The sequence below is a fragment of the Aquipuribacter hungaricus genome (genome assembly GCF_037860755.1).
GTDB classification, from domain to species: Bacteria; Actinomycetota; Actinomycetes; order Actinomycetales; family JBBAYJ01; genus Aquipuribacter; species Aquipuribacter hungaricus.
Genome location: NZ_JBBEOI010000001.1, coordinates 1 through 55,178 on the forward strand (window position 1 = coordinate 1; position 55,178 = coordinate 55,178).

General features: G+C 74.8%; 55 protein-coding genes, 1 pseudogene and 1 riboswitch. Of the genes and pseudogenes, 34 read left to right on the plus strand and 22 right to left on the minus strand.

The annotated features are described in order from the left end of the window. Nucleotides 1-124: 124 nt before the first annotated feature. On the minus strand, nt 125-238 hold the full coding sequence (locus tag WCS02_RS00005; RefSeq protein WP_340287855.1) for a putative leader peptide: 114 nt from the start codon (nt 236-238) through the stop codon (nt 125-127). 35 nt (nt 239-273) lie between these two features. Next, nucleotides 274-384: riboswitch (SAM riboswitch) on the minus strand. A 170-nt stretch (nt 385-554) separates the two neighbouring features. Further along, nucleotides 555-1,448: an SDR family oxidoreductase gene (locus WCS02_RS00010; RefSeq protein WP_340287858.1), complete on the minus strand. Its 894-nt coding sequence runs from the start codon at nt 1,446-1,448 to the stop codon at nt 555-557. A 101-nt stretch (nt 1,449-1,549) separates the two neighbouring features. On the opposite strand from WCS02_RS00010, the gene WCS02_RS00015 reads away from it, so the two are divergent. Continuing rightward, nucleotides 1,550-2,212 (plus strand): HAD family hydrolase, encoded by a 663-nt coding sequence (locus WCS02_RS00015; protein WP_340287861.1) that lies wholly within the window; start codon nt 1,550-1,552, stop codon nt 2,210-2,212. A 22-nt stretch (nt 2,213-2,234) separates the two neighbouring features. Here the strand turns inward: WCS02_RS00015 and WCS02_RS00020 are convergent, their stop codons facing one another. The 4 genes from WCS02_RS00020 to WCS02_RS00035 form a co-directional block, all read right to left on the minus strand. Next, nucleotides 2,235-3,155, minus strand: a complete 921-nt coding sequence (locus tag WCS02_RS00020; protein WP_340287864.1) for a carbohydrate ABC transporter permease — start codon at nt 3,153-3,155, stop codon at nt 2,235-2,237. After that, nucleotides 3,152-4,093: a carbohydrate ABC transporter permease gene (locus tag WCS02_RS00025; RefSeq protein ID WP_340287867.1), complete on the minus strand. Its 942-nt coding sequence runs from the start codon at nt 4,091-4,093 to the stop codon at nt 3,152-3,154. Before WCS02_RS00025 ends, WCS02_RS00020 begins: the two co-directional genes overlap by 4 nt. Before the next feature lie 79 nt (nt 4,094-4,172). Then, nucleotides 4,173-5,558, minus strand: a complete 1,386-nt coding sequence (locus WCS02_RS00030) for an ABC transporter substrate-binding protein (protein WP_340287870.1) — start codon at nt 5,556-5,558, stop codon at nt 4,173-4,175. 137 nt (nt 5,559-5,695) lie between these two features. Continuing rightward, nucleotides 5,696-6,760 carry a LacI family DNA-binding transcriptional regulator gene (locus tag WCS02_RS00035; RefSeq protein WP_340287873.1) on the minus strand — a complete coding sequence of 355 codons (1,065 nt, stop codon included), beginning with the start codon at nt 6,758-6,760 and terminating at the stop codon, nt 5,696-5,698. A 197-nt stretch (nt 6,761-6,957) separates the two neighbouring features. On the opposite strand from WCS02_RS00035, the gene arfA reads away from it, so the two are divergent. Beyond that, the gene (arfA, locus tag WCS02_RS00040; RefSeq protein ID WP_340287876.1) at nt 6,958-8,478 is read left to right on the plus strand and encodes an arabinosylfuranosidase ArfA; all 1,521 of its coding nucleotides are present in this window, start codon (nt 6,958-6,960) and stop codon (nt 8,476-8,478) included. Between the two features lie 22 nt (nt 8,479-8,500). Here arfA and WCS02_RS00045 read toward each other — a convergent pair whose 3' ends face one another. After that, nucleotides 8,501-9,718: an MFS transporter gene (locus WCS02_RS00045; protein WP_340287879.1), complete on the minus strand. Its 1,218-nt coding sequence runs from the start codon at nt 9,716-9,718 to the stop codon at nt 8,501-8,503. Nucleotides 9,719-9,748: 30 nt separating this feature from the next. Here WCS02_RS00045 and WCS02_RS00050 point away from each other — a divergent pair, with 30 nt between their 5' ends. Next, nucleotides 9,749-10,471 carry a FadR/GntR family transcriptional regulator gene (locus WCS02_RS00050; protein ID WP_340287882.1) on the plus strand — a complete coding sequence of 241 codons (723 nt, stop codon included), beginning with the start codon at nt 9,749-9,751 and terminating at the stop codon, nt 10,469-10,471. Nucleotides 10,472-10,521: 50 nt separating this feature from the next. Here the strand turns inward: WCS02_RS00050 and WCS02_RS00055 are convergent, their stop codons facing one another. Continuing rightward, nucleotides 10,522-10,800, minus strand: a complete 279-nt coding sequence (locus WCS02_RS00055; RefSeq protein WP_340287885.1) for an Lrp/AsnC family transcriptional regulator — start codon at nt 10,798-10,800, stop codon at nt 10,522-10,524. A gap of 159 nt (nt 10,801-10,959) precedes the next feature. Here WCS02_RS00055 and WCS02_RS00060 point away from each other — a divergent pair, with 159 nt between their 5' ends. The 9 genes and pseudogenes from WCS02_RS00060 (at nt 10,960) to WCS02_RS00100 (ending at nt 21,182) form a co-directional block, all read left to right on the plus strand. After that, on the plus strand, nt 10,960-11,703 hold the full coding sequence (locus WCS02_RS00060; RefSeq protein WP_340287888.1) for a hypothetical protein: 744 nt from the start codon (nt 10,960-10,962) through the stop codon (nt 11,701-11,703). Between the two features lie 132 nt (nt 11,704-11,835). Beyond that, nucleotides 11,836-12,578 (plus strand): annotated as a pseudogene (locus WCS02_RS00065) (response regulator transcription factor). Next, nucleotides 12,575-14,059, plus strand: a complete 1,485-nt coding sequence (locus WCS02_RS00070) for a sensor histidine kinase (RefSeq protein WP_340287891.1) — start codon at nt 12,575-12,577, stop codon at nt 14,057-14,059. Before WCS02_RS00065 ends, WCS02_RS00070 begins: the two are co-directional and overlap by 4 nt. Before the next feature lie 85 nt (nt 14,060-14,144). Further along, on the plus strand, nt 14,145-15,176 hold the full coding sequence (locus WCS02_RS00075) for a LacI family DNA-binding transcriptional regulator (RefSeq protein WP_340287894.1): 1,032 nt from the start codon (nt 14,145-14,147) through the stop codon (nt 15,174-15,176). Nucleotides 15,177-15,355: 179 nt separating this feature from the next. Continuing rightward, a complete protein-coding gene (locus tag WCS02_RS00080) occupies nt 15,356-16,678 on the plus strand; it encodes an ABC transporter substrate-binding protein (RefSeq protein WP_340287897.1) in 1,323 nt (440 codons plus the stop codon). Nucleotides 16,679-16,787: 109 nt separating this feature from the next. Continuing rightward, nucleotides 16,788-17,777: a carbohydrate ABC transporter permease gene (locus tag WCS02_RS00085; RefSeq protein WP_340287900.1), complete on the plus strand. Its 990-nt coding sequence runs from the start codon at nt 16,788-16,790 to the stop codon at nt 17,775-17,777. Then, nucleotides 17,774-18,667 carry a carbohydrate ABC transporter permease gene (locus WCS02_RS00090; protein ID WP_340287904.1) on the plus strand — a complete coding sequence of 298 codons (894 nt, stop codon included), beginning with the start codon at nt 17,774-17,776 and terminating at the stop codon, nt 18,665-18,667. The genes WCS02_RS00085 and WCS02_RS00090 overlap by 4 nt, the downstream gene beginning before the upstream one ends. Beyond that, entirely contained in the window at nt 18,664-20,142 is a 1,479-nt protein-coding gene (locus tag WCS02_RS00095) for a GH1 family beta-glucosidase (RefSeq protein ID WP_340287907.1), read from the plus strand. The genes WCS02_RS00090 and WCS02_RS00095 overlap by 4 nt, the downstream gene beginning before the upstream one ends. Continuing rightward, on the plus strand, nt 20,139-21,182 hold the full coding sequence (locus WCS02_RS00100; protein ID WP_340287910.1) for a Gfo/Idh/MocA family protein: 1,044 nt from the start codon (nt 20,139-20,141) through the stop codon (nt 21,180-21,182). Before WCS02_RS00095 ends, WCS02_RS00100 begins: the two co-directional genes overlap by 4 nt. A 16-nt stretch (nt 21,183-21,198) precedes the next feature. Here the strand turns inward: WCS02_RS00100 and WCS02_RS00105 are convergent, their stop codons facing one another. The 3 genes from WCS02_RS00105 to WCS02_RS00115 all read right to left on the minus strand — a co-directional run bounded on the left by WCS02_RS00105 (nt 21,199) and on the right by WCS02_RS00115 (nt 23,604). Further along, nucleotides 21,199-22,137: a fructosamine kinase family protein gene (locus WCS02_RS00105; protein ID WP_340287913.1), complete on the minus strand. Its 939-nt coding sequence runs from the start codon at nt 22,135-22,137 to the stop codon at nt 21,199-21,201. A gap of 25 nt (nt 22,138-22,162) precedes the next feature. Further along, entirely contained in the window at nt 22,163-22,600 is a 438-nt protein-coding gene (locus WCS02_RS00110) for a VOC family protein (RefSeq protein ID WP_340287916.1), read from the minus strand. Nucleotides 22,601-22,731: 131 nt separating this feature from the next. Further along, nucleotides 22,732-23,604, minus strand: coding sequence for a helix-turn-helix transcriptional regulator (locus tag WCS02_RS00115; protein ID WP_340287919.1), 873 nt, complete (start codon nt 23,602-23,604; stop codon nt 22,732-22,734). Between the two features lie 103 nt (nt 23,605-23,707). Here WCS02_RS00115 and WCS02_RS00120 point away from each other — a divergent pair, with 103 nt between their 5' ends. From WCS02_RS00120 to WCS02_RS00130, 3 genes are all read left to right on the plus strand, one after another. Further along, nucleotides 23,708-24,475 (plus strand): SDR family oxidoreductase, encoded by a 768-nt coding sequence (locus WCS02_RS00120; protein ID WP_340287922.1) that lies wholly within the window; start codon nt 23,708-23,710, stop codon nt 24,473-24,475. A gap of 130 nt (nt 24,476-24,605) precedes the next feature. Beyond that, nucleotides 24,606-26,789, plus strand: a complete 2,184-nt coding sequence (locus WCS02_RS00125; RefSeq protein ID WP_340287925.1) for a SpoIIE family protein phosphatase — start codon at nt 24,606-24,608, stop codon at nt 26,787-26,789. 100 nt (nt 26,790-26,889) lie between these two features. Next, the gene (locus tag WCS02_RS00130; protein WP_340287928.1) at nt 26,890-28,086 is read left to right on the plus strand and encodes an MFS transporter; all 1,197 of its coding nucleotides are present in this window, start codon (nt 26,890-26,892) and stop codon (nt 28,084-28,086) included. A gap of 24 nt (nt 28,087-28,110) precedes the next feature. Here the strand turns inward: WCS02_RS00130 and WCS02_RS00135 are convergent, their stop codons facing one another. After that, nucleotides 28,111-28,440 (minus strand): ArsR/SmtB family transcription factor, encoded by a 330-nt coding sequence (locus tag WCS02_RS00135; RefSeq protein ID WP_340287931.1) that lies wholly within the window; start codon nt 28,438-28,440, stop codon nt 28,111-28,113. Between the two features lie 176 nt (nt 28,441-28,616). On the opposite strand from WCS02_RS00135, the gene nhaA reads away from it, so the two are divergent. Then, on the plus strand, nt 28,617-31,067 hold the full coding sequence (gene nhaA, locus WCS02_RS00140; protein ID WP_340287934.1) for a Na+/H+ antiporter NhaA: 2,451 nt from the start codon (nt 28,617-28,619) through the stop codon (nt 31,065-31,067). A gap of 12 nt (nt 31,068-31,079) precedes the next feature. Here nhaA and WCS02_RS00145 read toward each other — a convergent pair whose 3' ends face one another. Next, nucleotides 31,080-31,715 (minus strand): isochorismatase family protein, encoded by a 636-nt coding sequence (locus tag WCS02_RS00145; protein WP_340287937.1) that lies wholly within the window; start codon nt 31,713-31,715, stop codon nt 31,080-31,082. A gap of 172 nt (nt 31,716-31,887) precedes the next feature. On the opposite strand from WCS02_RS00145, the gene WCS02_RS00150 reads away from it, so the two are divergent. After that, nucleotides 31,888-32,781 (plus strand): helix-turn-helix transcriptional regulator, encoded by an 894-nt coding sequence (locus WCS02_RS00150; RefSeq protein WP_340287940.1) that lies wholly within the window; start codon nt 31,888-31,890, stop codon nt 32,779-32,781. A gap of 48 nt (nt 32,782-32,829) precedes the next feature. Here WCS02_RS00150 and WCS02_RS00155 read toward each other — a convergent pair whose 3' ends face one another. After that, a complete protein-coding gene (locus WCS02_RS00155) occupies nt 32,830-33,519 on the minus strand; it encodes an SDR family oxidoreductase (RefSeq protein WP_340287943.1) in 690 nt (229 codons plus the stop codon). Between the two features lie 65 nt (nt 33,520-33,584). On the opposite strand from WCS02_RS00155, the gene WCS02_RS00160 reads away from it, so the two are divergent. Beyond that, a complete protein-coding gene (locus WCS02_RS00160) occupies nt 33,585-33,971 on the plus strand; it encodes a MerR family transcriptional regulator (RefSeq protein ID WP_340287946.1) in 387 nt (128 codons plus the stop codon). 116 nt (nt 33,972-34,087) lie between these two features. Here the strand turns inward: WCS02_RS00160 and WCS02_RS00165 are convergent, their stop codons facing one another. Next, on the minus strand, nt 34,088-34,384 hold the full coding sequence (locus WCS02_RS00165) for a hypothetical protein (protein WP_340287948.1): 297 nt from the start codon (nt 34,382-34,384) through the stop codon (nt 34,088-34,090). Between the two features lie 484 nt (nt 34,385-34,868). On the opposite strand from WCS02_RS00165, the gene WCS02_RS00170 reads away from it, so the two are divergent. Beyond that, nucleotides 34,869-35,909, plus strand: a complete 1,041-nt coding sequence (locus WCS02_RS00170; RefSeq protein WP_340288301.1) for an SDR family oxidoreductase — start codon at nt 34,869-34,871, stop codon at nt 35,907-35,909. Here the strand turns inward: WCS02_RS00170 and WCS02_RS00175 are convergent. Beyond that, on the minus strand, nt 35,906-37,309 hold the full coding sequence (locus tag WCS02_RS00175) for a sensor domain-containing phosphodiesterase (RefSeq protein WP_340287951.1): 1,404 nt from the start codon (nt 37,307-37,309) through the stop codon (nt 35,906-35,908). The genes WCS02_RS00170 and WCS02_RS00175 overlap by 4 nt on opposite strands. A 105-nt stretch (nt 37,310-37,414) precedes the next feature. On the opposite strand from WCS02_RS00175, the gene WCS02_RS00180 reads away from it, so the two are divergent. The 3 genes from WCS02_RS00180 to WCS02_RS00190 all read left to right on the plus strand — a co-directional run bounded on the left by WCS02_RS00180 (nt 37,415) and on the right by WCS02_RS00190 (nt 40,173). Next, a complete protein-coding gene (locus WCS02_RS00180; protein WP_340287954.1) occupies nt 37,415-38,443 on the plus strand; it encodes a GAF and ANTAR domain-containing protein in 1,029 nt (342 codons plus the stop codon). A gap of 91 nt (nt 38,444-38,534) precedes the next feature. Further along, complete coding sequence (locus tag WCS02_RS00185; RefSeq protein WP_340287957.1) at nt 38,535-39,080, plus strand: vitamin K epoxide reductase family protein; 546 nt, start codon at nt 38,535-38,537, stop codon at nt 39,078-39,080. A gap of 136 nt (nt 39,081-39,216) precedes the next feature. Then, the gene (locus WCS02_RS00190; RefSeq protein ID WP_340287959.1) at nt 39,217-40,173 is read left to right on the plus strand and encodes a DUF808 domain-containing protein; all 957 of its coding nucleotides are present in this window, start codon (nt 39,217-39,219) and stop codon (nt 40,171-40,173) included. Nucleotides 40,174-40,282: 109 nt separating this feature from the next. Here the strand turns inward: WCS02_RS00190 and WCS02_RS00195 are convergent, their stop codons facing one another. The 3 genes from WCS02_RS00195 to arsB all read right to left on the minus strand — a co-directional run bounded on the left by WCS02_RS00195 (nt 40,283) and on the right by arsB (nt 42,373). Further along, nucleotides 40,283-40,498, minus strand: a complete 216-nt coding sequence (locus WCS02_RS00195) for a hypothetical protein (RefSeq protein ID WP_340287963.1) — start codon at nt 40,496-40,498, stop codon at nt 40,283-40,285. Nucleotides 40,499-40,551: 53 nt separating this feature from the next. After that, entirely contained in the window at nt 40,552-41,208 is a 657-nt protein-coding gene (locus tag WCS02_RS00200) for a GH25 family lysozyme (RefSeq protein WP_340287966.1), read from the minus strand. Nucleotides 41,209-41,335: 127 nt separating this feature from the next. After that, nucleotides 41,336-42,373 (minus strand): ACR3 family arsenite efflux transporter, encoded by a 1,038-nt coding sequence (gene arsB, locus WCS02_RS00205; RefSeq protein WP_376983822.1) that lies wholly within the window; start codon nt 42,371-42,373, stop codon nt 41,336-41,338. 264 nt (nt 42,374-42,637) lie between these two features. On the opposite strand from arsB, the gene WCS02_RS00210 reads away from it, so the two are divergent. The 4 genes from WCS02_RS00210 (at nt 42,638) to WCS02_RS00225 (ending at nt 45,466) form a co-directional block, all read left to right on the plus strand. Continuing rightward, nucleotides 42,638-43,030: an ArsR/SmtB family transcription factor gene (locus WCS02_RS00210; protein ID WP_340287972.1), complete on the plus strand. Its 393-nt coding sequence runs from the start codon at nt 42,638-42,640 to the stop codon at nt 43,028-43,030. A 13-nt stretch (nt 43,031-43,043) separates the two neighbouring features. Continuing rightward, entirely contained in the window at nt 43,044-43,490 is a 447-nt protein-coding gene (locus WCS02_RS00215) for an arsenate-mycothiol transferase ArsC (RefSeq protein ID WP_340287975.1), read from the plus strand. Between the two features lie 78 nt (nt 43,491-43,568). Then, nucleotides 43,569-44,153 carry a DapH/DapD/GlmU-related protein gene (locus WCS02_RS00220; protein WP_340287978.1) on the plus strand — a complete coding sequence of 195 codons (585 nt, stop codon included), beginning with the start codon at nt 43,569-43,571 and terminating at the stop codon, nt 44,151-44,153. A gap of 119 nt (nt 44,154-44,272) precedes the next feature. Then, nucleotides 44,273-45,466: an NAD(P)/FAD-dependent oxidoreductase gene (locus tag WCS02_RS00225; RefSeq protein ID WP_340287981.1), complete on the plus strand. Its 1,194-nt coding sequence runs from the start codon at nt 44,273-44,275 to the stop codon at nt 45,464-45,466. A 57-nt stretch (nt 45,467-45,523) separates the two neighbouring features. On the opposite strand, the gene WCS02_RS00230 is transcribed toward WCS02_RS00225, so the two are convergent. The 3 genes from WCS02_RS00230 to WCS02_RS00240 all read right to left on the minus strand — a co-directional run bounded on the left by WCS02_RS00230 (nt 45,524) and on the right by WCS02_RS00240 (nt 47,978). Next, complete coding sequence (locus WCS02_RS00230; RefSeq protein ID WP_340287984.1) at nt 45,524-46,129, minus strand: response regulator; 606 nt, start codon at nt 46,127-46,129, stop codon at nt 45,524-45,526. Beyond that, nucleotides 46,126-47,283: a sensor histidine kinase gene (locus WCS02_RS00235; RefSeq protein ID WP_340287987.1), complete on the minus strand. Its 1,158-nt coding sequence runs from the start codon at nt 47,281-47,283 to the stop codon at nt 46,126-46,128. Before WCS02_RS00235 ends, WCS02_RS00230 begins: the two co-directional genes overlap by 4 nt. A 74-nt stretch (nt 47,284-47,357) precedes the next feature. After that, on the minus strand, nt 47,358-47,978 hold the full coding sequence (locus tag WCS02_RS00240; RefSeq protein ID WP_340287990.1) for a hypothetical protein: 621 nt from the start codon (nt 47,976-47,978) through the stop codon (nt 47,358-47,360). A 183-nt stretch (nt 47,979-48,161) separates the two neighbouring features. Here WCS02_RS00240 and WCS02_RS00245 point away from each other — a divergent pair, with 183 nt between their 5' ends. The 8 genes from WCS02_RS00245 to WCS02_RS00280 all read left to right on the plus strand — a co-directional run bounded on the left by WCS02_RS00245 (nt 48,162) and on the right by WCS02_RS00280 (nt 54,731). Beyond that, nucleotides 48,162-48,623 carry a hypothetical protein gene (locus WCS02_RS00245; protein ID WP_340287993.1) on the plus strand — a complete coding sequence of 154 codons (462 nt, stop codon included), beginning with the start codon at nt 48,162-48,164 and terminating at the stop codon, nt 48,621-48,623. An 85-nt stretch (nt 48,624-48,708) separates the two neighbouring features. Continuing rightward, nucleotides 48,709-49,671: a DNA polymerase domain-containing protein gene (locus tag WCS02_RS00250; RefSeq protein ID WP_340287996.1), complete on the plus strand. Its 963-nt coding sequence runs from the start codon at nt 48,709-48,711 to the stop codon at nt 49,669-49,671. 40 nt (nt 49,672-49,711) lie between these two features. After that, complete coding sequence (locus WCS02_RS00255) at nt 49,712-50,266, plus strand: hypothetical protein (RefSeq protein ID WP_340287999.1); 555 nt, start codon at nt 49,712-49,714, stop codon at nt 50,264-50,266. Further along, nucleotides 50,191-50,484, plus strand: coding sequence for a thioredoxin family protein (locus tag WCS02_RS00260; RefSeq protein ID WP_340288002.1), 294 nt, complete (start codon nt 50,191-50,193; stop codon nt 50,482-50,484). Before WCS02_RS00255 ends, WCS02_RS00260 begins: the two co-directional genes overlap by 76 nt. Then, nucleotides 50,481-50,759 (plus strand): UBP-type zinc finger domain-containing protein, encoded by a 279-nt coding sequence (locus WCS02_RS00265; protein WP_340288005.1) that lies wholly within the window; start codon nt 50,481-50,483, stop codon nt 50,757-50,759. Before WCS02_RS00260 ends, WCS02_RS00265 begins: the two co-directional genes overlap by 4 nt. Further along, entirely contained in the window at nt 50,737-52,419 is a 1,683-nt protein-coding gene (locus WCS02_RS00270) for an FAD-dependent oxidoreductase (protein WP_340288008.1), read from the plus strand. The genes WCS02_RS00265 and WCS02_RS00270 overlap by 23 nt, the downstream gene beginning before the upstream one ends. A 623-nt stretch (nt 52,420-53,042) precedes the next feature. Beyond that, nucleotides 53,043-53,342: a putative quinol monooxygenase gene (locus tag WCS02_RS00275; RefSeq protein WP_340288011.1), complete on the plus strand. Its 300-nt coding sequence runs from the start codon at nt 53,043-53,045 to the stop codon at nt 53,340-53,342. A gap of 327 nt (nt 53,343-53,669) precedes the next feature. Then, entirely contained in the window at nt 53,670-54,731 is a 1,062-nt protein-coding gene (locus WCS02_RS00280) for a hypothetical protein (protein ID WP_340288014.1), read from the plus strand. Nucleotides 54,732-55,178: the final 447 nt, after the last annotated feature.

Consider the following 55,178-nt stretch of genomic DNA (forward strand, 5'->3'; position numbering starts at 1 on the left):
GGGCGGCGTGCGGGCGCCCGGGTGGGCGCCGGCGCACGGCGGGGCGGCGGCCGTCCCAGGTGGGACGGTCGCGGCAGCGCTCAGCGGTGCTGGCGCGGGGGGCCGACGGACGTCGGCCGGAGGGTCAGACGGAGGACCGCTCGGGGCGTCGACACATCGCGCTGGCCGTCCGGGCCAGGTCGATGTGGCGTCGGCAGAAGGCGTCCAGCCCAGCGAGGGCGGTCACCCGGGATGTCATGTGCACAGCGTGTCCTCAGGACCAGGGCTCGGCACGAGCCGCGTTTGCCGGACAGTCCGTCCGGCCGGGTCGTCGACCTGGGGCACCCCACCGCGGAGGAGGGTTGCCGTGCAGCGAGCCAGGCCTTGACGCTGCAACTCTTGACCTGGGTGGAACCTATGGACCCCCCGTCGCGGGTGTCAACACCGCCGCGCCGGTTGTCTCAGCACGTGGTCACGGCGTCTGCGGTGGGACCCGGCCGCGTCTCGAGGGGTCGCCGGACAGGCCGACGGGCCCGCGCGCGGGGTGCGCGCGGGCCCGTCGGGAGGTCCTGGGATCAGGGGGTCGGCATGCCCCCGGTGACGCCGATGCGCTCGCCGGTGATGTAGCTCGACTCCTGCGAGGCGAGGAAGACGTAGGCCGGTGCCAGCTCCGCGGGCTGCCCGGCGCGCCCGATCGGCGTCTGCTCGCCGAACCCGTCGACCTTCTCCTCGGGCATGGTCGCCGGGATGAGCGGGGTCCAGATCGGCCCCGGGGCGACGGTGTTGACGCGGATCCCGCGGGGGGCGAGCTCCTGGGACAGGCCCTTGGTGAAGTTGAGCAGGGCGCCCTTGGTCGAGGCGTAGTCCAGCAGCTCCGGCGACGGCTGGTAGGCCTGGATGGAGGTGGTGACGATGATGCTGGCGCCGCCCTCCATGTGCGGCACGGCGGCCTTGCACAGCCAGAACGCCGCGAAGACGTTGGTCGTGTACGTGCGCAGCAGCTGCTCGGTGGTCAGGTCCTCGATGCCGGTGATCGACATCTGGAAGGCCGCGTTGCTCACCAGGACGTCGATCCCGCCGAGCTCGGAGACGGTGCGCCCCACGAGCTCCTGGCAGTACTGCTCCTCGCGGACGTCGCCCGGGGCGGTGACGCAGCGGCGCCCGGCGGCCTCGACGACCCGCACCGTCTCCTGCGCGTCCTCCTCCTCCTCAGGCAGGTAGGAGATGACGACGTCGGCGCCCTCCCGCGCGAAGGCCAGCGCGACCGCCCGGCCGATGCCGGAGTCCCCGCCGGTGATGAGGGCACGACGGCCCTCGAGGCGTCCGCTGCCGCGGTACGACTCCTCGCCGAAGTCCGGCTCCACCGGCATGTCCTGCTCCAGCCCCGGGTGGGGGATGGAGTGGCCGGGCAGGTCGTCGGAGGACGTGTGCTGTGTCGTCGGGTCCTGGGGGGTGGTCTGGTCGCTCATGGCGCTGCTGTACCCCGCCCCGGGGGCCGGACACCTGCGCGCGGCAGGTGCGGCCCGTCGCCGCTGCGGTTGGCGGTGCCGGGCGCGGGTAGGGCGGGGGGATGGCAGACACGGCGATCTTCGACGTCGACGGGACCCTGGTCGACACCAACTACCAGCACGCGCTGGCCTGGTACCGGGCGTTCCGGCGCTTCGGCATCACCAAGCCGCTGTGGCGGGTCCACCGCGGCATCGGCATGGGCGGGGACATGTTCGTCCCCGAGCTCGCCGGCCCCGACGTGGAGGAGTCCTTCGGCGACGACCTGCGCGACGCCTGGGTCGAGGAGTTCGACCTGCTCCTCGACGAGGTGCAGCCGTTCGAGGGGGCCTACGAGCTGCTGGCCGAGGTGAAGGAGCGCGGGTTCCGGCTGGTGCTGGCCAGCTCGGGCAAGAGCCAGCACGTCGACGCCTTCCTCGACCTGCTCGACGCCCGCTCGCTGGCCGACGCCTGGACCACCAGCGACGACGTCGCCCGGAGCAAGCCGGAGCCCGACCTCGTCGCCACCGCGCTGGGCAAGGTCGAGGGGGCCAGCGGGGTCATGGTCGGCGACTCGGTGTTCGACGTGCAGGCGGCCGCCAAGCTCCAGGTGCCAACGATCGCGGTCCGCACCGGTGGGTTCTCGGTCGGCGAGCTGCACGAGGCCGGTGCTGTGGAGGTCTTCGACTCCCTCGTCGCGTTCCGCCGTGCCCTGGACGGCACCGCCCTGGCCCGCGCCAGCCGCTGAGCCGGGCGCGGGCCGGCCGCCCCTACTTGAGGCTGCCGATCGTCAGGCCGCCCTGCCAGTACTTCTGCAGGCTGACGAAGGCGACCACGAGCGGGATGATCGACACCAGGGCACCGATGATGATGAGGCTCCACAGCGAGGTCCCGCCGCCGTTGTTGGCCGAGGCGAGGCCCTGCCACAGGTTGAGCCCCACCGTCACCGGGAAGAGCCGGTTGTCGTTGAGCATGACCAGGGGCAGGAAGAAGTTGTTCCACGTGCCGACGAAGGACAGCAGGAGCACCGTGACGACGGCCGGCCGCATGAGCGGCAGGGCCACCTGCACGAACGTCCGCAGCTCGCCGGCGCCGTCGACCCGGGCGGCGTCGAGCAGCTCGTCCGGCACGGCGTCGCGGGCGTAGACGTGCATGAGGTAGACGCCGAAGGGGTTGAGCAGGGACGGCAGGATGACCGCCCACATGGTGTTGGTCAGCCGCAGCTCGGACATGAGCAGGAACGTGGGGATGACCAGCGCGGTCAGCGGCACCATGACCGAGCCGAGCAGGATCGCGAAGAACGCCCGCCGGAACGGGAAGCGGTACTTGGCGAAGCCGTAGCCCGCGGCGACCGACAGCACGGTGGCCCCGACCCCGCCCGCGAGGGCGTAGAGCGCGGAGTTGAGCAGCCAGCGGGCGTAGATCCCGCCGTCGAAGGTGAACAGCTGCTGCAGGTTGCCCAGGTAGTCCACGTCGGTCGCGAACCACAGCGGGTTGCTGCCGCCGAACAGGCCGGCCGCGTCCTTGGACGCCGCGACGATGACCCACCAGAACGGCACGAGGAAGTACACGAGCAGCGCCGCGAGGAACGCGTGCGGCAGGACGTTGTTCTGGCGCGGACGCTTGCGCGGCGCTCCCCCGGCCGGGCTGCGAGGACCGGCGGGCGGACGGGTGCTGGTGACGGTGCTCATGACAGGAAGCTCCCCCGGCGGCGGGTGAGGAACAGGAAGAGGTAGACAGCGACGAAGATGACCGCGCCCAGCGCGAAGGAGACCGCCGAGGCGTAGTTGAACTGTCCCTGGCTGAAGGCCAGCGTGTAGGCGTAGATGTTCGGCGTGAAGTCGCCGCCGATGGACCCCGAGGCGAGGAACCGCAAGATCTGCGGCTCGTTGAAGAACTGCAGCGTGCCGATGAGCGCGAAGACGAGGATGAGGAACAGCGCCGGCAGCACGAGCGGGATCTTGATCCGCCAGACGATCTGCCAGCTGCTCGCGCCGTCGATGCGGGCGGCCTCGTACAGGCTGGGGTCGATCCCCTGCAGCGCGGCGTACAGGATGATCATGTAGTAGCCCGCCCACTGCCACGTGACCACGTTCATCAGGCCGTAGAACACGAGGTCGCGGCTGAGCAGGAACGGCGCGTCGGCGCCGAACGTGCCGAAGATGTCGTCGAGCGGGCCGAAGTTGGGGCTGTAGAGGAACCCCCACATGAGCGCCCCGATGACCGCGGGGATCGCGTACGGCAGGAAGATCATGAGCCGCGAGAACCGGGCGAAGCGCGTGGTGAGGCCGTCGATGACCAGCGCCACCGCCAGCGAGACGAGCATCTGCACCGGGATGAGCACCAGCGAGAACCGGACGACGAACCACACGCCGGACAGGAAGTTCTCGTCGGTGAAGGCCTTGGCGTAGTTGGCGAACCCCGTGAAGCGGGTGCCCGTGGCCAGGCCGCTGCTGAACAGGCTCAGGTAGAACGCGTACGCCATCGGCGCGACGAGGAAAACGAGGAACACCAGGGCGAACGGGGCGACGAACACCAGCCCCAGCCATTCCCGGCCGCGCGAGGCGGGCCGGCGCCGGGCCGGCCTGGTGGGCGCCGCCGCGGGCGCGGCGGGGGAGACGAGGGTCATGTGCGCTCCAGCTGGTGGGTGGGGGTGGGCGCACCGGCCCGAGGAGGGGCCGGTGCGCCCGGGGGCACCGCGCGGAGGGTCAGTCCGTGACGGTGAAGCCCTGCTCCTCGGCGTAGGCGGTGACGGTCTCCTGCAGCTCCGCCGCCGCCTCGGCGCCGGTCACCTCGCCGGCGTTGATGGCGGCGATCTGCTCGGTCAGCGACTGGTAGTAGAACTGGCCGAACGGCGCGTAGGTGAAGCCCTCGTAGGCGTCCGCCGCGGGGACGTAGACCTCCTTGTTGGCCTGCTGCCCGTCGAAGAAGCCCACCTCGTAGTCGACGAACTCGGCCGAGGTCAGCACGTCCTGGTTGAGCGGGAAGATGACCTGGTTCTGCCAGCCGTCCGTCAGGGACTCCTCGTCCGCGTACAGGTCGAAGGCCACGCCCGCGGCGAGCTCGGGGTCGGCGGCCTGCGTCGTCACGGCGAAGGCGGAGCCGCCCCAGTTGACGGACACGGGGTCGGCGCCCTCCCACTGCGGCAGCGGGGCGACGGCGAAGGTGCCGGCGTCGGCGCCCTCGCCCACGCCCGCGCCGCTGAGGTAGCCGGGGGCCCAGGCGGCCGAGACGTACGTGGCGTAGTCGCCGCCGACGACGCCGGAGATGTACTCCGGCGTGAACTGGTCCTGGGTGCCGACGAGCCCGTCCTGGACCAGGCCGGCCCAGTAGTCGAGGACCTTGACCGAGGCCGGGTCGTCGAGGGCGACGGAGATCTCCGTGGGGTTGGCCGGGTCGTACTCGAAGGGCTGCGCGCCGGCCTGGATCTGCAGGGCCATGACGACGGCCGGCACGTTGGCGCCGAAGTCGCCGAACAGGGGCCCGCCCGCGTCCTTGACGGCCCGCGCGGCCGCCTCGTACTCCTCCCACGTGGTGGGCGGGGTGACGCCGTACTGCTCGAACACGTCGGTCCGGTAGATCATCGCCATCGGGCCGCCGTCCACCGGGGCGGCGTAGACCGCGTCGCCGACCGAGACGTCCTTCCAGGCACCCTCGCTGAAGTTCGCCTGGACGTCCTCGTAGCCGTAGCCGCTGATGTCGACCAGGGCGTCCTGGATGACGTAGTTGGGGATGCGGTCGGACTCGAGCATGACGACGTCCGGCGCGCCGGTCCCGGCGGCGATCGCGGTCTGGAACTTGTCGTACTGGTCGTTGCCCTGGCCGGCGTTGGTCCAGCAGACCTGGACGTCCTCGTGGGAGGAGTTGAAGTTGTCGACGACCGTCTCCATGTTCGGGTACCAGGCCCAGACGGTGACCTGGGGGACGCCCTCGACCTGGATCTCGTTGGTGCAGGAGAGGCTGTCGTTGCCGCCCCCGCCCGCGGCGGCGGACGCGCCCGCCGCGGAGCCGGAGCCGACGTCGTCCCCGCAGGCGGCCAGCAGCGTCGCGGCGAGACCGGCGGCGGCGATCGCGGACAGGTGCGTGTGCTTCATCGAGGTGCCCCTTCGTGGGAGGTCGGGCGTCGCCCGTCGCACCCCAGGGGGGAGGTCGGCCGCGCTGCCGTACAACGTTGTATTTACCACGTTGTAAACGGGAGTCTGGACGCCGCCCGCAGACGTGTCAAGAGCCGTTACCGACCTGTGGCCGTGGACTCCCGCTCGACCACGCGGAACTGCGTGAGCAGCTCCTGGGGCCGCTCGCCGCGGTCGCCCCCGAGCCGCCGGACCAGCAGGTCGACCCCGGTCCGGGCGATCTCGGCGCGGCCCGGGTCCACCGAGGTGAGGCTCGGGAGCGAGAAGCGACCCTCGTCCAGGTCGTCGAAGCCGATGAGCATGACGTCGTCCGGCACCCGGTGCCCGGCCTGCTGCAGCCGCCGCAGCGCGCCCAGCGCCAGCTCGTCGTTCATGGCGAACACCGCGTCGAGCTCCACCCCGCGGGCGAGCACCTGGTCCATCACCTCGGCGCCGTTGGCCCGGTGCCACAGGTCGACGTAGCCCACGAGGTCGGGGTCGAAGGGCACGCCGGCGGCGTCCAGGGCGTTCCGGTACCCGACGAGCCTCAGCCCCGCCGAGCCGATCTCCTCCCCGGCGTGCGCCCCCAGGACGGCGATCCGGCGGCGGCCCCGCTCGAGCAGGTGGGCCGTGGCCGCGGCGGCCGCCCCGACGTTGTCCATGGCGACGTGGTCGACCGGGCCGTGGAAGATCCGCTCCCCGAGCAGCACCAGCGGCGTGCCGATGTCCAGCAGGTCGGCGTCGGAGTTCTCCATCCCCAGCGGGCTGAAGATGAGGCCGTCGGTGAAGCTGCGCCGGGGGCTGCGGAGCATCTCCAGCTCACGGGAGCGGTCGCCGCCGCCGGTCTGCTCGATGAGCACGACGTAGCCGCGGGCGTGCGCGTGCTCGATGACCGCGTCGGCCAGCTGGGCGAAGTACGCCAGCGTGAGCTCCGGCACCGCGAGCCCGATCGCGCCGGTCCGGCCGCGGCGGAGGTTCCGGGCGGACATGTTGGGCCGGTACCCCAGCTCGACGATGGCGGCGCGGACCTTCTCGCGCGTCCCGGGGCGCACGTGCTGGTAGTCGTTGATGACGTTCGACACCGTCTTGATCGAGACGCCGGCGACCCGGGCCACGTCGTGCATCGTCGCGGACATGGCTCCCCCACGCGTCGTCGCCGCCGACCGGCGGGCGGCCGTGGCCATGACGTTACAACGTCGTAGACGGGCGGCCCAGAGGCTTGCGCCGGACGCCCGCCCTCGGGCATCGTTCGTCTTTACAACGTTGCAATGACGTCACACCGGCACAGGGGCCGGGCCGCCCGGTCGTGGCGCCCCGCTCGCGGGACAGCCTCCGCGGAGCCCCTCGCCGGTGCCCCGCCACGCCGCCTGGAGGCCCCAGCATGCAGCACGCCCGAGTGTCGATCGACCCCGCGTTCGTCGTGGCCCCCGTGGACCGCCGGGTCTTCGGCTCCTTCGTCGAGCACATGGGCCGGTGCGTGTACACGGGCATCTTCGAGCCGGGGCACCCCACCGCCGACGAGGACGGCCTGCGCGGGGACGTGCTGGACCTGGTCCGCGAGCTGGGCGTCACCACGGTGCGCTACCCCGGCGGCAACTTCGTGTCCGGCTACCGGTGGGAGGACGGCGTGGGGCCGGTCGAGGACCGCCCCACCCGCCTGGACCCGGCGTGGCGCACCATCGAGACCAACGCCTTCGGCCTCGACGAGTTCATGGGGTGGGCGCGCAAGGCCGGCATCGAGCCGATGATGGCGATGAACCTGGGCACGCGCGGCATGCAGGAGGCCATCGACCTGCTGGAGTACGCCAACCACCCGTCGGGCACCGCGCTGTCGGACGCGCGCGTGGCGCACGGGGCGACCGAGCCGCACGGCATCCGGATGTGGTGCCTGGGCAACGAGATGGACGGGCCGTGGCAGCTCGGCCAGAAGACGGCCGAGGAGTACGGCCGCCTGGCCGCGCAGACCGCCCTGGCGATGCGCCAGTTCGACGCGGACCTTCAGCTGGTCGCGTGCGGGTCCTCCAGCCGGACCATGCCGACGTTCGGCGCCTGGGAGGCGACGGTCCTCGAGCACACCTACGACGTCGTCGACTACATCTCCGCCCACGCCTACTACCAGCTGCACGGCGACGACTACGCGAGCTTCCTCGCCTGCTCCGTCGACATGGACCGCTTCGTCGACCAGGTCGTGGCGACCGCCGACCACGTCGGTGCCCGGCTGCAGTCCGACAAGAAGATCGACGTCTCCTTCGACGAGTGGAACGTCTGGTACCTCGAGGAGCTCAAGGCCGGCCAGGGCGGCCTGCCGGAGGACTGGGTCGAGGCGCCGCGCACGAGCGAGGAGGCCTACACGGTGGTCGACGCCGTCGTCGTCGGCTCGCTGCTCATCACGCTGCTGCGGCACGCGGACCGGGTGACCGCCGCCTCGCAGGCGCAGCTGGTCAACACCATCTCCTCGATCCGCACCGAGCCGGGCGGGCCGGCGTGGCGCCAGTCGATCTTCCACCCCTTCGCCCAGACCGCCCGCCACGCCCGCGGCACGGTCCTCGACCTGCGCGTCGACGCCCCGACCCTGTCCACCCCGGTCTACGGCGACGTGCCCCTGCTCGACGCGGTCGCCACGCACGACGCCGAGACCGGCCGGGTCGCGGTGTTCGTCGTCAACCGGCACCCGTCGGAGCCGCTGTCGTTCAGCACGGCGCTCCGCGGCTTCGGCGGGGGCACCCTCGTGGAGGCGCTGGTCATCGCCGACGAGGACTACGCCGCCGCCAACACCCAGGACGACCCCGACCGGGTCGTCCCCCACGAGCACCCCGGGGCTCGCGTCGACGACGGCACGCTGCTGGCCGAGCTGCCCGCGGCCTCGTGGAGCATGTTCGTCCTCGAGGTCCCCACCGCCTGACGCGGGCGGGCGCGGGTGCCGGTCACGCGTCGACCGGCACCCGCGCCCGCACCTGGTCCTCGAGCAGGGAGGGCCGGCACGCGACGCAGCCGCTGACCAGGAGCACGACGAGGCTGGCGAGCAGGACGACGAACGAGCTGGTCCACGAGCCGGTGGCGGTGTAGAGCACCCCGATGCCGAGCGGGCCGATGCAGGCGATGGCGTACCCGAGGCCCTGCATCGCGCCCGACAGGACGGTGGAGCCCGCCGTGGTCCGGGTGCGCGCGTTGACCAGCGTGAGGCAGAGCGGGAACGTGCTCACGCCGATGCCGAGCAGCACCACCCAGGCGACCGCGCCGGAGCCGGGCGACAGCAGCAGGCCGGTCCACCCGCCGGCCAGGCACAGCGTGCACACGACGACCACCACGGACGGGTCGCGCAGCCGGATGGCCAGGGGCGGCACGACGAACGCGGCCGGCAGCCCGAACACCGAGAACAGCGCCAGGAGCGCCCCGCCCGAGGTGGGGTCGGCGCCCGCGTCGACGAGGATGGCGGGCAGCCACGTGATGACCGCGTACACGTTGAGCCCCGTCATCCCCAGCATGAGCACGAGCGACCAGAGCAGCGGGGTGCGCCAGGCCCCCGCCAGCCGCACCGGAGCGGCCGTCGCACCGGCCGGCGCCGCACCTGCCGCACCGCCCGCGCGCACGGCGAGGACCACCCACAGCACGACCGCGACGCCCGTCAGGGGCGCCCACATCCCCGCGGCCCAGCGCCAGCCCGCGCCCAGCGCCACGGGCAGCGCGAGCAGCGGGGCGACGAACTGGCCCACCTGCAGGAGCGCGATGTACAGCGAGCTCATGGTCTTCAGGCGCGCCGAGAAGTACTTCTTGACCAGCGGGACCACGAGCACGTTGGACGCGCCGACGCCCGTGAACGCCACGACCGTGGAGGCGACGAGGGCGGCGGTCGACGGGGACAGCGCCCGCAGCAGGACCCCGGCGGTGGTGAGCGCCACCGCGAGCGCGAGCGTGCGCTCGAGCCCGAACCGGCGGGCGAGCGCGGCGGCGAGCAGGCCGAACACGGCGAAGCTGGCGGTGACGATGGTGCCGAGCACGCCGTACAGGGACGGCCCGAAGCCCAGGTCGGCGCCGATGACGTCGAGCAGCGGGGTGAAGCCCGTGACCGCGGTGCGTAGGTTGAGGGCGGTCAGGACGACCGCCAGCAGGGGCAGCAGGCTCGGGCGGGCTCGGTCGACCATGGGCTGCTCCGGGACAGATCGGATGATGGGATGAATGACGGTACCGATCCGGCCGACCGCCCGCTCCCCCGCCCGCCGACCCTCGCCGACGCCGTCACGGCGCGCTTCCACGCCGCCATCGCCTCGGGCGAGTGGCCCGTCGGGCGGCGGATCCCCGTCGAGGCGGACCTCATGGCCTGGGTCGGCGCGGGCCGCAACACCGTGCGCGAGGCCGTCTCGTCGCTCGTGCAGTCCGGCCTCGTCCGCAGGGAGCAGGGCCGCGGCACCTTCGTCATCGCCCGCTCGTCGCTCGTGACGTCCCTGTCCCGGCGGGCCGGCCGCGCCGCCCGCCGCGACGTCCTCGAGCTGCGGGCCGCCGTCGACGGTGCCGCCTCGGCCGTCGCCGCCCGCCGCCGCGACAGCTCCGACGTGACCGCGCTGCAGGAGGCCCTCGGGGCCCGGACCCGCGCCTGGGCGGGCGACGACCGGGCGGCCCGGGTCGCCGCCGACGTGGCGCTGCACCGGGCCGTCGTCGTCGCGACCCACAACGAGCTGCTCGTCGAGGTCTGGGACGGTCTCGTCCCGCTGTACGAGGAGGTGCTCGCCGACGACGTCGACCCCGACGAGGACCCGCACGCGGACGAGCACGAGCAGCTCGTCCGGGCCGTCGTCGAGCGTGACCCCGACCGCGCGGCGGCGGCGGTGCACGCCGTGCTCGGGCCGCTCCTCGACGCCCTCGCCGAGCCGGACGCCCTCGCCGACCCGGCACCCTGACGGTCGTCGGCGCGCCGCGCTGCCCGGGTCTGAGGCCCGGCCGCAGCCCGCTACTCCAGGCCGACGGAGAACGCGGCGTCGAGGTCGTGCCGGCTGTAGGTCCGGAACGCGATCTTGGTGTTGGTCTCCACGACGCCCTCGACCTTGGACAGCCGGTCGGCGATGACGTCGGCGAGCTCGTCGTGCTGCCGCACCCGGGCGATGGCGACGAGGTTGCTGTCCCCCGTCACCGAGTAGACCTCGCTGATGCCCGGGATGTCGGCGATCTCCTGCGCCACCTCGGGGATGCGGTCGGCGGTCGTCCGGATGAGCACGATGGCGGTGAGCACGTCCGTCATCGTCGCGGACAGCCCGGGTCCTCGGCCACCCCTGCCGGTCGGACGGCACCTGGCAGGTGGTCGACATGCTCCGCACAGCCTCCGCACAGCGACGGGGCGCACCGTCGGGGGACGGCGGGGGCACCAGGTCCCAGCCACGGAGGAGGACCCATGAAGAAGCAGCTGACCAGCGTCGTCGTCACCGGCGCCATCGCCCTCGGCGGGCTCGGGGCGGGGCTCGTGGCCCTGCCCGTCGTCGCGTCCGCCGCCACGGCCGCGCCGTCGCAGGAGGGCACGGTCGCCGGGGCGGTGGCCGACCGGGTCGAGGAGATCCGCGCCGCCCTGGACGGCCTGGTCTCCGACGGCACCCTGGACGACGCCCAGGCCGACGCCGTGGCAGAGACCCTCGACGGGGCGTGGCCCGGTCGCGGTCCCGGCGGCGGGCACGGCGGTCCCGGCGGCGCCCCCGGCGGCCCCGGTGGCCCCGGTGGACCCGGTGGACCCGGCGGGGCGGCGCTGGACGAGGCCGCCGGACTGCTCGGGCTGACGGAGGAGGACCTGCTCGCCCGTCTGGAGGAGGGCGGCTCGCTCGCGTCGGTCGCCGAGAGCGAGGGCGTCGCCCTGGACACCCTGGTCGACGGGCTCGTCACCGCCGCGCAGGAGCACCTGGCCGAGCACGTCACGGCCGGCGACCTCACGCAGGAGCAGGCCGACGAGCGCCTGGCCGACGTGCAGGAGCGGGTCGAGACCCTCGTGCAGGAGGAGGACCTCCCGCTCGGTCGCGGCCACCGCGGCCCCGGCGCCCCGGCTGACGGCGCGACCGACGGCTCGACGGACGGCTCGGCGGACGGCTCGACCGTGACGCCGGCGCCGGGCGACGACGCCACCGCGGAGAGCACGGGCCTGACCGCCTGACCGCCTGACAGCGAGCCGCGCCAGACGGACGCGCGCGGCCCCGCACGCCCCGGTGCGTGCGGGGTCCGCGCGGTCCTGCACCTCGCACCGGGCGCACAGCCGGCGCACAGCCGCGCCCGCCATGCTGGGCAGGTGCCCGCCCCGACCCCGCCCCTGCTGCGCCCCGACGGCTCGGCGCTGCGCGTGCTCGTCGTCGACGACGAGCAGTCGCTCACCGAGCTGCTGTCCATGGCGCTGCGCTACGAGGGCTGGGAGGTCCGCACCGCCACCGGCGGCCTGGCCGCCGTGCGCGCCGCGGAGGAGTTCCGCCCGGACGCCGTCGTGCTCGACGTGATGATGCCGGACATCGACGGCCTGGAGGTGCTGCGCCGCCTGCGCAGCACCGGCGACGACGTGCCGGTCCTCTTCCTCACCGCCCGGGACGCGGTCGAGGACAGGGTGGCAGGGCTCACCGCGGGCGGCGACGACTACGTCACCAAGCCCTTCAGCCTGGAAGAGGTGGTGGCACGGCTGCGCGCCCTGGTGCGCCGCGCCGGTGCCGTCGCCGTCCGGGACGACGCCCGGCTCGTGGTCGGCGACCTGGTGGTAGACGAGGACTCCCACGAGGTGACGCGCGGGGGCGTCGAGGTCGCCCTCACCGCGACGGAGTTCGAGCTGCTCCGCTTCTTCGTCCGCAACCCGCGCCGGGTGCTGAGCAAGGCGCAGATCCTCGACCGGGTGTGGAGCTACGACTTCGGCGGGCAGGCCAACATCGTCGAGCTGTACGTGTCCTACCGCGCAAGAAGATCGACGCGGGGCGCCCGCCGATGATCCACACCCTGCGCGGCGCGGGCTACGTCCTCAAGCCTGCCGTCGAGGTCGACGCCGCGCCGTGAGGCGGCCCTGGGGCCTGCGCCGCCGGCTGCTGCTCGCGCTCGTCGTCGTCACCGCGGTGGTGACGCTCGCGGTCGGGACCGCGAGCGTCGCGGTGCTCCGCTCGTTCCTCGTCGGCCGGCTCGACGACCAGCTGACCTCGGCCGTGCAGCGCTCCAGCGAGGGACGCGACGGCCCGGGCGGCCGTCCGGGGGCGGGCCCCCGCGGCGGCGTCGACGGCGGGCCGCCCTTCCTCCTCGTGCCCGGGCAGGCGGCAGGGACCCTGGGGGCGGAGGTCGACGGCGGCACGGTGCTCCGGGCCGCCGTCCTCGACGCGGGCGGCACCCCTGAGCCCGTGCCCCCGGAGGCCTACCCGGCGCTCACCGGCGTCCGCGCCGGCGACGACCCGCGCAGCGTCGACGTGGCCGGGCTCGGGTCGTACCGGGTGGTCGCCGTCGGCACCCCGGACGGCGCCGTGCTCGTCACGGGGCTGCCGCTGGAGCAGGTGACCAGCACCACCACGCGGCTGGCGGTCGTCCTCCTCACGGCCACCGCGGCCGGCTGCGCCGTGGTCCTCCTCGCGGGCGGGCCGGTGGTGCGCCGCGCGATGCGCCCCCTCGCGGAGGTGACGACGACCGCGGCGCGGGTCCGCGCCCTCGACCTGTCGGGCGGGGACGGCGCCGTGCCCGACCGCGTGCCCGCGCGCGTCGCCCGCACCCCCGACGAGGTGGGCGAGGTCGCCGCCGCGCTCAACCTCATGCTCGACCACGTGGAGGACGCGCTGCTCGAGCGGCACCGCAGCGAGACCCGGGTCCGGCAGTTCGTCGCCGACGCCAGCCACGAGCTGCGCACCCCGCTGGCGTCCGTCCGCGGCTACGCCGAGCTCGCCCGCCGCGGGCCCGGGCCGCTGACGCCGGACCTCGCGCACGCGCTGGGACGGGTGGAGGCGGAGGCCGGGCGGATGGGCGACCTCGTCGACGACCTGCTGCTGCTCGCGCGCCTGGACGCGGGACGGCCGGTCGAGCGGCAGCCGGTCGACCTGGTGCCCGTCGTGGTGACCGCGCTGGCCGACGCCCACGCGGCCGGGCCGGACCACCGCTGGCACCTCGACCTGGCCTCCGAGGAGCCCGTCGTGGTGGTCGGCGACGAGGCCCGGCTCCGGCAGGTGGTGACCAACCTGCTCGCCAACGCGCGGGTGCACACCCCGCCCGGCACGACCGTCACGCTGTCGCTCGGCCGAGACCCGGACGCGTCACCGGGGGCCGGGGGCGAGGTCCTGCTGCGCGTCGCCGACGACGGCCCCGGGATCCCCGAGGACCTGCGGGGCTCGGTGTTCGAGCGGTTCGCCCGCGGCGACGGCAGCCGGTCCCGGGCGGCGGGCAGCACGGGTCTGGGGCTGTCCATCGTGCAGGCCGTGGTCCAGGCGCACGGCGGCCGGGTCGCCTGCCCACCGTCGCCCACCGGGGCCGTCGTGGAGGTGCGGCTGCCGGCCGCGCCCTCCTGACGACGTCCCGGACCGCCCCGGTACCGCCCTAGGCTGGGTGGTCTCCGCCCCGCCGGGCGGGCTCGGGCAGGATTGGCGGACGGCGATGGTCTCCTCAGGTGGTCGCGTCCCCGCGACGCTGGAGTCGGTCGCCGCCGCGGCAGGGGTGTCCCGCGCGACGGCCAGCCGGGTGCTCACCGGCTCTCCCCGGGTGAGCGAGGCCGCGCGCGACAAGGTGCTCGCCGCCGCCAGCAGCCTGGCCTACGTCCCCAACGCCGCGGCCCGCAGCCTGGTCACCAGGCGCAGCGACACCGTGGCCTTCGTCGTCTGCGAGCCCGAGGAGAAGTTCTTCTCCGACCCGTTCTTCGCCACCGTGCTCAAGGGCGCGCACCGGATCGTCGCCGCGCACAGCCTGCAGCTCGTCTTCGTCGTGGTCGCCACCGACGAGGACCGCGACCAGCTCGAGCGGTTCGCCGCGGGCGGCCACCTGGACGCGGCCATGTTCGTCTCGCTCCATGGCAGCGAGGACATGCCCGCCCGCCTGGACGCCCTCGGCCTGCCCGTCGTCATGGCCGGCCGCTCGCTCGACCCCGGCGCCGCCGGGCTGCCGGTCGTCGACGTCGACAACGCGCAGGGGGCCGGCGTCGCCACCCGCCGGCTCGTGGAGCGGGGCTGCCGGCGGATCGGGACGATCAGCGGGCCGACGGACATGGCGGGCTCGATGGACCGCCTCGACGGCTGGCGGGAGGCCATGGCCGCCGCGGGCCGCACCCCGCACGAGGACGACGTCGTCACCGGCGACTACACCGTCGAGGGCGGGCACGAGGCGATGGTCACCCTGCTCGACCGGGGTCCGGAGGTGGACGGCGTGTTCTGCGCCAACGACCTCATGGCGGCCGGGGCGCTGCGGGCGATCGCCGACCGCGGGCTGTCGGTGCCCGACGACGTCGCCGTCGTCGGCTTCGACGACATCCCGGTCGCGCTGGCGACGCAGCCGCCGCTGACGACGGTGCACCAGCCCATCGAGGAGCTCGGCCGCCGGATGGCGCAGTCCCTGGTCACCTCGCTGGTGGCCGGGGAGCCGGCGCCCCAGCACGTGCGGCTGCACACCCACCTGGTGGTGCGCGGCTCCGCCTGAGCCGTCCGGGGGCGCCCGTGGAAGCGCTCTCACGAATTTCCGGGAAACCGTTGACAGGGCCGGGGACCGCGGGCGACCCTTGCCGCACGACAGCGTGAGAGCGCTCTCACACCGGCAGCACGACAGTGCTGGCCGGCCCTCCACCACTGCCTCGACGACGAGGCGGAAGGACTATCGACATGATGACGAGTCGAGCACGGACGGCCATCGCGGTGATGGCGGCAGGAGCGCTCGTGGCGCTCGCAGGCTGCGGCGGCGAGGAGGCCACGGCGGCCGAGGGCGGCGCGGACGGCGGCAGCAGCGCCGGCGGCGAGTCCGTCGAGCTGACGGTCAGCCTCTTCGGCACCTTCGGCATGGAGGAGGCGGGCCTCTTCGACCAGTACGAGGAGGAGAACCCCGGCGTCACCATCAGCTACGAGACGACGCAGGGCGAGGACACCTACTGGCCCGCGCTGCTCACCAAGCTCAACGCCGGCAGCGGCGCCTCCGACATCCAGGGCATCGAGGTCGCCCGCATCCGCACCGCGACCACGGAGCTCGCCGACAAGTGGGTCGACCTCACGCAGACCGAGGCCGCCGACCAGCTGGGCGAGTACGCGCAGTTCAAGCAGGACGCCGCCACCACCGAGGACGGCGCGGTCGTCGGCCTCGGCACCGACATCGGCCCCACCGGCATCTGCTACCGCACGGACCTGCTCGAGGAGGCAGGCCTGCCGACCGACCCCGACGAGCTCGCCGCCCAGATGGGCTCGTGGGAGGACTACCTGGCCCTGGGCGAGCAGTACAAGGCGTCCGCCCCCGAGGGCAGCGCCTGGACGGACTCCGCGGGCGGGCTCTACAACGCGATCATCTCCACCGAGTCGGAGATCTACTACGACGAGGCGGGCGAGCTCGTCTACGACTCGAACCCGGCCGTCAAGGCGGCGTTCGACCTGTCGGCGCAGGCCGCGGCGGACGACCTCACCGCCAAGTTCGCCCAGTTCGAGGACCCCGAGTGGAACCCCGGCTTCGGCAACGGCGCCTTCGCGACCATCGCCTGCCCGTCCTGGATGCTCGGCTACATCAAGGGCCAGGCCGGTGACGAGGGCAGCGGCAAGTGGGGCGTGACCTCGCTCCCCGGCGGCGCGGCCGGCAACTGGGGTGGCGCGTACCTCGGCGTCCCCGCCAGCTCCGAGAACCAGGAGGAGGCCGTCAAGCTCGCGATGTGGCTGACCGCCCCCGAGCAGCAGGAGAAGGTGTTCGCCGCCGGCGGCAACTTCCCGTCCAACACCACGGCCATCGACGCGGTCGCCGACACCACGGACGAGTACTTCAGCGACGCGCCGATCGGCCAGATCTTCGGTGACATCGCCAAGAACGCCCCGACCCAGATCCTCGGGCCGGACGACGGCGTGCTCAAGAACGAGATCACCAACGCGCTGCTGACCATCGAGGTCAACGACGTGGACCCGGAGACCGCCTGGACCTCGGCGCAGCGGGCCATCGACAACCAGCTCGGCTGAGCACCGCGGCGGCGGGCGGGCGCACCAGCTGCGCCCGCCCGCCGCCCCGGCCCGACCGCGGTGCCTCCTCGACCAGGACGCCGCCCCGTCCCCGACCGAGGAGGCCGCCATGGCTGTCGACACACCACCCCGGGCGAGCAGGACCGACGTCGCCGTCGGTCACGCGCCCCGGTCCGAACCGCCCCTGGGACTGCGCAGCAGGCTCTTCCGCCTCGAGGCGAAGGCCGCGCCCTACCTCTACATCTCCCCGTTCTTCCTGCTCTTCGTCGCCTTCGGGCTGTTCCCGCTGGTCTGGACCGCGTGGATCAGCCTCAACGACTTCAAGCTCGGCACGCCGATGGTGTTCGTCGGCCTGGAGAACTACCGGTGGCTCTTCGCCAGCCCCGAGTTCTACAACTCGCTGTGGCGCACGATCACCATCGGCATCCTGTCCACGGTCCCGCAGCTCATGCTCGCGCTGGGCCTGGCGCACCTGCTCAACTACCAGATGGTGGTCCGGAACTTCTTCCGGATCTCCATGCTCATGCCCTACGCCACCTCGGTCGCCGCCTCCACGCTGGTGTTCGCCCAGCTCTTCGGCCGCGACAACGGGTTCTTCAACTGGGTGCTGTCCTGGGTCGGCATCGACGCCGTCGACTGGCGCAACGGGGACCTGACCGCGCAGATCGCCATCGCCGTCATCGTCACCTGGCGCTGGACCGGCTACAACGCCCTCATCTACCTGGCCGGGATGCAGTCCATCTCGCAGGACCTGTACGAGGCGGCAGCGCTGGACGGCGCGAGCAAGTGGCAGCAGTTCCGCCACGTCACGCTGCCGGGCCTGCGCCCGACCATCCTCTTCACCGTCGTCGTCTCCACGATCGGCGCCACCCAGCTGTTCGGCGAGCCGCTGCTGTTCGGCAACGGCCAGGCCAACGGCGGCGCCCTGGGCCAGTACCAGACCCTCGGCCTCTTCATGTACCAGCAGGGCTGGGACTACTTCGAGCTCGGCCGCGCGGCCACCATCGCGTGGGTCACGTTCGTCCTCGTGGTCGGTCTCGTCCTGCTCAACACCGGGATCGCCCGCTGGCGCACCCGCGACCGGAAGGCCGTCCGATGACCACCATGACCGTCCGCGACGCGGCGGCGGTGAGCCCGCTCACGCCGCGGCCCCGCCGGCGCCGGCGCCGGGGCGGCGACCACGCCGGGCCCGTCGCCTACGTGCTGCTCGTCGTCACGTCGTTCCTGTTCCTCGCGCCCTTCTACTACATGATCGTCGCGGCGAGCCGGCCGATGTCGGAGATGAACCAGTTCCCGCCGCCGCTCACGCCCGGCGGCGGGCTGTGGCGCAACATCCTCAGCGCCTGGGACGCCCAGCCCCTCGGCCTGGCGATCTGGAACTCGCTGCTGGTCTCCAGCATCATCACCGTGGCCACCGTGCTGTTCTGCACGCTGTCGGGCTACGCCTTCGCCAAGCAGCAGTTCGCCGGCAAGAAGGCGCTGTTCGCCGTCACGGTCGGCACGATGATGATCCCGCCGACGCTGGGCATCGTCCCGCTCTACCAGGTGATGGCCGCGCTCGACCTCACCGGCAAGCTGTCGGCCGTCGTCCTGCCGTCGCTCGTCACCGCCTTCGGCGTGTTCTTCATGCGCCAGTACCTCATCCAGACCCTGCCGGACGAGCTCATCGAGGCCGCCCGGGTCGACGGGGCGACGTCGCTGCGGACGGTGTGGAGCATCGTGCTCCCCATCGCCCGGCCGGGCATGGCCGTGCTGGCGATGCTCACGTTCATGGCGGCGTGGAACGACTTCTTCTGGCCGGTCATCGCGCTGGTCTCCTCCAACCCCACCGTCCAGGTGGCCCTCAAGAACCTCGGGAGCGGGTACGTGCCAGACCAGGCCATCATCATGGCGGGGACCCTCGTGGGGACCCTGCCCGTCGTCGTCGTGTTCGTCCTGCTCGGCCGCCAGATCGTCAGCGGCATCATGGCCGGGGCGGTGAAGGGGTGACCGCCGTCGAGGCACGGCCCGTCGTCCCGGTCGCCCCCGCCGCGGAACCGGCCGACGACGGCCTGCGCTTCCCGCCCGGCTTCGTCTGGGGGGCGGCCACCGCCGCCTACCAGATCGAGGGCGCGCACGACGAGGACGGGCGCACCCCGTCGGTGTGGGACACGTTCTCCCGCACCCCCGGCAAGGTCTTCGAGGGCCACACCGGTGACGTCGCCGACGACCACTACCACCGCTACGTCGAGGACGTCGCGCTCATGCGCCGGCTCGGCCTGGGCTCGTACCGCTTCTCGATCGCCTGGCCCCGGATCACCCCGCAGGTGACGCCGGACGCGCTCGGCCCGGTCAACGCGGCCGGCCTCGCCTTCTACGACCGGCTCGTCGACGAGCTGCTCGCCGCCGGGATCACCCCCGCGGCGACGCTCTACCACTGGGACCTGCCGCAGGCCCTCGAGGACGGCGGCGGCTGGACCGACCGGCGCACCGCCGAGCGGTTCGGGGAGTACGCCGGGGTCGTGGCCCAGCACCTGGGCGACCGGCTGAGCACCGTCATCACCCTCAACGAGCCGTGGTGCTCGGCGTACCTCGGCTACGGCAGCGGGGTCCACGCCCCCGGGCGCACCGAGCCCGCGTCCGCGCTGGCCGCGGTGCACCACCTCAACCTCGCCCACGGCCTCGGCACGCTCGCCGTCCGCGAGCACGCACCGGACCTGCCGGTCGCCATCACGCTCAACCTCGCGTGGGTGCGCCCGGAGGACCCGTCCAGCGCCGCCGACGTCGACGCGGCCCGCCGGGTGGACGGCCTGCAGAACCGGGTGTTCCTCGACCCGGTCCTGCACGGGCGCTACCCGGCCGACGTCCTGGAGGACACCGCCGGCGTCACCGACTGGTCGTTCGTGCACGACGGCGACCTGGCCACCGTGCACCAGCCGCTGGACGCCCTCGGCCTCAACTACTACTCCCCCACGGTCGTCCGGGCCTGGGACGGGGTCGGCGAGCGCGCCGAGGCCGACGGGCACGGCAGCAGCGCCCACAGCCCGTGGGTCGGCAGCGCGGACCGGCTCGAGTTCCCCGAGCAGCCCGGCCCGCTGACCGCGATGGGCTGGCCGGTGGACGCCGACGGCCTGCGCGAGCTGCTGCTGCGGCTGCACGAGGAGGCGCCGGGCATCCCGCTGCACGTCACCGAGAACGGCGCCGCGTACCCCGACGTCATGACCGCCGACGGCGCGGTCCACGACGACGACCGGATCGGGTACGTCGACGGGCACCTGCGCGCGGTGCACCGGGCGATCGAGGACGGCGCCGACGTGCGCGGGTACTACCTGTGGTCCCTGCTGGACAACTTCGAGTGGGGCTACGGCTTCTCCAAGCGGTTCGGCATCGTCCACGTCGACTACGAGACCCAGGAGCGCACCCCCAAGGACAGCGCCCACTGGTACGCCGGCGTGATCGGCCGCAACGGGCTCCCCGGCGCGTGAGACCGCACGGTCCCGACTCCGCCCCGCCCGCCCAGGTGCGGTGGGGCGTGGTCGGCACGGGCCCCATCGCCGCGCGGGTGCTCGGCGACCTCGCCCTGACGCCCGGCGCGGTGCTCGCCGGGGTCTGCTCGCGCACCGCGGCGGGCGGTGCGGCGTTCGCCGCGGCGCACGGCGTCGGGCGGACGTACACCGACCCGGCCGCCCTGGCCGCGGACGTCGACGTGGTCTACGTCGCGACGCCGCACGCGGCGCACCTGGACGCGGCCGCCGCCGCCATGGCGGCCGGGACCGCGGTCCTCGTGGAGAAGCCGCTCACCGCCACGCTCGCGGGCGCGCGCCGGCTCGTCGAGGTCGCGCGGGAGCACGACGTCTTCTGCATGGAGGCGATGTGGACGCGCTTCCTGCCGGTCACCGCCGAGCTGCTCGACGTCGCCGCCAGCGGCGAGGTCGGCCGGCTGCGGGCGCTGCACGCCAGCATCGGCTCGCTCGTGCCGCCCGAGCCCGGCGGCCGGCTGCACGACCCGCAGCAGGGCGGCGGGGCGCTGCTCGACATCGGGGTCTACCCCGTCTGGCTGGCCCTGCTCCTGCTCGGCCCGGTCAGCTCGGTGGCCGTCGCGGGCGAGGTGTCGCCGGGCGGGGTGGACGTGCTGTCCGGGCTCCTGCTCGGCCACGAGGGCGGGGCCGTGTCCCTGCTGTCGTCGACCCTGAGCAGCAGCGCCGCCGGCGACGCCGTGCTCGAGGGCTCGCTCGGCGCCGTCCGCCTCGAGGCGCCGCTGTGGGCGCCGCCGGCCCTCACCGTGCTCCACGGGGCCGGGGTGTCCGCCCAGCCGGCCGACCGGACCGTCCGGCCCGGTCGCCGGGGGGCCGGGTACGTCCACATGCTCGAGCACGTGCAGGAATGCGTCCTGGCGGGCCTGACCGAGAGCCCGCTGCACCCGCTGGGCACCACGCTCGCGGTGATGGAGGTGCTCGAGCAGGCGCTCGACCAGCTCGGCGTCGTCCGGCCCGACGAGGTCGAGACGGCGGGCTCGCGCGCCTGAGCCGGGGCGGCCGGCGTCACCGGTCGCGGAACGGCGCGAGCAGCCGGCGGACCGTCCCGGTGGACCCCCAGTCGTGGTCGAACATGGCCACGAGCGCGAGCAGCTGGCGCAGGTGGAGCAGCGGCATCCGCTCGCGCCAGCCCGCGTCGAGCCCGGTGGCCTCCGCGTACGCGGCGAAGAAGCGGTCGGCGGCCGGCGGGTGCGGCGAGCACCAGAGGTGGCTCAGGTCGACCTCCGCCCAGGCGTACGACACGGCGGGGTCGATGACGGCCGGCAGCCCGGCCGCCGTCGCCATGACGTTCTCCGCCCACAGGTCGCCGTGGGTGAGGCTCGCCGGGCGCACGGGCAGCAGCTCCGGCAGCCGGTCGCAGAGCCGCTCGAGCGCCCGGCGGTCGGCGGCGTCGAGCTTGTCCCGCAGCCGGGGCTCGGGCAGCCACCGCAGCAGCCGGTGCCGGGCGAAGAAGACGTGGCCGTCGTCCTCCCAGGTGTTCTCCTGCCGGTAGGTCCCCAGCCAGCCGTCGCGGTGCCAGCCGTGGCGCGGCGACGTCGTGGCGTGCAGCCGGGCCAGGTCGTGCGCGAGCTGCTCCCACGTCGCCCCGTCGTCGTCCCGCGGGACCAGGCGCTCCAGCACGAGCGCGTCCCGCCCGACCGCCAGGACGTCCGGCGTCCGCAGCCCCGCCCCGCGCAGGGCCGCCAGCCCCTCGGCCTCCACCTCGAAGACGTCCTCGCCCGGGGGTGCGTCCAGCGTCTTGGCGAACACCTGCTGCCCCGACCGCAGCCGCACCAGCGCCGCCCGGGCAGCCGTGCCCCCGGCGACCGGCCGGACGTCCGCGACCTCGCCCAGGCCCGCCGCGCGCAGCCGGTAGGGCAGCACGGCCATGGACCGGTCGGACGGGTCGGCCAGGTCGCCCCGGGCAGCCTCGTCGGCCGGGTCGGGCAGGGGCGGTGCGCACACGGGCACTCCTCGGGGGCGTCGGCCGTCAGCCCGGGGACAGCGCCTGGGCGAGCATGACGATGATGCCGCTCGGGCCGCGCACGTACGCGAGCCGGTACGCGTCGCCGTAGGTCGACACCCCGCGCAGGGGGTGGCAGTCGTGCCGGGCAGCGACCTGCAGGCTGTGGTCCAGGTCGTCGACGGAGAACGCCACCCGGTGCATGCCGACCTCGTTCGGCAGGGTCGGCCCGGTCTCGACCGCGGTCGGGTGCACGTACTCGAACAGCTCGAGCACTCCCTCGCCGCCGGGGGTCCGGAGCATCGCGATCATGGCGTGGTTGCCGTCGAGGCCCACGGCGTCGTCGCTCCACCCCCCGCTCACCTCGTCGCGGCCGACCACGACGAGGCCGAGGTCGGTGAAGAACGCGACCGTGGCCTCGAGGTCGCGGACGGCGATGGCCACGTTCTCGAGCCTGATGGGCATGGCGCGACGCTACCGACCGGCACCGACGACGACGCCGGATGCCGGGGCGGACGGGCAGGACCGCCGCACCGACGGTCCCGCTGCTCCAGCCGACGGACCCCGACGCGGACGGCTGGGCCGGCAGAGCACCGTCAGGACCCTCCGGACGGACCGCCCCCCGCCCCGGCGCGCTCGTAGGGCTGCGTGCCCAGCACCCGCAGCAGGGCGAGCCGGTCCGCGGCGGGCGTGCCCGGCGCGGCGGTGAGGACGAGCAGGGCCTGCAGCTGGTCCTCGGTGAAGAGCACCTGGCAGTCCAGCTCGAGCGGACCCGTCTCCGGGTGCAGCAGCACCTTGTGGTCCTCGAACCGCCGGGCCACGCCGTGCTCCTCCCACAGCCGGACGAACTCCGGGCTGGCGGCCGTCAGGGCGACGACGAGCTCGCCGGCCCTCGACCGGGCGCCCAGCAGGCCGTGCGCCGAGCGCAGCCCCGCCACCAGGGCGCGCGACTGGCGGTCGTGGTCCGCCTCCGGGTAGACCCGCCGGGCCGTCGCGTCGGTGAACCACCGGTAGACGTCGTGCCGGGCCAGGCCCTGCCGGTGGGCCGGGTCGCCGAACAGGGCGACGGCCAGGTCGTTGGCGACCAGGGTCTCCCCCAGCGCCGAGATCACCAGGGCCGGGGTGTCCTGCAGCCGGTCGAGCACCCGCAGCAGGGCGGGGGCGACGTGGGGGCGCATGACGAGCCGGTCTGGCGCCGCGTGGCCCGCGACCCTGAACAGGTAGTCGCGCTCGTCGTCGGTCAGCCGCAGGGTGCGGGCGAGCGCGGTGAGCATCGCCGGGCTGGGCTGCGGTCCCCGGGACTGCTCCAGGCGCGTCAGGTAGTCCACGGACATGCCGGTGAGCTGGGCGACCTCCTCCCTCCGCAGGCCGGCTGCCCGGCGGCGGGCGCCGGCCGGCAGGCCGACGTCCGCGGGGAGCAGCCCCTCGCGGCGGGAGCGGAGGAAGGCGGCGAGCCCGGGGCGGTCCATGCCGACCATGCTCCGCCACCGTCCGGGCCCGTGCCAGGGACTCCCGGTCCCCCGACAGCCAGGGCTCTCCCGCCGCGGCGCGGGGCGGCGCAGCCTGTCCGTCATGGACACCACAGGACGCACCGTCTTCATCCCCGGCGCCACCAGCGGCATCGGTCTCGCCCTCGCGCTACGGCTCCAGGCCGCCGGCAGCACCGTCGTGGTCGGCGGGCGCCGCACCGACCTGCTGCGCGCCATCACCGCCGAGCACGGCCTGGAGGGCGTGACGGTCGACACCGCCGACCCCGCCAGCATCACGGCCGCCGCCGCCCAGGTGCTCGCCGCCCACCCCGACCTGGACACCCTCGTGACCATGGCCGGCATCATGCGGGCCGAGGACTGGACCACCTCCGACGGCTTCCTCGCGACCGCCGAGGAGACGGTCGGCACGAACGTGCTCGGCCCCGTCCGGCTCGTCGCCGCCTTCGTCGACCACCTCCGCACCAGGCCCGGGGCCGTGGTCATGACCGTCTCGAGCGGGCTCGCGTCGGTCCCCCTGGCAGCCACCCCGACCTACAACGCGTCCAAGGCGTTCGTGCACATGCTCAGCGAGTCGGTCCGGCTCCAGCTCGCCCCGACCGGCGTGCGGGTGGTCGAGCTCGTCCCGCCCGCGGTGCAGACCGCGCTCATGCCCGGCCACGAGACCAGCGAGACGGCCATGCCGCTGGAGGAGTACGTCGACGAGGTCATGGACATCCTGCGCGACCAGCCCGACGCCACCGAGGTCCTCGTCGAGCGCGTGGAGCTCCTGCGGTACGCCGAGGTCCGGGGCGACTACGACCAGGTGGTCGGGATGCTCAACGGCACGGTGGCCCCTCCCGGCACGCCCTGACACGCCCCGACCACCCGGCAGCCACGTAGAGTGCCGGGCCAGCGGCAGCCGTCGACGGTCCGCGGACGACGAGCAGGGGCGGGCGGGCGCGACGGTGGCGGGCGAGCAGGGACCGGGGGCCGAGCCGGTCGTGGCCGCGGGGACCCCCGGGACGCCCCCCACGGCGCCCGCCCCCACCGGCCCGGTCCCCCCGCCGGGGGCGGACCTCGCGGAGCTGGCGCTGGTCACCGGGGACGCGCCGTCGGCGGTCCTGCTCGTCGACCTGTCGGCCCGCACCGTCGTGCACACCAACTCCGTGGCCGACCAGCTGGCGCCCGGCGTGCGGCTCCCCGTCGGCCTGGACGTGTGGTCGGACGCCGCACGGCTGCGCGACCTGGCCGGCGCGCGGCTGTCCGACACCGACCACCCCCTGTCCCGGCTGGCGCGGTCGCAGCCGGTGCTCGGGCAGGGCGTCTCGGCGGCCCGGGTGAGCGAGCTGGGCACGCGGCGGGAGCCGCTGTGGGTGGTGGCGCTGCCCATGCTCGACGCGCCGATGCTGCAGCAGCACGCGCTCGTCGTCCTGCTGCCGATGCGGCACCGCGAGGCCGCGGAGGCCGCGATGGACGCCGCCCAGGTGCAGGCCCAGCTGCGGGACCGGGCCGTGCTGGCGACCGGGCTGGCCTTCACCGTGGCCGACGCCCGCGCCGCGGACCAGCCGCTGGTGTGGGTCAACCCCGCCTTCACCGCCAGCACCGGCTACTCCTTCGAGGAGGCGGTCGGCCGCAACTGCCGCTTCCTCCAGGGCAGCGCCACCGACCCGGCCACGGTGGCGGCGATCAGGGCCGCGCTGGACGCGGGCGAGGGCATCACCACGTCGCTGCTCAACTACCGCAAGGACGGCACGGCGTTCTGGAACCAGCTGTCCGTCAACCCCATCTCCGGCCCGGACGGGGAGCTCACGCACTTCGTCGGGATCCAGGCCGACATCACGACGCGGGTCGCCGCAGACGCGGAGCGCGACCGCGCCCTGGTCGCCGAGCGCGGCGCCCGCCTGGAGGCCGAGCAGGCCCGCCGCGAGGCCGAGCAGGCGCAGGCGCGGCTGCGGCTGCTCGCCGAGGCGACGACCCGGCTGGCCGTCACCCTCGACACCGCCCAGTGCCGCCAGCACCTGGTCGACCTGGTCGTGCCCGAGCTCGCCGACTGGGTGCTGCTGCTCAGCAGCGACGAGCACGGCCACCTGCGCGAGGTCAGCGCCAAGCACCGGTCCGGGCACCACCAGAAGCTGCAGGACTACACCCGCGCCCTGCGCCACGCCCTGCTCCCCGGCCCGCCCACGCAGACCCTCCTGGGCGGGGCGTCCGCCCGCCGGATCAGCGACTACGACAGCCCGACCAGGCGCGCCGAGCGGGAGAGCTGGGTGAGCGACAGCTCGATGCTCGACCTGAGCGACGACCTCGGCGCGGCGTCCCTGCTCATCCTCGCCCTGCCCGGGCGGCGCGCCGGCGACGACGTCATGGTGCTGGTCCGCGGCCCCGGCAGCCCCCGGCACAGCGAGGACGACCTCGACATCGCCGTCGACCTCGCCCGCCGGGCCGGCCTCATCCTCGACAACGCCCGGCTGTACGAGGAGCAGCACGCCATCGCGGCCGCGCTGCAGAGCAGCCTGCTCCCCGCCCTGCCCGCGGTCCCCGGCCTGACGGCGGCCGCCCGGTACCAGGCCGCCGCGTCCGGCGCCCACGTCGGCGGCGACTTCTACGAGCTCATCGCCCTGCCCGACCACGCCGTCGGCCTGGCGATCGGCGACGTCGTCGGCCACGACGTCATGGCCGCCGCCGCCATGGGCCACCTGCGCGGGCTGCTGCGGGCGTGCGCCTGGGACGCCGCGGCGGGCTCGACGGCGGCGGTCCTCGAGCGTGTCGACGACCTGCTCGCCGGCCTGGGGATCGCCACCATGGCGACGCTCGCCTACGCGCGCCTCAACCCCGACCCCACCGGCGGCTGGACCCTCACCCACTCCAGCGCCGGGCACCCGCCCCTGCTGCTGCGCCACCCCGGGGGCGAGGTCGAGGTGCTCAGCACCGACCCGGAGCTCCTGCTCGGCGTCGCACCGCAGCGCCGCCACGCCGCCCGGCACCACCTGGCCGTGGGCTCGACGCTGCTGGCCTACACCGACGGCCTCGTGGAGCGCCACGACGAGGACCTCGACACCGGGCTCCGACGGCTGGCCGCGGCGCTGGCCGCCGGCCCGGACGACGTCGAGGACCTCGCCGAGCACCTGCTGGCGACCCTGGCCAGCACCACCGACGACACCGCCCTGCTCGTCCTGCGCACCTGACGGGTCGTCCGCGCCCAGCGATGCCGGCGCAGGGGTGCCCTGCCGGTACACCTCACGACGGTGACTGCCGCCGCGCGCCGGGCTGTCGCACGCTGCCCGGATGAGCCGCACGCTGCACCGCGCCCGCACCGCCGTCAGCGTCCTCTTCTTCCTCAACGGCGTGCTGTACGCGAACCTCGTGCCGCGGCTGCCGGACCTCAAGGCCGCGCTCGGGCTGGACAACGCGGCGCTCGGCGCGGGCATCGCGGCGATGCCGCTCGGCGCCCTGGTCGGCGGGCTCCTGGTCCCGCCGCTCATCCGGCGCCTGGGCTCGGCCACGGTCGCCTCGGTCGGGCTGGTCGTGCCCGCGGTGGCCCTGGCGGCGCTGTCGCTGTCCGGCGGGTGGGCGGCGTTCGCCGCTCTCATGCTCGCCTTCGGTGCCTCCGACGCCGCGGTGGACGCCGGCCAGAACGCGCACGGCTTCCGGGTGCAGCGGCGCTACGGGCGCTCCCTGGTCAACGGGTTCCACGGGCTGTGGAGCGTCGGGGCCGTCGCGGGCGGGCTGCTGGGCTCGGCCGCCGCCGGCCTGGGGGTCCCGCTCACCGTCCACCTCGGCTCCTGCGCCGTGCTGTTCACGCTGCTCGCGCTCGCCACCCGCCGGTCCCTGCTGCCGGGACCGGAGGACGCCGAGCGGGAGCCCGCCGCGTCCGGGCCGGACCGGCGGGGCCCGCGCCGGGTGGCGGGCCGGACCGTCGTCCTGCTGGGGGCAGCCGGGGCGCTCGCCGCGTCCGCGGCCTTCGTCGAGGACGCGGCCGCGTCGTGGAGCGCGCTGTTCATGCGGGACGTCGTGGGCAGCGGCGCCGCGACCGCCGGCCTGGCCTTCGTCACCCTGCAGGTGGCGATGACCGTCGGCCGGCTCACCGGGGACCGGGTCGTCGACCGGCTCGGGCAGCGCCTGGTCGGCCGGCTCGGCGGTGCCGCGGTGGCCGTCGGGGCAGGGCTCGCCCTCGCCGTCCCGACGACCGCCACCACCCTGGCCGGCTTCGCCCTGGCCGGGCTCGGCGTGGCCACCCTGGTGCCCGCCGCGCTGCACGCCGCCGACGAGCTGCCCGGCCTGCCCGCCGGGCTCGGTATCACCGTGGTGAGCTCCGCGCTGCGCCTGGGGTTCCTCGCCTCGCCGGTCCTCGTCGGCGCCGTGGCCGACGCGAGCAGCCTGCGGGGGGCCCTGGTCACCGTCCCGGTCGCCGGGCTGCTGACCCTCCTCGCCACCGGGCTGCTGGTGCCCGGGCGGTCCCGGCAGCCTGCCGACCGGCGCTGACACACGCTGGCCACCTCGGTGCTGTCAGTGGTCGGGGTCGTCGTCGTGGTGGTCCTGGGTCGACTCCTGCGTGTGGGAGCGGGCGTCGGCGACGATGTGGGCGACGTGGTCGTCGGCCAGGACGTAGGCGGCCTCCCGACCCCGGCGCGTCCTGGTGACCAGGGACGCGTCGCGCAGCACGCGCAGGTGCTGCGACACCACGGGCTGCGGCAGGTCGAGGGCGTCGACGAGCTCGTGCACGCACAGCTCGCCGTCGGCCAGGAGGCTGATGACGGCGATGCGGACGGGCGAGCCGAGCGCCCGGAAGAGCTCGGCGACGTCCTCGTGGTCGACGAGGACGCGGGCCGGGCTCATGCGGGGGACCTTATGTGCACGACCGTGCAGGCCGGACCGGCGTCCGCCCCCGGGCTCGCCCCTCACGGCGTGGTCCTCGCGGGGGGGCGGCCCTGTAGACCTGACCGAATGACGTCCCACGACCGGCAGCGCGCCGGGACCCCTCCCTGCTGGTCCTCGGACGGGACCGCGCGGGCGTGAGCCAGGACGTCGCCCGCACCCCCGCCGGGCCCGGGGGGCTGCTCGACCGGGCGGCCCCGCTGGGGCGCCGCCTGCGCACCGAGGCGGGCGGCGCGGGCCTCCTGCTGGCCGCCACCCTGGCCGCGCTGCTGTGGGCGAACTCCCCGTGGGGGTCCACGTACGACGCGTTCTGGCACACCGAGCTCGCCCTGCGGGTGGGCGGCGCGGAGCTCGCCCTCGACCTGCAGCACTGGGTGAACGACGGCCTCATGACGTTCTTCTTCTTCGTCATCGGGCTGGAGGTCAAGCGCGAGCTGGTCCTCGGCGAGCTCGCCGACCGGCGCCGCGCCGCGGTCCCCGCGGCGGCGGCCCTGGTCGGGCTGGTCGTCCCCGCCCTGGTCTACGCGGCCTTCACCCTCGGCGACGAGGCGATCACGGCGTGGGGCGTGGTCATCTCCACCGACACCGCGTTCCTGCTCGGGGTGCTGGCGCTGCTGGGGCCGGCCTGCCCGCCGCAGCTGCGGGTGTTCCTGCTGGCCCTGGCCATCGCCGACGACGTCGGCGCGCTCACGGTGATCGCGCTCTTCTACACCGAGGACCTGGCGCTGCTCCCGCTCGCCGGGGCGGCGGTCGGCTTCGGCCTCATGCTCGCCCTGCGCGGGCTCAGGGTCTGGCGCGGGCCGGCGTACCTCGTCGTGGGAGTCGGGGCGTGGGTGGGGATGTACCTGTCGGGCGTGCACCCCACGCTGCTCGGGGTGGCGGTCGCCCTGGCCACGCCGGCCTACGCCCCGCGGCGCGCCGAGGTCGCCGACGCCGCCTCGCGCACCCGGGCGTACCTGCAGTCCCCCAGCCCCGAGTACGCCGACGCGGCCCGGCTGTCGATCGCCCGGTCCGTGCCGGTGGGCGAGCGGCTGCAGCAGCTGTGGCGGCCGTGGACGTCCACCGTCATGGTCCCGCTGTTCGCAATCGCCAACGCCGGCGTGCCCCTCGGCGCGGACAGCCTGCGCGCCGCCGCCGCCTCCCCGGTGACCCTCGGCGTCGTCGCAGGCCTGGTCGTCGGCAAGCTCCTGGGGATCCTCCTGGGCACCGGGCTCGCGGTCCGGCTGCGGCTCGGCGACCTCGCGCCCGGCATCGGGGGGCTCTACCTGGCCGGCGGCGCCGCGCTGTCCGGCATCGGGTTCACCATCTCCCTGTTCATCGTCGACCTCGCGCTGGACGACGACGACCTCGCCGACCAGGCCCGGATCGGCGTGCTCGCCGCCTCGGTCCTCGCCTCGGTGCTCGGCGTCGCGCTGCTGCGCCTGGCCGCCCGCCGCAGCCCCGCCGCGGACGAGCAGCTGGAGCTCGACCCGCCGGTGGACCCCGGCCGGGACCACGTGCGCGGGCCGGTCGACGCCCCCCTCACCCTGGTCGAGTACGGCGACTTCGAGTGCCCGTTCTGCGGCCGGGCGACCGGGGCCGTCGACGAGCTGCGCGAGCTCCTCGGCGACCGGTTCCGCTACGTCTTCCGCCACTCGCCGCTCACCGACGTCCACCCGCACGCGCAGCTGGCCGCCGAGGCCGCCGAGGCCGCGGGCGCGCAGGGCCGGTTCTGGCAGATGCACGACCGGCTCTTCGCCTCCCAGGACCGGCTGACGAGCACCGACCTGCTCGACCACGCCGCCGCCCTCGACCTCGACCTGGTGCGCTTCGCCCGCGAGCTGGGCGCCGGCCGGTACCGCCGCCGGGTCGAGCAGGACGCCGAGTCCGGCCGGGCCAGCGGGGTGGGCGGGACGCCCACCTTCTTCGTCCACGGCCGCCGGCACACCGGGCCGACGGACGCCGCCACGCTGGCCGCCGCGCTGCTCGACGGGGCCGGCCGCGACGGCGGGCCCGGTACCGGCGACGCGGCCGATGGCGGCGCACCGGACGGCGCACCGGACGGGGGGCGCACGGGCGGCCTGCCGCCGTCACGGGTGCCGCGCGCCGGCAGCGCGGTCGACGACGACATCGCCCAGGTCCTGGCCGGCCTGCCCGAGCCCGTGCAGGAGACCCCGGACCGCGGCGGCGACCACCCCCGCCTGGACGACGACCGGCTCGCACGGCTGGCGCAGCACGGCACACGCCGGGCGGTGGCCCGCGGCGACGTCCTCTACCGCCCGGGCGCCCCGTCCTACGACCTCGTCGTCGTCCTGTCCGGGACGGTCGCCGTCATCGGCCACGTCGAGGGCGGCCCGCCGGTCGTGCGGGTGCACGGCGCACGGCGGTTCCTCGGCGAGCTCGACCTGCTCGGCGGGCAGCCCGTGACGCGCACGACCGTGGCCCTGAGCAGCGGCGAGGTGCTCCTGGTGCCCCTGCCCCGGCTGCGCGCTCTGCTGGCCGAGGACGCCGACCTGCGCGAGCTCGTGCTGCGGGCGTACCTGGTCCGGCGCGCGGTCCGCTTCGAGCTGGCGACCGACCGCGCGCCGGCCGGCCGCGGCGAGGGCTGACGTCGCGGTCTGTCAGCCCCCGAAGACGGCGCGGCCCTGCGTGGCGGAGGTGCCCAGGTCGCTCCTGGGCAGGGTCCGGCCCGCCAGGACGGCCTCGGTCCACGCCGCGGTGGTCGCGACCGCCGCGAAGCTGGAGTGCAGGAGCACGAGCAGCGTCGCGTGCAGCTGCTCCGCCGAGACCTCGCCCGCCTCGTTGGCCAGGTGGATCGCTCCCGTGGCGTCGGACAGGACCTCCGCGGCCAGGCCGAGGTCCTCGGCGCCCACGGCCGTGGCGATGTCGCAGTTGTTGGTCATGTAGCCGACGATCGTGACGGTGTCGACGCCCTGCCCGGCCAGCCACGCGGCGACGTCGGTGCCGGCGAAGACGCTCCCCTTGTCCTTCGACGCCCGCTTCCACGACGGGCGCAGCCGTCGCTCGACCTCCGGGTGCAGCGACCAGCTCTCGCTGCCCACGGCGAAGACGGGGGCACCCTCGGGCAGCTCGTGCTGCACGACGACCACGGGCAGGTCGTGCTCCGTGGCCACGTCGAGGGCGGCCAGGACCTGGGCCAGGGTCTCCTCGCGCGGCGGGGCCTGGACCTGCAGCACCCCCGAGAAGTACTCCTGCTGGACGTCGACGACGACGAGGGCGCGGCGGGGTGCGGTCACGGCTGTTCTCCTGACGGGGCGGGGGTGGGTCTGTCCTGGTGCCAGCCTGGCGGACGGCGTGCGGGTCGGGGACGTCAGGGCACGGACGCCACCCCCGGACCGGCCCGCCGCCCGGTGGAGGGTGCACTGCCAGGGCCTGTCCGCGCGGCGGCCCCCGGCCTACCGTCCTCGCATGGACAACCGAGCCGAGGTCCGCGAGTTCCTCGTCACCCGCCGCGCGAAGATCACCGCCGCGGACGCAGGGCTGCCCGACGTCGGGCAGCGCCGGGTGCCCGGGCTGCGGCGCACCGAGGTCGCCTCGCTGGCCGGGGTCAGCGTCGAGTACTACGCGCGGCTCGAGCGCGGCGCGATCGCCGGGGTGTCGGCCTCGGTGCTCGACGCGCTGGCGAGGGCGCTGCGGCTGGACGACGCGGAGCGCACCCACCTGTTCGACCTCGCCCACGCCGCGGACGGCACGAGCGCGCTGCGCCGCCCCCGGCGCCGCACCACCACCCGGACCTGGACGCCGCGGCCGAGCCTGCAGTGGGTGCTCGACAGCATCACCACCGGCCCCGCCCTGGTCCGGAACGGCCGGATGGACCTGCTGGCGGTCAACCCGCTGGGCCGCGCGATGCACTCGACGATGTACGACAGGGTCGCCGCGGGCACCGGGGACGGCCCGCCGAACTTCGCCCGGTACACGTTCCTCGACGAGGACTCCCGCCGCTTCTACCCGCACTGGGAGACCGCGGCGGACACGGTGGTGGCGATCCTCCGCACCGAGGCCGGCCGCGACCCGCACGACAGGGTGATGCACGACCTCGTCGGGGAGCTGTCGACCCGCAGCCAGGACTTCCGGCGCCGGTGGAGCTCCCACGACGTCCGCCTGCACGGCGCCGGCTCCAAGCTGTTCCACCACCCGGCGGTCGGGGAGCTCGACCTGGCCTACGAGAGCATGGACCTGGTGTCCGAGCCCGGCCTGTCGCTCACGGTCTACGCGGCGGAGCCCGCGTCGCCGACCGCGCAGGCGCTCGCGCTGCTGGCCTCCTGGGCCGCGACGGAGCTCGAGCCGGCCCGCCCGGCCTGACGCGGAGGTCGGCCCCGCCCGACGGCGGGGCCGACCGCGGCACCCCGGTCAGGCGGCGAGGAACTGGGCGTAGAACGAGCGGGGGTCCGCCGCCAGCGATGCCTTGACCATCACGCTCCACCCGTCGACGACGACCTCGAGGTCCCCGGCCTCGACGGCGTCCAGCGTCAGGCGGACGACCTCCGCCGGGTCGGTCTTGGGCCCCTCGATCCCCTTCGCCATGTCTGTGTCCGCCAGGCCGAGGTGGACCGAGGTGACCTGCGTGCCCTGGCCGGCCAGCTCCAGGCGCAGCGCGTTGCTCATGTTCCAGTTGGCGGCCTTGGACACGGCGTACGCGCCCGCGCCCGGGTAGGAGAACCAGGACAGCGCGGAGGCGACGTTGACGACCGTGCCGCCGCCGTTCGCGGCGAGGACGGGGGCGAAGGCGCGGACCATCGACAGCGTCCCCCAGAAGTTCACGTCCATCTCGGCGCGCACGCCCTGCAGGTCGCCGAGCAGCTGGGCGCCGGTCGAGATGCCGGCGTTGTTGACGAGCAGGTCGACGTCCCCGGCCAGGGCGGCCGCCGCCGCGACGGCGTCGGGGTCGGTGATGTCCAGGGCGACCGGGCGGACGCCGGGCAGGTCGACGAGCCCGGGGTCGCGGGCGCCGGCGTAGACGGTGGCGCCACGGGCGAGCAGCTCGGCGGCGAAGTGGTGACCGAGGCCGCGGTTGGCCCCGGTGACGAATGCGGTTGTCATGTCTGGGACGCTACGACCTCACGTTGACGTCAGGGTCAAGTCGAGGTCCGGCGGAGGGGGAGCGGGTGCGCATCGGAGAGGTCGCCGAGCAGGCGGGGGTCAGCGTGCGGGCGCTGCGCTACTACGAGGAGCAGGGCCTGCTGGTGGCCGACCGCAGCGCCGGCGGTCAGCGCCGGTACCTGCCGGAGGCCGTCGACCGGGTGCGGTTCATCCAGAACCTCTACGCCGCGGGCCTCGGCAGCAAGGCCGTCGTGCGGATCCTGCCCTGCATGGAGGACGGCGTCCTCACCGACGAGATGCACGAGCGGCTGCTGGCGGAGCGCGCCCGGGTGCAGGAGCAGCTGGACGAGCTGACCACGACGCGCGACAAGCTGGACGACGTCATCCGGCTCGGGCAGGCGCACCGCGACGGGCCGGGCGGGCCCGTGGGGCGGTGCGCCCCCGACGCCTGACCGCCTGCGCCTGTGGCCGGACGAGCGGGAGGAGCCGTACGCGCTGTTCCGCACACCCGTCGGTGCGGGGCCGGTGGCCCTGGTCCCCTGACCCGCGGCCCGTCCGCGCCCCCGTCTCAGGGGTGCCAGTAGCCGACCGCGCAGAGCAGCCGGGTCTCGTCGTCCGCGCCCGCGGGGGGCTCGACGGCCGGGGGGAACACGCCCCACTCACGCCACTGCTCCGCGTTCGGCAGGACGTGCTCCTCCAGGCCCGCGACGACCTCGGGCGGCAGGGAGAAGGGCAGGTCCAGGTGCTCGGCGATGAGCCACGCCTGGAAGGCCCGGTAGGTCGCGAGGTGGGCGAGGCCCTCGGCCGCGGGGTAGTCGCCGTAGCTGAACCGGACGACCGTCCCGGGTGCGACGCCCCCGCGCACGGCCGCCGTGGCCGCGTCGTTCAGCGCGTCGTAGGCGCCGACCGGGTCGTCGCCCAGCAGGTCGGCCCCGCGCAGGTCGTCGCCGTCGGCGGCCGACCGGCCTTCGAGGACGCGCGGGACCCAGGCCTCGTCGTAGGCGTGGGAGGCGAGGACGTCGCGGGGGTGGGGTCAGGCGTCTGGCTCCACTCCTGCGGCACGGGCCGGTCCAGGTCGGCGGGGGCGACCCGGTCGACGACGCTGCGCAGGGCACGGTCGGAGGCGAGGAAGAGCTCGTCGGTCTGCATGCGGGGACCGTAGGAGCGGCCACCGACACCCCGGCCCCGGAACAGCCGGGCCGCTCCCCGCGCTGGCACCCGGCGTGACAGCCACCAGCACCTCCGCCGCCCGCCCCGACGACCTGGGGGCCTCCTGGCCCGGCGACCCCGGGACCGACCGGGCGCCCACGCCGGTCCGCACGCCGCCCGAGGGTGCGCACGCCCTCGTCGTGGGGGCCACGGGCATCACGGGGTCCGCCCTGGTGCGGCAGCTCGTCGAGGCGGGGTGGCGCACCACCGGCCTGTCCCGCCGGCCGCCCGCCGACGACCGCGCCGCGCACGTCGCCGCCGACCTGACGTCGCGGGCGTCGCTCGAGCAGGCGCTGGCCGGACTGCGGCCCACGCACGTCTTCGTCGGCGCCTGGTCCCGGCAGGAGACCGAGGCCGACAACATCCGCGTCAACGGCGGCATGGTCCGGGACCTGCTCGCCGTCCTCGGCCCGCAGGGCTCGCTGCGGCACGTCGCGCTCGTCACCGGCCTCAAGCACTACCTGGGCCCGTTCGAGGCCTACGGCAAGGGCGAGATGCCGGACACCCCGTTCCTCGAGGACGCCGCCCGGCTCGCCGTCGACAACTTCTACTACGCGCAGGAGGACGAGCTGTTCTCCGCCGCCGCCGCGCACGGGTTCACGTGGAGCGTGCACCGCTCGCACACCGTCCTGGGCCACGCCGTCGGCAACGCCATGAACCTGGCCGCGACCCTCGCCGCGTACGCCGGCATCCAGCGACGCCTGGGCCGGCCGTTCGTCTTCCCGGGCTCGCGCGCGCAGTGGGACGGCATCGTCGACCTCACCGACGCCGACCTGCTGGCCGACCACCAGCTCTGGGCGGCGACCACGCCGGCGGCCGCCGACGCGGCGTTCAACGTGGTCGACGGGGACGTCGTCCGCTGGCGCCGGCTGTGGCCGCGGCTCGCCGAGCACCTGGGGGTGGAGCCGCAGGGGCCCGGGGACGACCCGCTGCCGCTGGAGCAGCAGATGGCCGGTGCCGAGCAGGTCTGGGCCGAGCTCGTCGCCGAGCAGGGTCTGGGCGAGCCCGACCTGTCGCGGGTCGCCTCGTGGTGGCACACCGACGCCGACCTCGGCCGCCCCATGGAGGTCGTCGCCGACATGACCCGCAGCCGGCTGCTCGGCTGGACCGGCTGGGTGAGCACCGAGCGGGCCCTGCTGCGCCAGGTCGACGCCTACCGCGCGGAGCGCCTCGTCCCCTAGGTGCCCAGGCGCCGCAGCAGGTCGCGGAGCCCGGCGGGGGGCGCCGCGGCGCCGAAGTACCAGCCCTGGGCGTGGTCGCACCCGGCGGCCGCGAGGTGGTCGCGCAGCCCCTCGGTCTCCACCCCCTCCGCCGTGACCGACAGGCCCAGGGCGTGCGCCATCCCCACCGTGGCGTCGACCACCGTGGCGGCCCGCGGGTCGGTGAGCACCGCGCCCGCGATCCCCCGGTCGATCTTGAGGGCGTCGACCGGGAGGTCGAGGACGCGGGCCAGGTTGCTCCAGCCGACCCCGAAGTCGTCGACGACGACGTGCACCCCGAGCGCCGCGACGGTCGCGAGCTCGGCGCGGGCCAGCGCCGGGTCGGCCAGCTCGGTGGTCTCCGTCAGCTCCAGCGTCAGCCGCGGCCCGGCGAGGTCGTGGCGCTCCAGGGCGTCGAGCACGTCCCGGGCCAGGCCGGGGCGGGCCAGCTGGCCGCCCGCGACGTTGACCGCCACCCCGCCGGGCAGCTCCAGGCCCTGCGCGCCCAGCCGGACGAGCTGGGCGCAGGCGGTGTCCAGGACGTGGCGGGCGACCGGCACGACCATGGCCGTCGTCTCCAGGGCGGCCATGAACGACAGCGGCGGCAGCGTGCCCAGCCCTGGGTGCTGCCAGCGCAGCAGGGCCTCCAGCTGGTGCGGGCGGCCGGTCCGCAGGTCGACCACCGGCTGGTACCAGGGGACGAGCTCGCCGTGCTCGAGCGCCTGGCGCAGCCGCTCGGGGCGGCGGGCGTCCTCGCGGACGTCCGGGCCCAGCAGCCCGTCGAACCGGTCGCGCCGGCTCTGCTCGAGCAGCGCGACCACCTGGGTCGCCAGCGCGACCATCGACGCCACCTCGGCCTCGCCGAACCGTCGCTCCCGACGGTCCAGCACGCACAGCGTCCCCAGCGGCAGGCCGTCCCGCCCGACCAGTGGCACCCCCAGGTACCCGCGGATCTCCGGGCCCCCGGTGACGAGGGGGTTCTCGCGGAACCGCGGGTCCGTCCGGGCGTCCGCCACGAGCAGGACCCGCGCGTCGGCGACCACCTCCGAGCACAGCGACAGCTCGCGAGGGGTCTCGGTCAGGTGCAGGCCCAGGCTGGACTTGAACCACTGCCTCGCGGAGTCCACGAGGGTGACAGCCGCCATCGGCGTGCCGCAGACCTGCGCCGCCAGGGCGGTGACGATGTCGTACGCGGCCTCGGGAGGCGTGTCGAGGACCCCGTAGGAGCGCAGCGAGTCCAGCCGGTCCTGCTCCATCGCGTGGCCCCGGACGCCGGGCGGCGGCTCGCCCCAGGCGTCCTCCGCGTCCCTCGCCGACGACTGTCGGACGGTGGGGGTGCTGTCGTGCTCCACGTGGTCCCCGGTGCAGGCGGTGCCTGCCACCCTGGTCTGTCAAGGTCGGCCCCGGCGCGTCCTCACCGTAGCGGTCTACCGTGCGCACAGGGGGTGCCGACGGGTGCCGTGCCCGCCGCGCCGGAGGGGGACCGCATGGGGCTCGAGCACCGCGGGCGGCCGTCCGTCGCCGACACGGGGGGCTCCGACGGGCGGGACGAGCTGGCGGCGCAGTTCAGCAGCTTCGCCCGGACCGTCCAGCAGCGGCAGGACCCGCACGAGACGCTGGTCGAGATCGTCCGGGCCGCGGTGCAGCTGGTCCCCGGCTGCGACGAGGGCTCCATCAGCGTGGTGCTCGGACGCCGCCGCGTCTTCTCCGACGCGGCGTCGGGCGAGCTGCCGCGCGTGGTCGACGCCCTCCAGGAGGGGCTCGGGGAAGGCCCCTGCCTGGACTCGGCGTACCAGCACACGACGGTGCGCGTGCCCGACATGGCGCGCGAGCAGCGCTGGCCGCGGTTCAGCACCGCCGCCGCCGAGGCGGGCGCGCTCGGCATGATGTCGTTCCAGCTCTACGTGGACGGTGACGACCTGGGTGCGCTCAACCTGTTCTCCCGCCGGGCGGGCGCCTTCACCGACGAGTCCGAGCACGTCGGGCTCATGTTCGCCGCCCACGCGGGGGTCGCCTACGCGGCGGCCCGGCAGCGCGCCTCGCTGCGGCGGGAGGTGGAGACGCGCCACGTCATCGGGCAGGCGCAGGGGATCCTCATGGAGCGGCACAGGGTGACGTCGGAGCAGGCGTTCGCGATGCTGGTGCGGGTCAGCCAGCACCGCAACGAGAAGCTCCGCGGGGTGGCGCAGCGGCTCGCGGACAGCGGCCACATCGACGACGTGGCCCTGCCCCGCGCCCGGACGTCAGGGCCGTTGCCACCGCGCCCGCCGGCGCGCATGCTCGGCGCCATGGACATGGCGACGTGGTGGGCACAGCTCCAGCCGGGCTCCCGCGACTGGCTGGCGGCCCACGCCGGCGAGGTGCTCGTCCCGGCCGTGGCCGAGGACGTCGCGCGGGTGGGCGGCACGTCCCCGACGTCCGACGGGTCGCCGGTCGAGGACGGGCCCGACGGCCTGTGCCTGACCGACGCCGCGGTCGACTGGGTGGTGGCGGTGGCCGACGGCGAGAGCCCCTGACCGGGCAGGAGAGCCGGAGGCGTGCGCGCAGCACGGCGAGCCCGGCCGACGGGCGGGCATGCGTGCACCGGCGGGGGGTAGCCGGGAGCCCATGGCCGCCCCCCGCACCACCGACCGCCCGGCGAGGCTCAGCCCGTCCGACCTGAGCCAGTACCTCCGGACGGGCCGTGACCCCGACCTGCGCCGTCGGCGTGCCGTGGTCGGTCTGTCGCTGCTGGGCCTGGCGGGCGGGCAGGTCGTGGCGGCGTTCCAGACCGGTCTGCTCCGGCGCCTGCCGGACCCGCCGGGGCCGTTCGACTCCGACCGCGTCGACTCCTCCGACTACGCCTACCGGCGGCTGCAGACCGCCGACGGGCTGCTCATGCTCGTCTCGTACGCGGTCACGGCCCTGCTGGCGGGCACCGGGGGTCCCGACCGGCCGTCCACCCGGCCGCTGCTGCCGCTGCTGAGCGCCGGCAAGGTCGCCGTCGACGTGGTCACGAGGGTGGTCCTGGCGCGGGAGGAGTGGCGCGAGAACCGGGCGCTGTGCGCCTACTGCCAGGCCGCGACGGTCGCCTCGGTGGTGTCCCTGCCCCTCGTGCTGCCCGAGGCACGGCGCAGCCTGGCCGCCCTGCGGGCGCGGACGACCTCGTCCTGACTTCCCCCGCCCCTTACCCTCGGCCCGTGGACAGGTGGCCCAGCGGGGCAGCGACGACAGCGGCAGCGGGCACCACGGACGACGCACGTGGCGCGGTGCCCCGCGGTCGCGCGGCGACCCCGGCGGGGCGGTCCTGATGCCGGGCGGACTGGCGGCGCTGCTCGACGACATCGCCGTGCTCGCCAAGCTCGCGGCGGCCTCGGTGGACGACGTCGGGGCGGCCGCGGGGCGCGCGAGCGCGAAGGCCGCCGGCGTCGTCATCGACGACACGGCCGTGACGCCGCGCTACGTGCACGGCTTCACGCCCAACCGCGAGCTGCCCATCGTGCGCAAGATCGCCGTGGGTTCCCTGCGCAACAAAGTCCTGTTCATCCTCCCGGCGGCCCTGCTGCTCAGCCAGTTCCTCCCGTGGCTGCTCACGCCGATCCTCATGCTGGGCGGCACGTACCTGGCCTTCGAGGGCGCCGAGAAGGTCTACGAGGTGCTGACCGGGCACTCCAAGGTCAAGGAGGAGGAGGCCCTGCCCGCCGGCGCGCAGGGCGAGGACCAGGAGCGGGCCATGGTGCGCGGCGCCACCCGCACCGACTTCATCCTGTCCGCCGAGATCATGGTCATCGCCCTCAACGAGGTCGCCGACGAGCCCCTGCTGTCGCGCGCGATCATCCTGCTCGTGGTGGCCATCGGGATCACCGTGCTCGTCTACGGCGTGGTCGGCCTCATCGTGAAGATGGACGACATCGGCCTCCGGCTGGCCCAGACGCGCAACGGGGCGGTCGCCACGGCCGGACGGCTGCTGGTCACTGGCATGCCCAAGGTGCTGTCCGTGCTGTCCACGGTCGGCATCGTCGCCATGCTCTGGGTCGGCGGGCACATCCTGCTCGTCGGCGTCGACGAGCTCGGCTGGCACCAGCCGTACGACCTCGTCCACACCCTTGAGGAGGCCGTGCACGGCGTGCCCGCGGTCGGCGGCGTGCTCGCGTGGCTCGCCAACACCCTCGCCTCGGCCGTGGTCGGCCTCGCGGTCGGCGCGGTCGTCGTGGCCCTCATGCACCTGCGGCCGAAGAAGGCCGGGGCCGAGGCCCACCACGCCTGACGGGGCGTGGCGCGACCGTCCGGCCCTCGGGTCGGACGCCGCGCCCCCGGTTCCGGGCAACCGCGCCTGAGGCACGCGCGACCGGCAGGCCGCACGGCGCCCCCGAGGGTCAGAGGGTCGCGGACCTGCCCTCGCCGGACCCCTTGACGGACACCCGGCGCACCCGCCGCCAGTTGACGGCCATGGGGGCCTTGATGCCCTGCTCGACCGTGGCGCCCTTGCTGGACATCAGGTCGGCCACCCGCTCGAGCGCGGCCCCCGGCTCGTCCTCGACCCGGATCGTCACGGCGTCGTCGTCGTCGAACCTCACGAGCAGATCGGTCATGGCCCCAACGTACGGCCCGCAGGGGCCGAGGAGGAGCGGGAGCAGCCGGCCGGCTACCTGGCCGCGAGGTCGTCCAGGCGGGCGGCGTTGACGTCGACGCGGCCGTCGATGCCGTCCACGCGGCCCATCCAGTGGAACTGCCACACCGTCCAGTCCCGGTCGGGGCGCCCCAGGTGGCTGACGAGCCAGCGCGGCCGCTCCGAGCGGTCCAGCACGGTGTAGCGCCCCTCCCAGTCCTCGCCGACGTACAGGAGGACGTCGCGACCCCAGGCTGCCTCGACCTCCGACAGGAAGGCGTCGAGCTCGGCGTGGACGTCCTCGGTGCTCGGGCGGCGGCTGCAGTTGCCCCCCAGCTCGAGGTCCACCGCGGGCGGCAGGGCGGTGGGCTCGGGCGGGGCGGTGCGCAGGAAGTTCTCGGCCTGCTCCAGGCCGGGCCGGCACAGGGTGAAGAAGTGGTACGCGCCGCGCTGCAGGCCGGCCTCCCCGGCGCCGTCCCAGTTCTCGGCGAAGCGGGCGTCGACGAAGGTCTCCCCCTCGCTCGCCTTGATGTAGGCGAAGGCGAGGCCGTCCTCGTCGGCGGCCACGGCCGGCCAGTCGACGGCGCCCTGGTGGTTGCTGACGTCCAGGCCGTAGGCCTCGTCCGCGCGCAGGGACGGACGGTCGTGCGGGTACCAGAGGTACCACCAGCCCGCCGCCGCGGTCAGCGCCACGAGGACGACCAGGGGCGGTACCAGCCACAGGCGTGCGCGACGCGACCTCGTCCGACCCCCTGACGACCCCACGCTGGGGAGGCTACGTCACGGGCAGGAGCTCGGACCCGTGGGCTCGCGGCCTCGCTCACCGGGCGGACGGCCCCGGCAGCGCCGTCGACCGGTGGGCAGCACCAGGGACCGTCGGGTCGCCGGGGAAGAAGCGGCGGCCCGCCCAGAGCGAGACGTAGACAAGGCCGACGAGGACGGGGACCTCGATGAGGGGGCCGACGACCCCGGCCAGGGCCTGGCCCGACGTGGCGCCGAAGGTGCCGATGGCCACGGCGATGGCGAGCTCGAAGTTGTTGCCGGCCGCGGTGAAGCTGAGCGTCGCGGTCTTCGCGTAACCCAGCCCGACGGCCCGGCCGAGGAGGAACGAGCCGCCGAACATCAGGGCGAAGTAGGCCAGCAGGGGCAGGGCGATGCGCGCGACGTCCCAGGGCTGGGAGGTGATGGCGTCGCCCTGCAGCGCGAAGATCACGACGATGGTGAACAGCAGCCCGTAGAGGGCGACCGGCCCGATCTTCGGCAGGAACGTGCCCTCGTACCAGGCACGGCCCCGGGCCCGCTCCCCCAGCGTGCGGGTGAGGTAGCCGGCCAGCAGCGGGATGCCCAGGAAGACGAGGACGCTGACGACGATGGCGACGACGGAGAAGTCGGCGCTCGTGGTCGGCAGGCCGAGCCAGCCGGGCAGGACCTGCAGGTAGAACCAGCCCAGCGCGGCGAAGGCGAGGATCTGGAAGACCGAGTTGATGGCCACGAGGACCGCGGCGGCCTCCCGGTCCCCGCACGACAGGTCGTTCCAGATAAGGACCATGGCGATGCACCGGGCCAGACCGACGATGATCAGGCCGGTCCGGTACTCGGGGTGGTCGGGCAGCAGGAGCCATGCCAGGGCGAACATGAGCGCGGGGCCGACCACCCAGTTGAGGACCAGGGACGCGACGAGGAGCGTGCGGTCGCCGGTCACCCGGCGGGTCTCGGTGTAGCGGACCTTGGCCAGGACCGGGTACATCATCAGCAGCAGGCCGACGGCGACGGGCAGGCTGACCGAGCCCACCTGCACGGCGTTGAGGGCGTCGTCCAGACCGGGGACGCCGCGGCCGAGCCCGAGGCCGAGCGCCATGGCCAGGACGATCCACAGCGGCAGGAACCGGTCGAGGGTGGAGAGCCTCGCCAGGACGGGACCGTCGGTGCGGACGGGCTGCTCGTCGACGACGTCGCTCACCCGGCGCGCCGGGTGGTCGGGGGTTCGTCCGCCGGGGCGGGTCGCGGTGCGGGGACCATCGGGTGCACTCCTCGGATCGACGGACGTCGATCCGAGCCTGCCGCCAGACATCGACCGGCGTCAACATAGACAGACGTCGATACCCGGTGCCATGCTCCTCCCATGCCCAGCCCTGCGGCCACGACCGAGCGGACGGCGGGGAGCCTGCCCGTCACGGCGGCCCCGGCGCCGGCGTGCTGCGCCCCGCTCGTCGGCGAGCCGCTCGGGGCGGAGGACGCCGCCCGCTTCGCCCGCACGCTGCGGGCGATCGCCGACCCCGCCCGGCTCCGGCTGCTGTCCATGGTCTCCGTGCACGAGGGCGGCGAGGCCTGCGTCTGCGACCTCACCGAGCCCCTGGGCCTGTCCCAGCCCACCGTGTCGCACCACCTCAAGGTGCTCGTCGAGGCCGGCCTGCTAACCCGCGACAAGCGGGGCGTGTGGGCGTACTACGCGCTCGTGCCCGGAGCCCTCGACGCGGTGGCCGACGTGCTGCGCACCCCTCAGACCGCACGCTGACCAAGGAGCACGCATGGACGAGACCCCCGACCAGACCCTCCCGACGGTGCTGTTCGTGTGCGTGAAGAACGGCGGCAAGTCCCAGATGGCGGCCGGGCTGATGCGGCAGGCCACCGGCGGCCGCGTGCAGGTGCTGTCGGCAGGCACCGCCCCGGGCGGCGCGGTCAACGCCCTGTCCGCGGAGTCCCTGCTCGAGGTAGGCGTCGACATCCGCGACCAGGTGCCGCAGCCGGTCACGGACGAGCTGGTCGCCGCGGCGGACCTCGTCGTCGTGCTCGGCCGCGACGCCGTGGTGGCTCCCGAGGACGGCACCCCGGTCGTCACGTGGGACACCGACGAGCCGTCCGAGCGCGGCATCTCGGGCATGGAGCGGATGCGGCTGGTGCGCGACGACATCGCCGCCCGCGTGGACGCCCTCGCGGCCGACCTGGCGCGGGCCACGGACGCCCCCCTCCCCTGAGGCGGACGGGCGAGGGGAGCCCTGCCAGGGCACCCCGCCGGGCCACCGCGGGCGCGAGCCGGCGGGCACGATCGTCGGATGGACCTCCAAGACTTCCTCGACCACGTCGACCACGGGCTGCCCGTCGAGGGCGGCTCGGACCTGCACGCCTTCATGGTCCGCGCGGCCCAGGACGCCCTGCGGACCACCGCCGAGCTCAACGGCGCCTACCGCAGCCCCGAGGAGGTGCACGCGCTGCTCGAGCGCCTGACGGGACGCCCGGTCCCCCGGTCGGTGACGGTGTTCCCGCCGTTCTACTCCGAGTTCGGCAAGAACCTCGTCCTCGGCGAGGGGGTCTTCGTCAACATGGGCTGCCGGTTCCAGGACACGGGCGGGATCACGATCGAGGACGGCGCACTGATCGGGCACGGCACGACCCTGACCACGCTGGACCACGCCATGGACCCCGGGCACCGCGCCGACATGGTCCCCGCGCCGGTCCGCATCGGGCGCAGGGCGTGGCTGGGGGCCGGCGTCACGGTCGTGCCGGGCGTCACCGTCGGGCCCGGGGCCGTCGTCGGGGCCGGCGCGGTCGTCACGCGGGACGTGCCCGCCGACACGGTCGTGGCCGGGGTCCCCGCCAGGGTCCTCCGCGCCACGGGCTTCACGACCGCGCCTGCCTGACCCGCCGTCGCGTCCTGCCCCCGGGGCGCGGGCAGGACGGCGCGCGGGTTCTGGGACCGGTCCTTACCCTGGTCACGACGCGACCTGCCGGCGCCTCGGCCCACGACACGGAGGACCTGATGGCGCACCACGAGGTCCTGGTCGTCGGGGGCGGGAACGCGGGCATCTCGCTGGCCGCCCGGCTCCTGCGCGACGGTGCGCGGGACGTCGCGGTCGTCGAGTCCGAGACCGTCCACCGGTACCGACCCCTGCTCAACTACGTCGGCGCCGGCGAGGCGACGATGGCCTCGCTCGAACGGCCGGCGGCCTCCGTCGTGCCGCGCGGCTGCACCTGGGTGCGGGACCGCGTCGTCGCGGTCGAGCCGGAGGTGCCGGCGGTGCGCACCCAGGGCGGGACCCGGATCACGTGCACGACGCTGGTCGTCTGCCCCGGGCTGGAGGAGGACTGGGACGCCACCCCCGGGCTGTCGGAGGCGTCGGCGGCGGGCTGGGCCGGGTCGACCTTCACCGTGGAGGGCGCCCCGCGGGTGTGGCCCGCCCTGCGCGACCTCACCGGCGGACGGGTGGTGTTCACCGTGCCGCCCGAGCCGGCCCCGTGCAGCGCCACCGCCCTCAAGCCGCTGTTCATGGCGTGCGACCACTGGCGCCGCCGAGGGGTGCTGGAGGACGTCGACGTCCACCTGGTCCTGCCCGGTCCGTCGCCGCTCGGCCTGCCCGGGCCCGACCGGTACCTGGAGGAGGCGCTGACCTCCTACGGGGTGGACGTGCTGCGGGAGGGCCGCGTCACGTCGCTGCGGGACCGCCGGGTGACCGTGTCGACGCCCACCGGCTCCCGGGAGCTCGACGACGTCACCTTCGCGCACGTCGTCCCGCACTACCGGGCGCCGTCCTGGGTGGCCCGGAGCCCGCTGGCCGGCGCGACCCCGGCCGGCCTGGTCGACGTCGACCCGACCACGCTGCGGCACCGCCGGTACCCCGCGGTCTGGTCGCTCGGCGACGTCGCCGACCACCGCACCAGGTCCTCCGGCGGCGCACTGCGGGAGCAGGTCACGGTGCTGGCCCGCAACATCGCCCTCACCCGTGACGACGCGGGCGTCAGCACGGCGCGGCTGGCGCGCTACGACGGCTACACCGTCATGCCCGTCACGGTCGCCCGGCACCGCCTCATGCTCGTGGAGGTGGACCGGGACGGCCGGCCCAGACCCTCCGTGCCCTTCCCGGACCTCGTGCGGCCCCGGCGGGCGACGTGGGTGGCCGACCGGTACGCCCTGCCCGTCACCTACTTCCGGGGCATCCTGCGCGGCCGGGTGTGAGGAGCGGGCTCCGCACCGGGGCGGACCGGCGCGGGACCTGCCGTACGTGCCGGTCGCCTAGAGCCACCCGTTCTCCTGGGCGAGGCGGTGGGCCTCGGCGCGGGTGGGCACCCCGAGCTTGGCCGTGACGGCGCTCAGGTGGTTGCGGACCGTCCCCGGTGACAGGAACAGCGCCCGGGCGACGTCGCGGACCGGCCGGTCGGCGGCGGCCAGCGCGAGGACCTCGGCCTCGCGCGGGGTCAGCGGCGACGGCGGGGCGGTGAGGACGTCGGCGGCCAGCACCGGGTCGACGTAGCGCTGGCCGTCCCGTACCCGCCGGACCACGTCGGCCAGCGCCGCACCGGGGGCACCCTTGGCGAGGAAGCCGCGCGCCCCCGAGGCCAGCGCCCGGCGCAGGGCGGCCGGCCCGCCGTGGCCGGTGAGGACGACCACGCGGCAGCCGGGGAGCACCCGGGCGAGCTCGCCCACGACCGCGATCCCGTCCATCGTGGGCATCTGCAGGTCGACGACCGCGACGTCCACGCGGTGGGCGAGCGCCAGCCGGACGGCCGCGGCCCCGTCGGCGGCCGTCGCCACCACCTCGATGTCCGGCTCGCGGTCCAGCAGGAGCGCCAGGGCGTCACGGACCATCTCCTCGTCGTCGGCGAGCAGGACGCGGATCATCGACCGGCCATGACCAGGCGGACCTCGAACAGCCCACCGACCGGTCCCCAGGTCAGGCGGGCACCTGCGCGTGCCGCCCGCCCGGCCAGGGCCGGCAGTCCGGTGCCCCGCACGCCGTCGACCGGTCGCAGCCCGTCGTTCACGACGACCAGCGTGGCGCCCGCGTCGCCGGCTGTCAGGTCCACCGACACCTGCATGGCGTCGCTGTGCCGGAGCAGGTTGGTGACCGACTCCCGGACGACGGCGGCCAGCAGACCGGTGGAGGTCGGGTCGAGGACGTGCGCGATGGCGGCATCGGCACGGACGGTCGCCGCGATCCCGGCCGAGGCGAGCACGAGCTCCGCGGTCCGCAGCTGCTCCGCCAGGTCGACGGTGCCGTAGCCGTGCACGGCGGCCCGCACCTCCGCCAGCGTCGAGGCGGCCAGCCCGCGGACCGCCTCGGTCTCGGCGCGCGCCCGGACGGGGTCGACGGCGACCAGGTCGCCCGCCACCTCGGCCCGCAGCGCGATGACCGTGAGCCGGTGGCCGAGCAGGTCGTGCAGCTCCTGCGCCAGCCGCAGCCGTTCCGCGCTGACGGCCAGACCCGCCTCCGCCTCGCGCCCGGCCTCCGCGGCCACCAGCAGCCGGAGCAGCCACACCAGCACCTGCCCCATGAGGACCACCAGCGCGGCGGTGCCGACGGTGAACCCGAGGGTCTGCGGCACCGACTGCCCCCAGACCACCGCCCCGACCACGGCGACCGCGACGAGCGCGCCCCCCAGGGCGAGCACCGCGCGAGGGGCGAGCACGAGCAGCAGGACCCCGACCACGGTCCCGGCCAGCCACGCCCACGGCTCCTGCCCCGGCGCCGCCCACGCCCCGACCACGGGCCACAGGGCCAGCGCCGAGGCGAGCAGCACCGCGACCAGGCCATCGCGGGTGCGCGACCCGACCCACGGGGTGACCGCCGCCCGCAGGAGCAGGACGAGGGCCGCTCCCGACGCCGCCGCGAGCGCCCCGACCAGCAGCCACGCCGCGCGCGAGGGAGGGTCGACCAGGGCCAGCGGCAGGAGCACCCCCCAGCCCACGTTGACCGTGAGGATCGCCAGGACGACGAGCCGCGCCCGACCCGCCCGGTCGGTGACGCCGCCGGGCCGGGACCCCGGCGTCACCATGCGCCCCATCATCGACCCGCCGGGGGCGCCGTGCCGGTGCGCTGCCGGGTCGGCGGCGCTCGACCGGGGCGGGGTCATCGCAGCAGGACGAGCTGGAGGGCGACAAGCACGTCGAGGGCGCCGCACCACTCGGCGTAGGAGCGGGAGACCACCTCTCGCCGCCGCAGGTGGACCAGGTCCCACACCCCGTGGCCGAGCCAGCCGACGGCCAGGACCCAGCGGCCCACGTCCGGGGCGGCGAGCAGCGCCACCACCGCGACGCCCGCGAACAGCACGTACCCGACGACCTGCCTGGCGAGCAGGGCCCGGCCGGCGTGCCCGCCGGGCTGCCGTCCCGGGTGACTGCCGAGGTCCGTGCCGCGGTCCCTGCCGTGGTGCACCGCGCCCGCCAGGGCCACCACCGCCGCCACGGTCGTGACGGCGAGGACGTGGTCGACCGTGCCCCGGGACTGCAGGGCGCCGAGGGCGACGACGCTGACCAGCAACGCCGGCCAGCTCGCCCGGGGCCGCTGGAGCACCGCGAGGACGACGTAGAGCAGCGGCAGGACGGGCAGCAGCTGCGCGGCGGTGACGGTGTCGACGCCCCAGAGCGCCGCGGCCAGCCCGACCGCGAGCGCCGTGGGCCAGCGACGGAGGAGCACGAGCAGCGGCGGGGCGGCGCGACCGGCGGCCGGGGCGGTGAGCGAGGTCTGCACGGTGGGCTCCTCCGAGAGGCGGCGGGACGCCTCCACCGTCGCCCCCTCCGGAGGCCGGCCCCCAGGTGCCGGTCGTCATGGTCCGGGCATGACAGCCAGGGCACCCGCAGGTGACGTGACGCACCTGGGAGCACGCGCCGACCCGCGGCACCGTCGAGGGACACCCCGACGGAAGGAGATCCGATGGACCGCACCGCGAGCAGCCGCACGACGAGCACCGCCGGCACGACGAGCACCGCCGGCAGGGCACGCGCCCTCGCGGTGCACTACGTCCAGATGCTGCTGGCGATGGGCGCGGGGATGCTCCTGCTCCTGCCGGCCTGGGCGCTGGCGACCCGGGACCTGAGCGCGGCCTGGCTCGCCCGCCCGGAGGTGCCGCCGCTGGTCATGGCGACCGCCATGACGGCCGGGACGGTCGTGTGGATGCGGCTGCGGCGTCACGGCTGGCGCGATGTCGTCGAGATGTCGGCGTCGATGTACCTGGGGTCCGTGGCGCTGCTCCCGCTCCTGTGGCTCGGCATGCTCGACGGCGACGGCGTCATGGCCCTGGGGCACCTGCTCATGCTCGTGGCGATGGCTGTCCCGATGCTCGCGCGCCCGGAGGTCTACGCCGTCACGCACCGGCACCACCGGTCGACGGCGTGACCGGCGGAGGGCGTCGCACCCGGGCTGCGCGCCACGGCTGCGGGGAGGGGTTGCCCGGCGCCGCGTCTGGCGGCACGGTGACGAGGTGGCCGCGGACGAGGAACGGGACGGCGTCCGGCTGAGCAGCCTGGACTCCCCGCTGGGCGACGGGCTGGACGTGACCAAGCGGGACCTGGTCGACCACCTCGACGCCTTCGCCGACCGGCTCGTGCCGCTGCTCGCGGGCCGTCCGCTGACCGTCACGCGGGTGCGGCCGGGTGCGGCGCCGTTCGTCCAGCGCGACGTGCCGAAGGGGGCGCCCGACTGGGTGCGCACCGTGGCCACGTGGTCCGACCGGGCCCGGCGCGAGGTGCACCAGGTCCTGGTCGAGGACCGCCGCACCCTGCTCTGGCTGGGCAACCAGCGGGCGGTGGAGCTCCACGTGCCGTTCAGCCGGGTGGGGGCGGACGAGCCGACCGGCCTGGTGCTCGACCTCGACCCGCCGGACGGCGCCTCCTTCGACGCGGTGGTCGCCACCGCGCTGCTGTGCCGCCGGGCGCTCGCCGACGCCGGCCTGGAGGCGGCGGTGAAGACCAGCGGGGCCACCGGCCTGCACGTCGTCGTCCCCGTGCACGGCTCGTCGGCCGAGGACGTCGCCGCCGCGACCCGTGCCCTGGCCGCCCGCACCGCGGCGCTGGACCCGGACATCGCCACGACCGCGTACGTGGTGGCCGACCGGGGCGGCCGGGTGTTCGTCGACTCCACCCGGTCGGGCCGCGGCACGGTCGCCGCGGCCTACAGCCCCCGCGTCCGCCCCGGGCTGCCGGTCTCGGCGCCGGTCGGCTGGGAGCAGCTGGCCGACGTCCTGCCCGGCGACGTCACCGTCCGGACGGCCGTCGCCCGGTTCGGCACCGCGGACCCCTGGGCCGCGGCCCTGCCGGAGCCGCAGGAGCTGCCGGCCGACCTGGTCGCCGAGGGCCACGGCATCCCGGTCGCCCGGGTGCAGGCCATGCACGAGGGGAAGCGCCGCGCCCGTGCCCGGGCCGCGGAGGAGCAGCCCCCGACCTGACCGCTGCCCGACGACCGGGCCCGCGTGCTTGTGTGTCCCCGTGCAGAGGTGGTGGACGCGGACGGGCCCCCGGGCCGCCCGCGTCCTCGACGCCGTGCGGCCGCACGTCGACCTGGTCCTGGTGGTCGTGGTGACGGTGGCGGCCTTCGCGCCGCCCCTGGCGGGGCGGGGCACCCTGCTCGGCTGGGAGGAACCCGTGCGGGACCTCGACGTCCTGGCCGTCGTCCTGGTGCTGGGCCACTCCCTCCCGCTCGCCCTCCGGACGCGGTCCCCGGGCTGGTGCCTGCTGCTGGTCTCGGTCTCGGCGTCCGTCTACCAGTGCCTCGGGTACCGGCAGACCGTCGCGAGCATCGCGGTGTACCTGGCCCTGTACACCGTCGGGTACCGGCAGCGCCGGCACCGGGTGCTCACGGCGGCGGCCTGGCTGCTGGGCTACGCCGCCCTGTGCCTCACGCTGCTCCGGCTCGGCTCCCCCGTCCCGCCCGTGGAGCTGGTCGAGTTCCTCGCCCTGCCGGTCGGGTGCTGGCTGGCCGGGGCCCTGGCGGGCGCCGGGCTGGCCCAGCACAGCTGGCCGCAGAGCTCGCGGGACAGCTGAAGCTGGTCAAGGTCGACGCGGACCTCTCGCCGGAGGTGAGCCGCCGCTTCGAGGTCCAGGCGATCCCCACACTGGTCCTCATGCACCACGGCCAGGTGGTCGCCACGCAGACCGGCGCCGCCCCCGTGAGCACCCTGCGGTCGTGGCTGACCGAGCACCTGCCTCAGCCGGACGCCACCGGGGCGGACGCCCCTTGGACCGGGGAGGACCGGCGATGACCTCGGTCCCCGGTCGGGCGGTCCCGGACCCCCACCTCGCGCTGGTCCGGCCGGTAGGGCCGCCCCGGACGGCGGGCTGCGAGGGGTGCCTGCGGCTCGGCACGCCGTGGGTGCACCTGCGGCAGTGCCTGACCTGCGGCGAGGTCGTCTGCTGCGACTCCTCCCCCATGCGCCACGCCCGCGCCCACGCCGCCACGACGAGGCACGTCGTCGTGCGCTCGATCGAGCCCGGTGAGAGCTGGAGGTGGTGCTATGCCGACGAGCAGTTCGTCTGAGCCCGAGGTCCCGGACCTGCCCGAGACCCCCGACACCACCGGCGCCTACCCCCGCCTCACCGAGGAGCAGGTCCTGTTCCTCGTGCGCTACGGCCAGCGGAAGCGGCTGGGGAAGGGGACCACGTTGTTCTGCGAGGGTGACCGCGACTGCGGCCTGTTCCTGCTGCTGGACGGCAGGGTCCAGGTGGGCCAGGAGGACCACCAGGAGGGCCGGTCACGAGTCATCGCGGTCCACGGACCGGGGCGTCTCGTGGGCGACCTGTCGATGCTGACCGGCCAGGTCGTGTTCGTCACCGCCGTCGCCCAGACCGACGTCGAGGTCCTGGAGGTCCCCTTCGACCGGCTCACGGAGGCGGTCACCCACGACCGGGCGCTGGGGGACCTGATCCTGCGGGCCTTCATCCTGCGACGTCACATCCACGCCGACCTCGGCGCCGGGCTCCGGATCATCGGCTCCCGCTACTCGCCCAGCACCCGGCGCCCGAGGGACTTCGCGAGCCGCAACCGCGTCCCGTACCGCTGGGACGACCTAGAGGACGATCCCGAGGCCGAGGCGACCCTGCGGGCGTTCGACGTCTCACCCGCCCAGACCCCTGTCGTCATCTGGAAGGGGCGGGCGGTCCTGCGCAACCCCAGCATCACGGAGCTGGCCGCCCTCCTGGGGCTGCGGCAGGAGGCACCGCCTCGCGACGCCTACGACGTCGTGGTGGTCGGTGCGGGCCCGGCCGGTCTCGCCGCTGCCGTGTCGGCCGCCTCCGAAGGGCTCTCGACGGTCGTGCTGGACGCGATCGCGACGGGAGGCCAGGCGGGGACCTCGTCCCAGATCGAGAACTACCTCGGCTTCCCGGCCGGCATCTCGGGCGCCGAGCTCGCCGACCGGGCGGTCGTCCAGGCCCGCAAGTTCGGCGCCTCGTTCACGATCCCCGGCGAGGTGGGGTCGCTCGACCCCGTCGACGGCCACTTCGTCGTCGGGCTGACCGACGGCACCCAGGTGGAAGCGCACACCGTGGTGCTCGCGACCGGTGTACGGTACCGCCGCCTCGAGGTCCCCGGCATGGACCGGCTCGAGGGGCCCAGCGTCTACTACGCCGCCACCGAGTTCGAGGCACGGCTCTGCCGCGGCGACCCGGTGACGGTCGTCGGCGGCGGGAACTCGGCCGGGCAGGCGGCCCTGTTCCTGGCCCGGAACGCAGCCGGGGTGGACCTCGTCGTCCGCCACGACGACCTGGACCGCGACATGTCCCGCTACCTGGCGGAACGGGTCGTCGCGGCCCCACGGGTACAGCTGTGGCGCAGCTGCGAGGTCTCCGAGCTGCACGGCGACCTCGGGCTCCAGGAGGTCGTCGTCCGCAACCTGCGGACGGGCGAGTGCCGACCCCTCGCCTCGACAGCGCTCTTCGTCCTCATCGGGTCCGAACCCCGCACCCGGTGGCTGGAGGGCGTGATCGCGCTCGACGACAGGGGGTTCGTGCTGACCGGTGGCGACCGGGGTGAGGCCGACCAGGATGGCGCCGCCGTGTTCGAGACCGCGACCCCGGGCGTCTTCGCGGTGGGGGACGTGCGCAGCGGCTCGGTGAAGCGGGTGGCCTCCGCCGTCGGCGAGGGCTCCATCGCCGTGCGCCTGGTGTACGAGCACCTCGTCCGGACCGGTCGACGGTGAGGTGTCGACAGCGGGCGGATCACTCCGCGTGATCGGAACGTGCCGACCGGTGCCGGACGTCTTCTCGCAGTGGACGGTCGTGGCGTCGGACGGCTGGGGCGCCCGATGGTGGCCGCCCTCGACTGTCCATGGACGATCTCTCGGGCTGTTCGCCGGACGAAGGCTCGGTGACCTCCCGGTGGACGCGAGCGGTGACGTGCTGGCTGTCGTCGCAGTGTGCGAAGGAGACAGAGAGGGTCTACTGCTCCGTCAGGGGACCCGTGATCTCGGACGTCGGAGATTGCCGCCGGACGAGGCGGGCTGACGGTGGTGACACTGAAGGTCTTTCGCCGCGGCAGCCTGCGACTGGCCAGGTCGGTGAAGGCCATGCCGTCGGCCGGTTCGTCAGCCTGCCTCACGGGGAGCGGTGGCCGGTCGCACCGGCAGGCCCGCGCCGATAGGCGATCCTCTGCAGGACCGTCCGCTCCGGGGCTCTCGAGCCGCCCCGCGCACCTGGTGGGCGGGGCCGCCGACGCCTCCGGCGAGGGCGGCGCCGCCCTGTTCACGTGCGTCGCCGACGAGTAGGTTGATCGAGGTGGCTTGTCCTCCCGCGGCCGCGTTCCCCGCAGCGAAGGAGCCTGTCCATGGTGACCAAAGCCCTCCTCGTGCGTCTAGAGGCCTTGCCAGGTAAAGAGTCGGAGCTCTCCGAGTTCCTCGAGGCTGCACGGGCGATCGTGATGGACGAGGCGGGCACCGTCTCCTGGTTCGCCCTTCGGTTCGGCCCGTCGTCGTTCGGCGTGTTCGACGTGTTCCCCGACGACGAGGCACGCGATGCCCACCTCGCCGGGGGTGTGGGGCAGGCACTAGGGCCCAACACCGGCGTCCTCTTCTCCGAACCCCAGATCGAGAAGATCGACATCCTCGCCGACAAGATCCCGGGGTAGACGCCCCCGCACCGCTTCCCCGAAGCATCCGCCCGAATATCTTGGCCCTGATCGCCTCAGAGCCGCAGCGCCTGGGTGTGACCCTGATAGAGCTCCAGTTCTTGGAGATCGGGCGCGTCGACCATCTCGTCCAGCTGACCTCAAGGGTCGAGTCCGGCCCTCGGATCTGTCGTCGCGCCTACCTGTCCTTCGCGCGGGGACCGCGCGATCCGTCGACTCGTCCGGCTCATCGCCGGGCTCGACTCTTGCTTCACCGAGCGCGGTGATCCGACACTCAGCCATGCCGCCGAGAGGTCGGGAGCGTCCGCGCAGCCCGATCGCGTCCGCATGAGCACCGACGAGGTAGTGATCGGGCTCGTCTCGGCTCCGGGTGCGGCCACCGAGATCGCGGCGACCCTCGCCGACGACCTGGGTGCAGAGCTGAGTCTTCACCTGCCCACCGTGCAGTGGCGGGTTCCCACGGTGGTCGACGAACTCGTGCAGCCGCCTGCCGACGACGCCGCCCTCGTCGCCGCGGCGAGGGAGCGGCTGGTGCAGGAGGACTGGGATCTGGTCGTCGTCCTCACCGCCCTCCCGCTCGCGGCTCGCCGGCGCCCAGTGGTGGCCCACGCGAGCCCTGTGCACGGCGTCGCTGTGGTGTGTCTCCCGGCTCTCGGTGCCATCGGGCTGCGTCGACGCACCCGTGACACAGTCGTCGGTCTCGTGCGCACCCTGCTCGGGGACACGGAGGGCGACGCGTCGTCGGGCTCGGCTGCTGTTCTCGGACGCCGTGCCCGCGAGCTCGGGAGGAGCCAGCGGCACGAGGGAGACGGCGGCGTCATGTTCACCGCGAGGGTCCTGAGCGGGAACCTGCGGCTACTGATCGGGATGATCCGCGCCAACCAACCGTGGAAGCTCGCCATCGGACTCTCTAGAGCGCTGGCGGCCGCTCTCGCAACGGGAGTCTTCGCGATGGTCACCTCCGACATCTGGCAGCTGGCCGACGCGCTCGGCTGGGCCAGGCTCTGGGTGATCGGGGTGGGCTCGGTCGCGGCGATCACCACCGCGCTCATCGTCGGCGCCGGCCTGTGGGAGCACGCATCGAATCCGGTCAGCAGGAAGCAGGTGACCCTCTTCAACCTCGCTACTACGGCGACGGTCGTCCTGGGCGTGCTCTGCCTCTCTGCCGCGCTCTTCGTGCTCGCACTGCTGACCTCACCAGTCCTGGTGCCCTCGGACCTGTTCGAGCAGGGCCTCGGACACGAGGTTCGCTTCAGCGACTACCTGGAGCTGGTGTGGCTCACCAGCGCCCTCGCGACGTTCGGGGGAGCTCTCGGTGCGGGACTGGAGAGTGACGAAGGGGTCCGTGCGGCCGCCTACACGTATCGGCAGGACCGCGCTCCTGCGTGACCAACAGAGCCAGGCGCTACCCAGGTGTGAGACTTCCGGAGCGAAGTGCCCGCACCGGGGCCGGCAGGGGATCGGCCGACGGAGTCTTTCCCTTCGTACCGCTCGTCTAGGACCGCGGCCGTCAAGGGCAGGTGTGGTGACTTCCGAAGGACTACCCGCCAGTCGGTCCGCCGCTGAGCCCGGTAGACCAGCCGCAGCAGCGGTCGGTCGAACGGGTGCCTCGGCACGTAGACCGGCTCTCGGCGGGCCACCCTGGACACATGCTGACGCCCGGCCTCGTCAGCCGCCAGGTCGCGCTCCCGCCGCGGGGAGGCCCTGCATGCACACCCCGCTCCTCCGGCCGCCCTCAGTTATGCTCGAAGGGAGAATGCTGAGACGGGCATCTGCGGGACCCGCCAGGAGCAGGTGCACGTCGGGCCAACGATCTGGACCCGCGCAGAGTCCTCG

Bases quoted from the DNA above. Each gene is read 5' to 3' on its own strand.
- WCS02_RS00005 (WP_340287855.1), bottom strand. From the start codon at position 238: ATGACATCCCGGGTGACCGCCCTCGCTGGGCTGGACGCCTTCTGCCGA.
- WCS02_RS00010 (WP_340287858.1), bottom strand. From the start codon at position 1,448: ATGAGCGACCAGACCACCCCCCAGGACCCGACGACACAGCACACGTCC.
- WCS02_RS00015 (WP_340287861.1), top strand. From the start codon at position 1,550: ATGGCAGACACGGCGATCTTCGACGTCGACGGGACCCTGGTCGACACC.
- WCS02_RS00020 (WP_340287864.1), bottom strand. From the start codon at position 3,155: ATGAGCACCGTCACCAGCACCCGTCCGCCCGCCGGTCCTCGCAGCCCG.
- WCS02_RS00025 (WP_340287867.1), bottom strand. From the start codon at position 4,093: ATGACCCTCGTCTCCCCCGCCGCGCCCGCGGCGGCGCCCACCAGGCCG.
- WCS02_RS00030 (WP_340287870.1), bottom strand. From the start codon at position 5,558: ATGAAGCACACGCACCTGTCCGCGATCGCCGCCGCCGGTCTCGCCGCG.
- WCS02_RS00035 (WP_340287873.1), bottom strand. From the start codon at position 6,760: ATGGCCACGGCCGCCCGCCGGTCGGCGGCGACGACGCGTGGGGGAGCC.
- arfA (WP_340287876.1), top strand. From the start codon at position 6,958: ATGCAGCACGCCCGAGTGTCGATCGACCCCGCGTTCGTCGTGGCCCCC.
- WCS02_RS00045 (WP_340287879.1), bottom strand. From the start codon at position 9,718: ATGGTCGACCGAGCCCGCCCGAGCCTGCTGCCCCTGCTGGCGGTCGTC.
- WCS02_RS00050 (WP_340287882.1), top strand. From the start codon at position 9,749: ATGAATGACGGTACCGATCCGGCCGACCGCCCGCTCCCCCGCCCGCCG.
- WCS02_RS00060 (WP_340287888.1), top strand. From the start codon at position 10,960: ATGAAGAAGCAGCTGACCAGCGTCGTCGTCACCGGCGCCATCGCCCTC.
- WCS02_RS00075 (WP_340287894.1), top strand. From the start codon at position 14,145: ATGGTCTCCTCAGGTGGTCGCGTCCCCGCGACGCTGGAGTCGGTCGCC.
- WCS02_RS00080 (WP_340287897.1), top strand. From the start codon at position 15,356: ATGATGACGAGTCGAGCACGGACGGCCATCGCGGTGATGGCGGCAGGA.
- WCS02_RS00085 (WP_340287900.1), top strand. From the start codon at position 16,788: ATGGCTGTCGACACACCACCCCGGGCGAGCAGGACCGACGTCGCCGTC.
- WCS02_RS00090 (WP_340287904.1), top strand. From the start codon at position 17,774: ATGACCACCATGACCGTCCGCGACGCGGCGGCGGTGAGCCCGCTCACG.
- WCS02_RS00110 (WP_340287916.1), bottom strand. From the start codon at position 22,600: ATGCCCATCAGGCTCGAGAACGTGGCCATCGCCGTCCGCGACCTCGAG.
- WCS02_RS00115 (WP_340287919.1), bottom strand. From the start codon at position 23,604: ATGGACCGCCCCGGGCTCGCCGCCTTCCTCCGCTCCCGCCGCGAGGGG.
- WCS02_RS00120 (WP_340287922.1), top strand. From the start codon at position 23,708: ATGGACACCACAGGACGCACCGTCTTCATCCCCGGCGCCACCAGCGGC.
- WCS02_RS00130 (WP_340287928.1), top strand. From the start codon at position 26,890: ATGAGCCGCACGCTGCACCGCGCCCGCACCGCCGTCAGCGTCCTCTTC.
- WCS02_RS00135 (WP_340287931.1), bottom strand. From the start codon at position 28,440: ATGAGCCCGGCCCGCGTCCTCGTCGACCACGAGGACGTCGCCGAGCTC.
- WCS02_RS00150 (WP_340287940.1), top strand. From the start codon at position 31,888: ATGGACAACCGAGCCGAGGTCCGCGAGTTCCTCGTCACCCGCCGCGCG.
- WCS02_RS00155 (WP_340287943.1), bottom strand. From the start codon at position 33,519: ATGACAACCGCATTCGTCACCGGGGCCAACCGCGGCCTCGGTCACCAC.
- WCS02_RS00180 (WP_340287954.1), top strand. From the start codon at position 37,415: ATGGGGCTCGAGCACCGCGGGCGGCCGTCCGTCGCCGACACGGGGGGC.
- WCS02_RS00185 (WP_340287957.1), top strand. From the start codon at position 38,535: ATGGCCGCCCCCCGCACCACCGACCGCCCGGCGAGGCTCAGCCCGTCC.
- WCS02_RS00190 (WP_340287959.1), top strand. From the start codon at position 39,217: ATGCCGGGCGGACTGGCGGCGCTGCTCGACGACATCGCCGTGCTCGCC.
- WCS02_RS00195 (WP_340287963.1), bottom strand. From the start codon at position 40,498: ATGACCGATCTGCTCGTGAGGTTCGACGACGACGACGCCGTGACGATC.
- arsB (WP_376983822.1), bottom strand. From the start codon at position 42,373: ATGGCGCTCGGCCTCGGGCTCGGCCGCGGCGTCCCCGGTCTGGACGAC.
- WCS02_RS00210 (WP_340287972.1), top strand. From the start codon at position 42,638: ATGCCCAGCCCTGCGGCCACGACCGAGCGGACGGCGGGGAGCCTGCCC.
- WCS02_RS00215 (WP_340287975.1), top strand. From the start codon at position 43,044: ATGGACGAGACCCCCGACCAGACCCTCCCGACGGTGCTGTTCGTGTGC.
- WCS02_RS00220 (WP_340287978.1), top strand. From the start codon at position 43,569: ATGGACCTCCAAGACTTCCTCGACCACGTCGACCACGGGCTGCCCGTC.
- WCS02_RS00225 (WP_340287981.1), top strand. From the start codon at position 44,273: ATGGCGCACCACGAGGTCCTGGTCGTCGGGGGCGGGAACGCGGGCATC.
- WCS02_RS00230 (WP_340287984.1), bottom strand. From the start codon at position 46,129: ATGATCCGCGTCCTGCTCGCCGACGACGAGGAGATGGTCCGTGACGCC.
- WCS02_RS00235 (WP_340287987.1), bottom strand. From the start codon at position 47,283: ATGGTGACGCCGGGGTCCCGGCCCGGCGGCGTCACCGACCGGGCGGGT.
- WCS02_RS00245 (WP_340287993.1), top strand. From the start codon at position 48,162: ATGGACCGCACCGCGAGCAGCCGCACGACGAGCACCGCCGGCACGACG.
- WCS02_RS00265 (WP_340288005.1), top strand. From the start codon at position 50,481: ATGACCTCGGTCCCCGGTCGGGCGGTCCCGGACCCCCACCTCGCGCTG.
- WCS02_RS00270 (WP_340288008.1), top strand. From the start codon at position 50,737: ATGCCGACGAGCAGTTCGTCTGAGCCCGAGGTCCCGGACCTGCCCGAG.
- WCS02_RS00275 (WP_340288011.1), top strand. From the start codon at position 53,043: ATGGTGACCAAAGCCCTCCTCGTGCGTCTAGAGGCCTTGCCAGGTAAA.
- WCS02_RS00280 (WP_340288014.1), top strand. From the start codon at position 53,670: ATGAGCACCGACGAGGTAGTGATCGGGCTCGTCTCGGCTCCGGGTGCG.